Annotated in this window: 30 protein-coding genes, 2 tRNA genes, 5 pseudogenes and 1 riboswitch (1 of these 38 running past the window's edge); of the genes and pseudogenes, 17 read left to right on the top strand and 20 right to left on the bottom strand. The window is 37.7% G+C overall.

What is annotated here, in order from left to right; translation table 11 throughout:
* Positions 1-110: 110 nt before the first annotated feature.
* Positions 111-184: transfer RNA gene (locus ACFIK2_RS07100), tRNA-Gln, on the bottom strand.
* A 258-nt stretch (positions 185-442) separates the two neighbouring features.
* On the opposite strand from ACFIK2_RS07100, the gene ACFIK2_RS07105 reads away from it, so the two are divergent.
* The 3 genes and pseudogenes from ACFIK2_RS07105 to ACFIK2_RS07115 form a co-directional block, all read left to right on the top strand.
* A complete protein-coding gene (locus ACFIK2_RS07105; RefSeq protein ID WP_375634199.1) occupies positions 443-832 on the top strand; it encodes a VOC family protein in 390 nt (129 codons plus the stop codon).
* Positions 833-1,065: 233 nt separating this feature from the next.
* Positions 1,066-1,155, top strand: a pseudogene (locus ACFIK2_RS07110) (DNA adenine methylase); the annotation flags it as partial.
* 1,232 nt (positions 1,156-2,387) lie between these two features.
* Positions 2,388-2,593: pseudogene (locus ACFIK2_RS07115) on the top strand (DNA adenine methylase); the annotation flags it as partial.
* A 135-nt stretch (positions 2,594-2,728) separates the two neighbouring features.
* On the opposite strand, the gene ACFIK2_RS07120 reads toward ACFIK2_RS07115, so the two are convergent.
* From ACFIK2_RS07120 to ACFIK2_RS07140, 5 genes are all read right to left on the bottom strand, one after another.
* A tRNA-Gln gene (locus ACFIK2_RS07120) sits at positions 2,729-2,802 on the bottom strand.
* A gap of 64 nt (positions 2,803-2,866) precedes the next feature.
* Entirely contained in the window at positions 2,867-3,625 is a 759-nt protein-coding gene (locus tag ACFIK2_RS07125) for an ABC transporter ATP-binding protein (RefSeq protein ID WP_375634197.1), read from the bottom strand.
* Positions 3,622-4,572, bottom strand: coding sequence for an iron chelate uptake ABC transporter family permease subunit (locus ACFIK2_RS07130; protein WP_375677079.1), 951 nt, complete (start codon positions 4,570-4,572; stop codon positions 3,622-3,624). Before ACFIK2_RS07130 ends, ACFIK2_RS07125 begins: the two co-directional genes overlap by 4 nt.
* Positions 4,565-5,521: an ABC transporter permease gene (locus ACFIK2_RS07135; protein WP_375634191.1), complete on the bottom strand. Its 957-nt coding sequence runs from the start codon at positions 5,519-5,521 to the stop codon at positions 4,565-4,567. Before ACFIK2_RS07135 ends, ACFIK2_RS07130 begins: the two co-directional genes overlap by 8 nt.
* Before the next feature lie 107 nt (positions 5,522-5,628).
* Positions 5,629-6,579, bottom strand: coding sequence for a siderophore ABC transporter substrate-binding protein (locus tag ACFIK2_RS07140; RefSeq protein WP_375655342.1), 951 nt, complete (start codon positions 6,577-6,579; stop codon positions 5,629-5,631).
* A 198-nt stretch (positions 6,580-6,777) separates the two neighbouring features.
* On the opposite strand from ACFIK2_RS07140, the gene ACFIK2_RS07145 reads away from it, so the two are divergent.
* The 7 genes and pseudogenes from ACFIK2_RS07145 to ACFIK2_RS07175 all read left to right on the top strand — a co-directional run bounded on the left by ACFIK2_RS07145 (position 6,778) and on the right by ACFIK2_RS07175 (position 29,623).
* The gene (locus ACFIK2_RS07145; RefSeq protein ID WP_375677080.1) at positions 6,778-13,089 is read left to right on the top strand and encodes an autotransporter outer membrane beta-barrel domain-containing protein; all 6,312 of its coding nucleotides are present in this window, start codon (positions 6,778-6,780) and stop codon (positions 13,087-13,089) included.
* Between the two features lie 677 nt (positions 13,090-13,766).
* On the top strand, positions 13,767-16,898 hold the full coding sequence (locus ACFIK2_RS07150; RefSeq protein ID WP_375677081.1) for an autotransporter outer membrane beta-barrel domain-containing protein: 3,132 nt from the start codon (positions 13,767-13,769) through the stop codon (positions 16,896-16,898).
* Between the two features lie 1,165 nt (positions 16,899-18,063).
* Positions 18,064-20,889 (top strand): autotransporter outer membrane beta-barrel domain-containing protein, encoded by a 2,826-nt coding sequence (locus ACFIK2_RS07155; protein ID WP_375677082.1) that lies wholly within the window; start codon positions 18,064-18,066, stop codon positions 20,887-20,889.
* A 445-nt stretch (positions 20,890-21,334) separates the two neighbouring features.
* A complete protein-coding gene (locus ACFIK2_RS07160; RefSeq protein WP_375677083.1) occupies positions 21,335-24,685 on the top strand; it encodes an autotransporter outer membrane beta-barrel domain-containing protein in 3,351 nt (1,116 codons plus the stop codon).
* Between the two features lie 542 nt (positions 24,686-25,227).
* Complete coding sequence (locus ACFIK2_RS07165; protein ID WP_375634810.1) at positions 25,228-25,356, top strand: hypothetical protein; 129 nt, start codon at positions 25,228-25,230, stop codon at positions 25,354-25,356.
* A gap of 28 nt (positions 25,357-25,384) precedes the next feature.
* Positions 25,385-26,111: pseudogene (locus tag ACFIK2_RS07170) on the top strand (autotransporter outer membrane beta-barrel domain-containing protein); the annotation flags it as partial.
* 173 nt (positions 26,112-26,284) lie between these two features.
* A complete protein-coding gene (locus tag ACFIK2_RS07175; RefSeq protein ID WP_375677084.1) occupies positions 26,285-29,623 on the top strand; it encodes an autotransporter outer membrane beta-barrel domain-containing protein in 3,339 nt (1,112 codons plus the stop codon).
* Positions 29,624-30,434: 811 nt separating this feature from the next.
* Here ACFIK2_RS07175 and ACFIK2_RS07180 read toward each other — a convergent pair.
* The 4 genes and pseudogenes from ACFIK2_RS07180 to ACFIK2_RS07195 all read right to left on the bottom strand — a co-directional run.
* A pseudogene (locus ACFIK2_RS07180) lies at positions 30,435-31,229 on the bottom strand (autotransporter outer membrane beta-barrel domain-containing protein); the annotation flags it as partial.
* A 532-nt stretch (positions 31,230-31,761) separates the two neighbouring features.
* Complete coding sequence (locus ACFIK2_RS07185) at positions 31,762-32,733, bottom strand: WD40 repeat domain-containing protein (RefSeq protein ID WP_375633825.1); 972 nt, start codon at positions 32,731-32,733, stop codon at positions 31,762-31,764.
* Positions 32,734-32,743: 10 nt separating this feature from the next.
* Positions 32,744-33,772, bottom strand: a complete 1,029-nt coding sequence (locus tag ACFIK2_RS07190; protein ID WP_375633824.1) for a CobW family GTP-binding protein — start codon at positions 33,770-33,772, stop codon at positions 32,744-32,746.
* 21 nt (positions 33,773-33,793) lie between these two features.
* A complete protein-coding gene (locus ACFIK2_RS07195; RefSeq protein ID WP_375633823.1) occupies positions 33,794-34,537 on the bottom strand; it encodes a creatininase family protein in 744 nt (247 codons plus the stop codon).
* A gap of 1,469 nt (positions 34,538-36,006) precedes the next feature.
* Between ACFIK2_RS07195 and ACFIK2_RS07200 the strand changes: the two genes are divergently transcribed.
* Positions 36,007-36,363, top strand: a complete 357-nt coding sequence (locus tag ACFIK2_RS07200) for a hypothetical protein (RefSeq protein ID WP_375677085.1) — start codon at positions 36,007-36,009, stop codon at positions 36,361-36,363.
* Positions 36,364-37,174: 811 nt separating this feature from the next.
* On the opposite strand, the gene ACFIK2_RS07205 is transcribed toward ACFIK2_RS07200, so the two are convergent.
* Complete coding sequence (locus ACFIK2_RS07205; protein ID WP_375621599.1) at positions 37,175-38,509, bottom strand: NAD(P)H-dependent oxidoreductase; 1,335 nt, start codon at positions 38,507-38,509, stop codon at positions 37,175-37,177.
* 163 nt (positions 38,510-38,672) lie between these two features.
* Here ACFIK2_RS07205 and ACFIK2_RS07210 point away from each other — a divergent pair, with 163 nt between their 5' ends.
* A complete protein-coding gene (locus tag ACFIK2_RS07210; protein ID WP_375621600.1) occupies positions 38,673-39,152 on the top strand; it encodes a MaoC family dehydratase in 480 nt (159 codons plus the stop codon).
* Positions 39,153-39,323: 171 nt separating this feature from the next.
* Here the strand turns inward: ACFIK2_RS07210 and ACFIK2_RS07215 are convergent.
* The 4 genes and pseudogenes from ACFIK2_RS07215 to ACFIK2_RS07230 all read right to left on the bottom strand — a co-directional run.
* Positions 39,324-39,622 (bottom strand): annotated as a pseudogene (locus tag ACFIK2_RS07215) (integrase); the annotation flags it as partial.
* A gap of 441 nt (positions 39,623-40,063) precedes the next feature.
* Positions 40,064-40,723 (bottom strand): methionine ABC transporter permease, encoded by a 660-nt coding sequence (locus tag ACFIK2_RS07220; RefSeq protein ID WP_375643374.1) that lies wholly within the window; start codon positions 40,721-40,723, stop codon positions 40,064-40,066.
* Positions 40,716-41,750, bottom strand: coding sequence for a methionine ABC transporter ATP-binding protein (locus tag ACFIK2_RS07225; protein ID WP_375677086.1), 1,035 nt, complete (start codon positions 41,748-41,750; stop codon positions 40,716-40,718). Before ACFIK2_RS07225 ends, ACFIK2_RS07220 begins: the two co-directional genes overlap by 8 nt.
* A 27-nt stretch (positions 41,751-41,777) precedes the next feature.
* Positions 41,778-42,596, bottom strand: a complete 819-nt coding sequence (locus tag ACFIK2_RS07230; RefSeq protein ID WP_375618539.1) for a MetQ/NlpA family ABC transporter substrate-binding protein — start codon at positions 42,594-42,596, stop codon at positions 41,778-41,780.
* Between the two features lie 506 nt (positions 42,597-43,102).
* Between ACFIK2_RS07230 and ACFIK2_RS07235 the strand changes: the two genes are divergently transcribed.
* Positions 43,103-43,741: an SH3 domain-containing protein gene (locus tag ACFIK2_RS07235; protein ID WP_375633821.1), complete on the top strand. Its 639-nt coding sequence runs from the start codon at positions 43,103-43,105 to the stop codon at positions 43,739-43,741.
* Between the two features lie 284 nt (positions 43,742-44,025).
* On the opposite strand, the gene ACFIK2_RS07240 is transcribed toward ACFIK2_RS07235, so the two are convergent.
* From ACFIK2_RS07240 to ACFIK2_RS07255, 4 genes are all read right to left on the bottom strand, one after another.
* Positions 44,026-45,057 (bottom strand): aspartate-semialdehyde dehydrogenase, encoded by a 1,032-nt coding sequence (locus ACFIK2_RS07240; protein WP_375618537.1) that lies wholly within the window; start codon positions 45,055-45,057, stop codon positions 44,026-44,028.
* Between the two features lie 1,263 nt (positions 45,058-46,320).
* Positions 46,321-46,701 carry a helix-turn-helix domain-containing protein gene (locus ACFIK2_RS07245; protein ID WP_375633820.1) on the bottom strand — a complete coding sequence of 127 codons (381 nt, stop codon included), beginning with the start codon at positions 46,699-46,701 and terminating at the stop codon, positions 46,321-46,323.
* 1,197 nt (positions 46,702-47,898) lie between these two features.
* The gene (locus tag ACFIK2_RS07250) at positions 47,899-48,105 is read right to left on the bottom strand and encodes a Trm112 family protein (protein ID WP_273791466.1); all 207 of its coding nucleotides are present in this window, start codon (positions 48,103-48,105) and stop codon (positions 47,899-47,901) included.
* Positions 48,106-48,118: 13 nt separating this feature from the next.
* Complete coding sequence (locus tag ACFIK2_RS07255) at positions 48,119-48,781, bottom strand: LON peptidase substrate-binding domain-containing protein (protein WP_375677087.1); 663 nt, start codon at positions 48,779-48,781, stop codon at positions 48,119-48,121.
* A 446-nt stretch (positions 48,782-49,227) separates the two neighbouring features.
* A riboswitch (glycine riboswitch) is annotated at positions 49,228-49,325 on the top strand.
* 136 nt (positions 49,326-49,461) lie between these two features.
* Here ACFIK2_RS07255 and gcvT point away from each other — a divergent pair.
* From gcvT to gcvP, 3 genes are read left to right on the top strand one after another with little or no spacing between them, the layout of a single operon-like run.
* Positions 49,462-50,574, top strand: coding sequence for a glycine cleavage system aminomethyltransferase GcvT (gcvT, locus tag ACFIK2_RS07260; protein WP_375633819.1), 1,113 nt, complete (start codon positions 49,462-49,464; stop codon positions 50,572-50,574).
* Between the two features lie 6 nt (positions 50,575-50,580).
* Positions 50,581-50,949, top strand: a complete 369-nt coding sequence (gene gcvH / locus ACFIK2_RS07265) for a glycine cleavage system protein GcvH (RefSeq protein ID WP_375633818.1) — start codon at positions 50,581-50,583, stop codon at positions 50,947-50,949.
* A gap of 5 nt (positions 50,950-50,954) precedes the next feature.
* Positions 50,955-53,750 carry an aminomethyl-transferring glycine dehydrogenase gene (gene gcvP / locus ACFIK2_RS07270; protein ID WP_375633826.1) on the top strand — a complete coding sequence of 932 codons (2,796 nt, stop codon included), beginning with the start codon at positions 50,955-50,957 and terminating at the stop codon, positions 53,748-53,750.
* Between the two features lie 1,541 nt (positions 53,751-55,291).
* Here gcvP and alr read toward each other — a convergent pair.
* Positions 55,292-56,407: an alanine racemase gene (gene alr / locus ACFIK2_RS07275; RefSeq protein ID WP_375633817.1), complete on the bottom strand. Its 1,116-nt coding sequence runs from the start codon at positions 56,405-56,407 to the stop codon at positions 55,292-55,294.
* 805 nt (positions 56,408-57,212) lie between these two features.
* Here alr and ACFIK2_RS07280 point away from each other — a divergent pair.
* Positions 57,213-57,671: the 5' portion of a ferredoxin--NADP reductase gene (locus ACFIK2_RS07280; RefSeq protein WP_375633816.1), read on the top strand. Its footprint extends 369 nt past the window's final position; the window shows 459 of its 828 coding nt (coding positions 1-459); it begins with the start codon at positions 57,213-57,215; the stop codon falls past the right edge of the window.

The raw sequence follows: 57,671 nt of genomic DNA on the forward strand, positions 1-57,671 counted from the left end.
ACCCCTTAAAAACTCTTTGAAAAAAAATAAATTGGTACAAAACCTAGTGGCAAATTATACAAAACCCGCTGGCAAGCTACAGCTACACTACAGCTACATACAAATACAACTGGCTGGGGAACTTGGATTCGAACCAAGATTGACGGAGTCAGAGTCCGCTGTTCTACCATTAAACTATTCCCCAATAAGCCAATTTTACCATTTCTAGCAGATTCTATAGTGTAGGCAAGTGCAAAAAATCTTTAGATTATCGATAATAAAGAGCGATAGGGATATCATTATAATCCCAGTAGGGGCGTCCTCGATATTTTAGCATATAGCAATAAGCGAGTAAAAATAAAATAGAGCACACCGCGAACGGAGGTATCATAAACTCTTTTTGGAATATTCCCTAATATAGGTGTATCATGTCAGGCAGTTACTACTAAATCATGGAGAATTTATGAGTAATATCCCTACTTATCCTGTTACCCCAAACCTACAGTTGGTATACGTCTCAAACATAGAGTATTCTACGGCTTTTTACAAATTCATCTTCAAGAAAGAACCTGTGTTTACCTCGCCACGCTATGTTGCATTTGCTTCTTCGGGGGATGCTCTCTTTGCTCTCTGGTCTGGGGGCGATAAGCCTGAGGAAAATGTGCCTCGTTTTTCAGAAATCGGCATTATTTTGCCGACAGGAGAGGACGTAGATAAGCTCTATGTGGAATGGCAAGAGCAAACCACTGTTGAGATAAATGTTTTGAAGGAACCGTATACTGATGTATTTGGACGTACCTTCCTAATCAAAGATCCAGACGGAGATATTATTCGTGTTTGTCCACTGGATTAAAAAGCTTGAGATCTGATCTTTAATTGTCTGAATTATAATACCTGAATTATAATAATTGTCTGTTTCCAAAACCTATAAGCTATGCAAGCTAAGAGGCTTACTTACGACGCGTGGCTTATCCGTTCGGTGCTGTTCCATTATATTCAGCACCACAACCTGCCTGTTCCCACAGGCGGTCTAATTGGTTTGGGGCATCAGTCGGCGTTATTGCATGGCCAGTGATCAGTACTTGTAAAATCATAGAAGCTATCCCTCATCGCACTTATATTGAGCCTTTTACTGGAATGGGAGGAATATTCTTTACAAGGAAATTGATATCTTTATGAAGTTAAAAAGGCATTGTACATAAAAACTAATAAAGTCAATATATTAAGTGCAATTATTTTATATGAATCCACATAAGAATCCATACTTTTATGCATGTTTGAATTGATCATTTTTTATATAGGATTGCCATGAATGTATAGACCATAAAAAGCAAATCATAATGCAAATATTATAACGCATGGGTGCATTCAAATGAAATGAAAAGCGGTTATCATTCATAACAGGTCATAAATTTTATGATACGTTTTTATTATAGCACAAATCACATTGTTTTAAATTTCAGTCGTTTGGAATTATCGATAACATAAATTGCATACGTTTAAGAATGGATGTGTTTTGCTCTTTATTTGAGTGTAACCTTAAAAGGAATAATCGTTTGAAACTATCATAAGCTTATAGATTGAGTTCATAAAGATTGCATAAAAGGGTTTAAAGATAAGATCGTTTTTAAAAACGCTTACTAAAAAGTTAGTAAATGATAGGCAGGCATTATATAGATACTATCATCACAATATAGAATGAAAATCACAATGTTATGTCTTATGAAATTGAAAGCATTTCAATGATATAATGCAAGCAAGCGAGAAAAAAACGTTTTAAAAGTTACATTAAAAATACGAAACCAAATGAGCTCCCCCCAAATTTGGGGGGCACCTATTGAAAAAAAGATGAGGCAGCAAAATTCAAAACCATTGTAACATCTAAGGCATGGGATTTTACTCAATTTTGAGTCAAAAGCTATAATGTTTAAAGATGGCTATTCTAAAGATAACGCCTCCAAAATTGGATTGGTTAATTTTGCCAACTCAAATTTGAGCTGGTTAATTTGCAAAGAAGTTACATTTGAGTGCAAAATGAAAAGATACTTATGAAAGCCTTATTGAGAAAACATTCATTTAAGATGCATTTTCTTTTGATTGGATTGATAAAGTTACCAAGCGTTTATAGATTCTATAATGCTAATGAATGATATCAAAATCATAGCGATCATTTACGTTTCTTTTGATAAGTTTTCATATTTCTAAATAGAGCACTTGCAATATGATACGTTTTGTATATATGAATTTATTACTCCATTGTGGATGATTCATTTGAATCTTATAATCAATATCTGAAAGCCGCGTCATATCATTTGGCTCGGCTTTCTTTTTTGAATTCTCTCTTTAGATAGGTTTATAGCTATTAGATAAGGCTTTCCCATAAACAGAGCCAGATATACGTGTATTACTATGGAAAGGATTTATTTGCGAGAGGATTACCAGACAATGTTTGCTTTGCTTGCGCAAGAGAAAAATTCTTCTCTCTCAATGATGTGTCTCAGATCCGAAAAATCTTTAGCCAATTTAAGATAAAAGAGGTTGGCACATCTTATACATGTGGTTCAAAGAATCCGCACCGGCTCAAGAGCTTATCATCTCAAATTGCAATTTTTAGAGGAAGAGAAAATATGCATTAAAGGGATTTTAAATGACCCTTGAAAGTTTTGCAGATCCTTTGAAAAAATAAATTGATGCAAAACCTGCTTTCAAATTATACAAAACCCGATGACAAGCTACAATCATTAAATACTGGCTGGGGAACTTGGATTCGAACCAAGATTGACGAAGTCAAAGTCCGCTGTTCTACCATTAAACTATTCCCCAACAAGCTAATTTTACTATCCCTAGCAGATTCTATAGTGCATGCAAGCGCAAAAAATCTTTATGATTATCGATAATAAAGAGCGATAGGGATGTCATTAATTGTTTTGATTTGAATATCGACATCATAAATGTCTTTAAGAATTTTTGGTTGCATAATTTCTTTTGGAGTCCCACAATAGGCCGCTTTCCCATTTTTCAATGCAACAATCATATCTGAGTAAGATGAGGCAAAATTAATATCGTGCATAACAATAAGAATGGTTTTTTTCAGTTCATCAGCTGTGCGGCGTAATTGCTTCATCATAGAAACCGCATGTTTCATATCCAGATTGTTTAATGGTTCATCTAAGAGAAGATAATCAGTGTCTTGGCAGATAACCATTGCTATAAAAGCGCGTTGACGCTGACCGCCAGAAAGCTCATCTAAAAAACGGTCTTTTAAATCTTGTAAGCCGAGATAGCGTAGTGCACTGTCGATAAATTGTTTATCTTCATGTGTATACCAGCCTTTTGAATAAGGATAGCGTCCGAAACTCACTAAATCGTACACGGTTAAGCGAAAAGACAAAGGATTTTCTTGACGCAGAATTGAGAGTTTTTGAGCCAAAATATCGAGGGGCATTTTATCAATATCAAAGCCGTCGATATGAATTGTCCCATTATGGTGTGGCAAAAGACGTCTTATCAGCATTAAAAGAGTGGACTTTCCGGAACCATTGGGCCCAATGAGAGAAATAATCCCCCCTTTTGGAAGATGAAGGCATAAATTATCGATAATCAATCGTGCTCCGTAAGCTTTGGAAAGATGATTGATCTCAATCATTTTAGTTTTCCCTTCATCAGTAACATTAAGAAAACAATTCCCCCACAAAACTCAATGATAAAACTTAAACGCCCTGCCATATGAAAAATTTGTTCTAAAATAAATTGTCCCCCCACCAGACAAATAATAGCCAATAATATTGCAATTGGAACAACAATACTGTGTTTTGCTTGAGGAGAAAGTTCATAGGAAAGGTTGGCAACTAACAGTCCAAAAAAGGTGACGGGGCCTACCAATGCGGTGGAAATGGATACGAGAATGGAAACAAAAATAAGGACAGCTGTCGCACTTTTGTGGTAATTAACGCCAAGATTGAGGGCATTTTCACGTCCTAAAGCCAAGATATCAAGAAGATGACGGGAATGCCATCCAATCAGACTCACAATGAGGACAATGATTGTGGCAAAGCTTATTAACGGTGTATTAAATTTATTAAAATTTGCAAACATAATATCGGTTAAATTCATCATTTGGTCTGGATTTAGTTGCAATTGCATAAACATCCGTAAACTGAAAAAAAATCCGCCTAAAACAACACCGATTAAAAGCGTCAAATGAAGCCCTTTTAGGCTTCCTGAAAAGAGCCAGCGAAAAAGGCTTATTGAAAAAAGGATAAGAATGAGGGCTTCAAGAACAAGCTGTCCTTCTTCATTCAAAAAGGGCAAAGAAAGAGAGCCTACAAAATACATTAGGGCAGTCTTTATTAAAATATAAAGCTGATCAAATCCCATAATTGAAGGGGTAAGAAGACGGTTATTAACGATTGTTTGAAATAAAACCGTGGAAACGCTTATTGCATAGGCAATAAGAAGCAGAGAGGAAAGTTTTGTAAGACGAAATTTCCATGTATAAACATTGATATTCCACGTCATGTAAAGACTAATGACAGTGCATGCTATGATGATAAGTGTTGTTAGTACACATATTGTTTTTCTTCTTCTATCCAAGACGCTTTCTCCAGCGTAAAAGCAGTATCATAAAAATAAAACTACCGATTACACCCATTATGGTGCTGATGGGAATTTCAAGAGAAGGATGAATGATTCGTCCTAAAAGATCACAAATCAAGACCAATCCTGCACCGCTGATGGCCACCCAAGGAGCGGTATAGCGCATATTATCTCCCATGAAACTTGAAACAATATTTGGAATAATCAACCCAACAAAAGGAATACGGCCAATGGTACAGACAACAACAGCAGTGATTGAGGCGACAATAAAAAGACCAAAAAACATGACAACACGATAATTCAATCCAAGGTTATTGGTTAAATCTTCTCCCAAACTTGCAACCGTAAAGCGATCAGCAGTACAATAGGCCAGAATACAAAGGGGAAGAGATAGCCATAAGAGTTCATATTTTCCTTCAAGAACCATCGAAAAACTGCCAAATAAGTAAGCTTGAAGAGAAGGAAGTAACATTTCATAATCTGCAATGGCATTGGTTAAAGAGCCAATAATATAGCTTAGCATAATCCCTGTAAGAGGTACAATGAGAGCAGATTTTAGAGGAATGCGTTGCAATAAAAACATAAAAAGTAAAGTGCCTACCATGGCAAAAATTGTCGCAACGACCATTTTTCCTAAAACAGGAATATTGGGCCAAAAAATCATAATAAAAAGAATGCCAAGGGAAGCAGATTCAATGGTTCCAGTGGTTGATGGTTCGACAAAGCGATTGCGTGTTAATAGTTGCATAATCATGCCTGAAAGTGCAAGTGCTGCGCCTACTAAAAGGATTGCAATGGTACGAGGAAGACGTGTTTGCCAAAAAATAAGCCACGCATGGGGATCGGCTGCGAAAAGGTTAGAAGGTGTGACATCAGAATAACCAACAAAAATGCTGAGGATAGACAGGAAAATTAAAAGTGTTATGGTTATCCAGTAATTCTTCACGTTAAATCATTTTCTCTTAAAACTTAATAAAAAAAAACAAAGGTTGTTTCATAAACAACCCCTGCTTTTAAATTTTATTTATATAGCAATCAAGCTCTTTCGTGCGCTTATTTGCTCTTTGTAAAGGCTTCATTGATCTGCTGTGCGGTTTCAAGGAGTGCTGTTAAACCACCATTTGCACGATACCAACTCCAAGAGTCCAAATAAATAATTTGGTTTTGTTTGCTTGCTGTTGTGCGGTGAACAAGCTCATTGTTGAGCAATTGTGCTGCGGATTGTCCTTCCCGTCCAATGGCTGCATCGCGATCAATCACTAACAACCAATCAGGATTGGTTTCAAGAATGAATTCAGGAGAAATGAGTTGTCCATGTTTTTGCACGGTAAGTTTATCGGTTGCAGGGGCAATTCCAAAAGCGGAGTGAAAAATATCGAAACGTGATTTTGGTCCGAAAGCACTGATTTTTCCACCAGAGGTCATGAGTATGAGCCCGGTGCCTTTTCCTTGGGTATTTTTACGGACTTCAGCAAAAGCTTCATTAATTTTTGCAATTTCCTTTTCTGCTTCTTGTGTTTTACCAAAAATTTTTCCAAGGATAGACACATTTCGTTTTATATCTTCAAGAGAATTTTCGTTTTCTACGGTTAGATCAATTGTTGGGGCTATTTTGGATAAGTCTTTATATTTTGCTTGAGTTCTGGAGGAAATAATAATCAAATCGGGTTGAAGAGTGGCAATTTTTTCATAATCTGGCTCAAAAACGGTTCCAATTCTTTCATATTTTGCATCGTCAAATTGTTGCAGATAGGAAGGTTTTTTTCCTTCAGGAAGGCCGATAACTGCTTGGATACCAAGGCGATTCATATTATCTAGCGAGGCAAGATCAAACACAACAACCTTTTGCGGAGAAGTGGGAACAGAAGTCGTGCCTGAAACATGATCAATTGTTATATTTGTCTGGGTACTCGTATTTGCAATACTCGTATGCGTCCACAAAATCGTTGCAAAACTAATTGCAACCAGTAAAACAGAAGTCATCCATTTCATATATTTTATCATCGTGATTTTATCCTTTTATCTAATATTACAAAGGTTTGCGCACTTAAAAACTTAACTTTGGTATTTTTATGCACAAAATGAAGCGTAAATAAATAACACTATGTTGTAAAGTTGACTGACATATGTTACAAACCGTTCACTTACCTCATTTTCACTTAATTCTAGTGTTTTTGCAACATTATTTAGAAAGTTTGACATATGATCAATGTATTTAAAAAGCGTACACGTTTGTACGCACTGACAACAAGTGCTTTCTTCTTTTTACAAGGTGTAGATGTTTCTATGGGGAATAGTTGGTTTTCACTGCCTTCAATTTCATTGCCAAATCTAAGTGGATTATCATCTCTGGTGCCATCTTTTAGAAGTTCATCAAAATCTTCTGCACCTAAAGTAGTTGAATTACCTGCATCTTCTTCGCCACAAGTCGCTGGCCAAGGGGATGGCGCTGCTGTCCCTGGTGCTGTCCCTGGTGCTGTCCCTGGTGCTGTCCCTGGTGCTGTCCCTGGTGCTGTCCCTGGTGCTGTCCCTGGTGGTGTTGGCGTTGGCGGTGTCCCTGGTGGTGTCCCTGGTGGTGTCCCTGGTGGTGTTGGCGTTGGCGGTGTTCCTGGTGGCGTTGGTGTTGGCGGTGTCCCTGGTGGTGTTGGCGTTGGCGGTGTTCCTGGTGGCGTTGGTGTTGGCGGTGTCCCTGGTGGTGTTGGTGGTGTCTCCGGTGCTAATACTCCTGCTCCTGGTGCAAATTCATGTTCTGATGGGAGTTTTAAGACCCTTAACTCTGTGATCTGTTCTGATGGGGGGGCTCATACACTAAAGAGAAGTACTATTGGTGTGTTGAAATTTGGCGATAATGCTATGCATGCAACAGGACAGGTTACTCAGAAAGACGTGTATACCGCAGGTAATAAAGAAGTCTTGTATTTAGTTCGAGGGACAACTGTTGAGTTAGAGAAAGTGTCTATTAGGGGGAAGGCTTTTCCAGAAGGTAATGTTATTTTGAGTTCTAATGAAAATGATGATCCTAAAAATTTCAATGATTATCTTAATGCAAAAATGGGGGCGGGGGTATTAGCAACGCTTAATTCAAAAGTTAAGCTAGAAAATTCAAGTATTAAGGAATTTATAGTCGGGGTTGATGCACAAAACGAAGGAAGGATTCATATGAAAGGTGGGGGGATCTATTATAGTCAGATAGGAGCTTCTACTGATTTTGCGTCATTTGTTTTTCTAGATGGAGTGAATTTTTATGCAGTTGGGGTTGGGTTGAACAGTTCTGGTAGATCTGGAATTATGATGCAATCTGGGTCGATTAATCTTGATAAAGGGGCGGTGGGAGTCGTAGCAGGGTATAAAGGGGTTGTAAAATTAGATGAGGTTAAGATTAATATTAAAAAGGGGATAAGCGGGCGAAATAGTGTTGCTTCTGTTGATTCTACAGAATCTCCAAATCTTATTTTCTTGTCAGATGGGGGTTCTATTTCTTTTAATAAAGGAAAAGTTGAGAGTTCTGATGCAGTTGTTTTATGGGTTACTCGTGGTATTGACGAGTTTTTAGTCGGTCCAATGAATGATCGTGCTTTCGGAGCTGGTGTTTTGGCGAGTCGTTTTGTTATTGATGCTAATGATAATGATGATTCTATTTATACAAAAGATGATATGCTTGAAATGAATGCACTCTATGATGTTTATCACGTTATGGATGATGCTTCTGAAGATGTTCTCTCTACTCTAAGATGGACTGTAGGTAATAGCAATGCTTTGCAATATATGCAAAGTATTACGGGTGATAGGGAGAATAAAAATTATTTTAAGATTAAAGCTGATATTAAAGAATCAACTATTCAAATAACCGGGAAAGATTCTTATGGCATATATTTTAATACGGTATCTTCAGAAGATGAAAAAGAATCAGGTGAAGAAGTAACCGTAAGAAGTTACGACGATAATGAGAGCATGCCGATGGTTCTTTTAAAAAAAGCTACTCTTAGAATTCCAGACGGTGTAGCTATTTATGGTGGTGATTTAAATGGTGCTGTTATTTTAGGAGAGGGTAGTGTTCTTTCGGGTGATCTATTTTTAAAAGCTGAAGCTCATTCTAATCTGTTAGTGCATGCTCATAAATCTTCAATTATAGGTGAAGCTCGTGTTGATGAGAATGCAAATGCTGCACTTTATTTGTCTCATTCAGGATTGTATTTAACAAAAAGTATTCATCATAAACAATCGGAGAGCAATACAAATCATATAGATTCAAAGCTTTCGTTTGTAGATCTTTCAGATAGTAGTATTGTATTTTTGCCTCCAAGAAGTGAAGATGAAGGTTATCAAACACTGCAAATTGGAAATAGACGAGATGAAAACACTCTAGGTAACGGTTTCAGTGCTCAGGGAGATGCCAGGCTTTATGTTAATGTGAATTTTGTTTCTAATAATTCAGATAATGTTAAGCTTGTGTCTGATAAGCTTTTGATTCATGGTGATGTTTCTGGAACAACGAAGGTGTATGTAAATGATACTTCTGTCATCACCACTTTAAATGACAAATTAGAAAATGGAGCGAAAGTTCAGCGTCAAGGTGTACAAAATCAAGATCAACGGGAGAAAAATAGAAAAAAACCTGCCTCTCTTCAAATTATTCAAGTTTATGGAGAAGCAGAAGAAGATTCTTTTAAACTTGCTAATGAATATGTTACATTGCAGGGGTCACCTTATCAATATGTTCTTAGGGCTTCTGGTCCAATGCAATATAGTGCTACTGGTCCAATAAGATATTCCAGTAGACCAAGAAAACCTGAAAATAGACCTGAGGTAGTGTGGACTTTCAGCTTAGAAAGTAAATTAGAAAATGGTGAGAGGCGGCAAAGTATAGCTCATGGACCTCGTAATCGTATTAGTCCTAAGACACCTTTTGCGCGACCTGTTGTTTTTGATGTTTCGTCATCTGAAGATGCAGGCACTGTGTCTGGGGTAAATAGTTCTTCAGGATTAGATTCTTCATTAGTACCTGATCAAGTTACTGCTTCTGTTTTGCCAGGGAATCCTGAAACACTTGGGAGATCTGATGTAGAAGAGGCTGATGTATCTGTTGGAAATCCTGTTACAACTTTTGAATCAGAAGGACATACTCCATCTGCTTCACTAAGAGTTTTGACAACTGAGGAGACTGTTGATGGAAGTGAAGATACTTCTCTTATTGCTTCTCCTAATGGAACAGATAGTCAGAATGAAGTAGAAAATGCTACAGTGACCCACAGTGATACTGATACAGTTGATGTGAATAGTGATATTACAGAGGTTGGATTAATTCCGTCTCAGGTTGTTATATCTTCTGCTCCTCAATCTTTTACGCCGGAGAGTTCTGGACTTGGAAGGTCTGACACAGGCGATTCTGATGTGGAGTTAGGTCTTTTGGCTGGAATTTCGTCAGTCGCTGGAACTGAAGAAGGTACTTCATCTTCTACGTTAGATGTTCTTCCTGCTGAGCCTTCTGCTCCTCAGTCTTCTTTGTTAGGAAGTTCAGAGACTATAGAACCTACTACTTCTGGAAAAACTGGAAAGCCTAAGGCTTCTTCTTCCTTAGTTAATTCTACTGCGTCTAAGCAAGAGAAGCCTGCATCTAAGGAGATGGGAGATAAACCTGTAGGGCGTGTTCTACTTTCTACTGGCGGAGCCAATACACTTAGATCTGAATCGCAAAACCCTGGGGTTGCATATACTGTTACATCAACCAATGGTATAAAGCAGGAAGGTGGTTCTTCTCAATGTAGTGGAGATATGGGGAAAAATGGTGCGGAGAGATTGCAAGTTGCTTATTCTTGTGCCGATGGAAAATTACACACGATAACAGGACAAACACTGAAGGCGCGTGGGGATACTCAGCATTCTATGCATGCAAAGAGTAATACAGTTGTTAAGTTAGAAACTGCCACCATTGTTGGAGCAGAATCTGATAAAGGAAGTAATTTTGGTGTTACTCCATCAAAGTTTGTGAGTGCTGTGCTTGCAGAAGAAAAAGCAGAGATTGTTTTGGATAAAAACTCAACAATTCAATCTTCTGTAATTGGGCTTGAAGCTAAAAGTGGCGGAAAAGTTAAGATGATTGGTGGAACAGTAGATGCGCTTTATGTGGGTGCTTTGGCAGGTTCTGGATCGTCTGTTAACTTAACGGATACAAAAATTAACGTGACGGGGAATTTTGCTGCAGCTGGTCTGGTGAGTCAGGCTGGTGAGGTAACCATGGACACTGGAAAGATTGCTATTGAAAGAGGAGTGGCAGTAAGGTCGGAATCTGGAGGCAGCGTTAAGTTAGACAAAGTTAGCATTACTGCGAAAAAAGCGCAGAATAAGTTAGATTCAGCAGAGAATTTAGAGCGTGCAGCTTTTCTGGTGAGTGATAATGCTTCTGTTGATTTTAAGAACGGAAATGTTGTTACTGATGCCCATGCTGTGTGGGTTATGAAGAGTGGGGATGCTGTTGAGACGGGTTCTTCTAGGAGAAGGAGATCTTCTGACGTTCGTCCTACTATGAATCACGTAAATATCGAGTTTTCTACTGTTAAAGTGGAAGGTGACGGAGTCTACGGCATATATTTTGATGGGGGAAAACAGAAGGAAGCGAGTCAACAAAATCGAAGTCAGAATCTAGAAACTGCGCAAACAGGCGTTGTTAAGCGGAGCGCTGTATCCAAACAGGAGAATGCAACTATAGGCGTAACGGGGACAGTTTCGTTGAAAAAAACTGATTTTCAAGTTGCAAATGGTATAGCTATCTATGGTAATAATTCTGATGGTCGTGTTTCATTAGAAAATAAAACAACCCTTGCTGGTGACTTGTTATTAAAAGCCGAGAATAATTCGAACATATCGGTTTCAGTTGACAGTTCTATTGTTACAGGCGGTGTTCGCGTTGATAAAAATTCTTATGCAAAATTAGACTTGGCTAATAGTTCACAGTGGATTCTAAAAAGAAGTGCACAGAGGAATTTGGGAACTCTAGATTCAGGATGTGTGGATTCATGCATTTCTTTTGTAAGTCTTGTAAATAGTGCTATTGATTTTGCACCTTCGGAATCTGAAGGCAAATATCAGACTCTCCATATTGGAAATGGGAAAGGAACTGTTTATGCGGCGCAGGGTAATGCGGTAATTCATCTCAATGCACGTTTAAATCCTCGTGATCCGAGTGATCAGCAAGTCACTGATCGGCTTGTCATTCATGGTGATGTTTCTGGAAAAACAAAAATACATGTACGAGGTGATGCGGGCAATGTAGGAGATGGTAAAGCGAATGCCAAGATTGCTCATACTGTTTCAATTATTCAGGTCTATGGTCAAGCGAAGAAAGACTCTTTCCAACTCGATGGCAATTATGTTGCACTGAGAAACTCACCTTACAAATACACCCTTCGTGCTTATGCTCCAGAAGCGACTTCGAAACAGGAGCATGTTCAGCAGAAATTTGTTAAGGATGGTGGAGAATTTTGGAATTTCCGTTTAGAAAATCAGTATGTTAAGTCTGTTGGATCTGCTGCCCTTCCTGAACAATTTGTAAGGTCTGTTGTTCCACAGGTTCCAACTTATCTCAGCTTGCCTAATAGTGTATTCCACGCTGGTTTGATGGATATTAGCAATCAAAATAAGCAATTGGAGACGTTACGGATGACTTCTACAGGAATGGTAGAGGTTCGTGAAAATCCTGCTTTATACTTGCGAGGCTATGGTGGAAGTTACCGTTATGCTTCAGATCTTTCCGCACTTGAATATGGTTACGGAGGTGATCTTAGTTATAATGGTGTAGAGGCAGGTGTTCTGCTGCAAACTATTGAAAATGCTGACAGTGCTATATCCTTTGGCGTTATGGGAACTTATGGAAAACTTTCTCTGCAGCCTGTGAATGTTGAGCACAGTCAGAAGAGTGCATTTGATAAATGGACTGCTACGGTATATGGTAGCATGCAGCATAATGTTGGCTTCTATGTTGACGGTCTTTTATCCTATGGTCTGTTCAAAGGTGATGTTCTCACCCTTGCACGGGGTAAAACAGCAACATTAAAAGGTAATCCTTTGAGTGTTTCTTTAGCTGGTGGTCAGACAATTGCGACAGGATATAAGGGTTTTGTCTTTGATCCGCAGGTTCAGGTTGTGTATCAACATCTCCAGTTTAATAAAGCTCGTGATATTGACAATTTTGATATTGAAATGGGTAACCTTAATCAGTGGGTAGCACGTGTTGGTGGACGCTTAACCAAGATTCCTACAGGTTCTGAAGGCGTGAATGCTATTGCTTTCTATGGTAAGCTTTATCTTGCTCATGGTTTTGAAGGAAAACAGTCTGTGCATTTCAATGATGCTTTCAAGTTAGGAGCTTTTGGTTCTTCTCTAGAGGCTGGATTAGGTTTTAATGCCAAATTGTTGCCACAGTTCTCTCTGCATGCTGATATTCTCTATCAACATAAGCTTAATAAGGCTGGTTTTTCGGGAACAAGTTTTTCCGGAGGAGTACGTTATCAGTTTTAATATAAGGTACAATATGTACCTTTTTAGAAAAGGCAGCACATTGTGCTGCCTTTTTTCTTTATAACAACTTGTGTTATTCTTAAAAAATCTCGTCTTCTTTATTAAGCAAAAAAGACATAGTTTGTTTTATGCATGAGAGCACTTTTCTCCACTAAAGCGAATTTTCTTAAAATTTATGCTGCTACTGATGCGATAGAATGCCTCGCTTTTATCGGCTTTTTAAGCGTTCAGCAGACCGGTATGCGTTACGTTATCCTTTTTGGTACTGTATTGATATTATCTAATATAATATTTGATGTTTTCTAAAGCTCGTTTTTGAGAGTTTGTTTTCTACTGATTTAAGTCATTGTTTCATTCATCTCCTTGTGGATTAATTTTTAAAGATCACAAGGTTTGATTGTGTTTTTAATTAATTGCACGCACTGGTTTTATTTTTTCTTTACACGAAATACAGAATGCATTATACACTCATAAAGTGTGTTTTTGTAATTGTTCTCTTATAGGTGGTTTTGGCGTAGAGCTTCTGCCAAATGTATTGGGATAATTCATTGCACAGTTCAGATGAGCATGAGGCATGTTCTTTTTGTTACACTTTTCGTATTTTTGAGGTGTGCAATGGGGTGTTTTGTAAGTGCTTTTGTTTTTAATGAGAGGGGAAGGAAAGTTTCGAGGGAACTATGATTAAAGTTTTTAGAAATCATGTATGTTTATGTGCTTGTACAACAGCTATCCTCTCTTTGCTTCAAAATGGAAGAGAAGTGTATGCGGCTGCAGAGGGGAAGGATAGTAAACCTTATGTTATAAAGGTTATCCCAGTTGTCTCTGCTAATTCTTCTCCTCGTCTTAGCGGGAGTAATAAGCATAAGCTTCCTCTTAGTGGAGAGAGTGGGCAGAATTATTATCCTTCTAATATGATTAATGTTGGCAATAACGATGAGGGTATTCGTGGGGGGAGCGATTATCGTCAGCTTAGTGGAGTGGAGGGATGGAATGGACATAAGGATAGTGTAGATAACTCTGTTAAAGATGCAGACTCTGATGGAAGAGGAGTGAATCCTGGGTTTTATTACCATAGTGGGTTGTATTATGTATGTGATAATTGCGGGACAGATCCTAAAATTGATAATAAATCTTATAAAATTACGAAAGAGAACGTTTCCAACTATCCTGTTGATCCTACTGCTATAACGGTGAAACGGATAGGGACCAGAGTTTATGGAGAGAATGTAACTGTTAGCAGTGAAGTTTCTGATAAATCTTTTTTGCGTGGTGTGGCTGTATCAGATGACGGAAAGATTGTTTTGAAAAAACCGACGCTTCAAAATACAAAGTTAGCTCTTTTCGCTCATAATGGGATAATTGAGATACAGCAGGGGATTATAGAGGACAGTGATAGGGCTGTTGAAGCCGTGGGGAATTCATTGGTTATTTTAAAGGATACAAAAGTTAATACGCGTGATGGGAAGGTAAGTCTTTCCAGTTATAGCGGTGCAGATATCTGGGTGGAAGGTGGGGAGGTTAACTTTACCAACAGTCATGGGATTTCTGCGATGTTGGGAGGGACGGTGATTCTCGATGGTGTCACTCTTACTGGAAAGGGACACAAAGACAAAAATGATGCAGCTTTTTTAATGGATGAAGGGGGACGTGTTGAGTTTACAGGGGGGACTATTCAGGTTGAGGGTGCACATGGTATATTATTAGAAAATCCCGTTAAGCCTTTTAGTGTTGTACCAGAACGTTCTGACTCAAAAGATGAAACTGAAGATTTATCGAATAACTTTTATGTGACCGAGGCTAATTTTAAGTCTTCTTCTGTTACAGTAAAGGGTGAGGGATCTTATGGTATCTATTTTCAGGGAGAGAAGCCATGGAGCGAAGATGTGGATAAAAAAGAGGAGATTTCATTAGAGGAAGAAAAAGCTCCACCACGATTGGAAGTTGTTAATTTGGATACAACAGAGTTTTCTGTTTTAGACGATACGGCTCTTTATGGTAAAAACGTTATTTCTGGTGCGGTGAGTTTGATGAAAAGTACTCTTCGTTCAGGGGATTTTTTATTAAGAGCTGAGAAAGGGGCTTCTATAACGGTTTTGGCTGATGGTTCTACCCTTGAAGGTCGTACTCACGTTGATAAAAATTCTAATGCTGAGCTTTATTTAGGAGGTCATTCTACATGGATTTTACCACAACAGGTGCAAAAAGATCAACATGAGCCTGCAAATATCTCTTCTATTTCACTCGTTAGTCTTATGGGTGATAGCTCTATTAATTTTAAAAGACATGAATCTTCTTCTGCTGATGATTATCAAACTCTTCGTATTGGAAAGGGAAAGGGTGAGGTTTATAGAGCACGGGAAGGTGCCTCTATTTCCCTTAATACATACCTGAATAGTGGTGGTGCTCTTAATCATCAAAAGACTGATCGTGTTTTAATTCATGGTGATGTTTCGGGAAAAACAAAGCTCCAAGTGCATGGAGTTGCAGGAAGTCCAGGAGGATACACGGGAAGGGGAGGAAATGATGAAGGTATTTCAATCATTCAGGTTTCTGGACAAGCAGAGCAAGATTCTTTTCAGTTGGAAGGTGGTTATATAGCACTAGATAAATTACCTTATCAGTATAAGCTTTATAGTTATGGTCCAGGATCTGAGTTTGGAAAAGCAAGCATGGATCAGAGATTAGTTGAAGGGAGCGGAGATTTTTGGGATTTCCGCCTTGAAAGTAGGTCTATAGATTCTGATGTTCAACCTAAACCAGATCCTGCTCCTAAGCCAATTCCGGGACCAGAACCTTCTCCAGAACCAGCTCCGGAGCCCCATCCTCGTCCTAAGCCGGGCGTTAAGGCTGTTGTTCCGCAGGTTCCGACTTATCTCCTTTTGCCTAATGCTTTACGTCATATTGGTTTGATGAATGTTAACAATCAAAATAAGCGGTTAGAAGCTTTGCGAATTACTTCTGGGGGCTTATTAGAAAGTCGTGAAAACCCTCTCTTTTTTGTGAGCGGTTATGGCGGCAATCATCGTTATACTTCAAATCTTTCCGCGCTTGAATATGGTTATGGCGGCGAGTTTAATTATAATGCCATAGAGGCAGGCGTTTTGCTGAAAGCAATCGAAAATATGTATGGTTCCACTTCTTTTGGAATTATCGGGGCTTACGAGAGATTTTCTTTGCAACCTTTGAATGTTGAGCAGAGTCAAAAAAGTACATTTGATAAATGGTCAGTTACGGCATATGGTGGTATGCAGCATGATGCAGGTTTTTACGTTGATGGTCTTGTGTCTTACGGCTTGTTTAAAGGTGATGTTCTAACAACTGCACGGGGCAAGACGGCAACATTAAAGGGTTTCCCTTTAAGTGCTTCATTAACTGCTGGTAAAACGTTTATGGTGGGGGAGGACGGTTTTGTTTTTGATCCGCAAGTTCAGGTTGTTTATCAATATCTTCAATTTAATAAGGTGCGTGATGTGGACGGCTTTGATATTGATTTAGGAAAACTTCATCAGTGGGTAGGGCGTGTTGGAGGACGTTTAACAAAGAGGCTGGTTGCTACTGATGAGGCTCAGGTTGTTTCTTTCTATGGCAAGCTTCATCTTGCTCATGGTTTTGAAGGAAAACAATTTGTGCATTTTAAAGATGCTTTTCAGCTAGGTGCTTTTGGTTCTTCATTAGAAACTGGATTAGGTTTTAATGCCCAATTATCTCAAAATTTTGCGCTTTACGGCGATTTGGTTTATCAGCACAAACTAACGAAAGCTGGTTTTTCTGGAACGAGTTTTTCAGGTGGATTGCGTTATCATTTCTAGTATTATTTCTGTTTTTGATTAATCTTTCAAAAAGCTACAAGTTATACTTGTGGCTTTTTCTCATTATCTATTCATTTTGTGTTATAGCATTTTTACGAGAGTATGACTTTGCATATCTTTAATATGCTTTTAGGTTGGACTTATTTCGTTTTTTTGAAAAGTCTGAAGGCTTGTACGTTATCGTTTCAAAACGCGTATTTCAGAGTGATTATTATAATATTTTGATTTATAAAGATATTTTTAATTTAGGGTGCTGAAATATTTTCAATGCTCTTATGATGAATCCATAAAAAGCACTCCTGTTCATATTATATGTAAAATTAGCAAGTGGATAATCGTTTAAGAAAGGAGTCAATATAATTTTGGGAATTATATTAAGAGGAGAGGATTTACAATATTAGAAATTGGCAAAGACAAAGATGCTACTCAGGCACAATGAGGGCTGTATCCGATAAACTTGATATTATATCTGCTGTCGTTATGAAATGGGGATGGAAATATGAGATATATCTGAGAAAATTGGTGAATGAGAAACATAATGACGTATTGTTTTTTGAAAGTGTGTTTTCTTTAAATGCATAAATAAAAAGATGAAGTCATGTGTCATCTTCACTTTTTAAAATATGGCTCTGAATGTTTTTGAATATTGTAAAGTTGAATTAAAAGGAAAAGGTAAAATCGGAACTGATTTTTACACGTTCCTACTTTTTATTAGACTGTCTTACCATGAAGATTGCCTAAAAGGCATATGTGAACTCTTGTTTCTCAATTTTGGCATATGTTTTGTCTGCTTACAGAGTGTACACTGTTTCAATATAATATTATCGTAAGGATGTTGATTATATCCGTTCTGGCGGTGATTAGACGGCAGTTAAAGTAGGTGTTCTTAATGCATGTCAACTGACTAAGGGTGTTTTTGACTAACAACGTTAAAGGTGATTTTTCTGTCGTTCTTCAGTTATATTTTTGCAAATTCTTTGTAAAAGCGACAGATTTAGATTGTATTTTCGAGTAATTTTTTTATTCCATATTTACATAAAACACAAAAAATATTAATAAACTCACGATATTAAAACCTAAACGTATTAAATATTTTTCTTTTGGTTAAGTTTTTTGATACGTTATGTATAGATCTTAGTAAGAAGAGGGGGGTTATGGTGGAATTATGGTCAATCTATTTAAAAATCGCTTCTCCTTATGTACTTTTACAACGGCACTTCTTTTTTTGACACACAATGTTGGTGTTTTTGCACGCAATGCTGAATCTCAGGTTATCTCTGGAAGAAAGCAGTCTTCATGTGATCAGAATGCAGCATTTTATCAGTGTTCTGATGGTGGAGCGCACGAAATTAATAATAAAGTTTATTCGTTAATGGATAAAAATGTTAATGGTGTTCATGGAGCCATGGAGGCGTCTAAGGAAGGTACAATTATTCGTGGCAAGAATATAACTGTTAAGGGTATTTTGGATGAAAAGAATAACTCGGAAAACAATTTTTGGAAATATGGAGTAAAGGTATCAGAAAAGGCGACCGTCGTTCTGAGCGATTCCACGTTGAGTGGGGTTTTAGTGGGGGTGGAAGCTCAAGGTGGATTCATCGTAATGTCTGGTGGATCAATTGATGCAATCAAAGTGGGGGCTTTTGCTGGAGGAAAATCTCAAAGTGGTGTTGATTTAACGAATACGCAAATTAGCCTAGGGAGAGTTGGGGTTAAAGCAGAAGAAAAAGGATATCTTATTTTAGAGGGTGTCTCTATTACCGGCAAGGGGAGTACCGGCAAGGATGATCAAGGGCTGGATGCAGGTCGTCAGGCAGCTTTTCATATATCTGAAGATGGTTATGTTCAGTTTATGAAAGGTTCTGTTGATGTTACTGATGCTCATGGGCTTTTATTGCAGGGAGATAAAGCTCCTCAGATTAATATTGGAGATTCCAATATTACAGTGAAAGGTAATGCATTTTATGGTATACACTTTGAAGGTGTGGCAGCATCAGAAGGTTCGTCAGAGGGAAAATCATTGCGCGTTGATTTGAAAAAGACGCGTTTTGTCGTTCCAGATAGTATAGCTGTTTATAGCAGTAAATCTGGAAAATCTAAAATATTTTTAAAGGAAACAAAGCTTTTTGGGGATTTGTTGCTGAAGGCTGATCGTAACTCTTCTATAGAGGTTGTTGCTGATGCTTCTGCACTTGTCGGTCAAACTCAGGTTGATAACAGTTCTAAAGTCGACCTTATCTTGGGAAATAATTCACAGTGGGCTTTATTGCAACCAAGACAGAAAAAATTACAAGATCCTAATTATAGAGGTGTTTCGTTTATTTCATCGGTACACCTTTCTAATAGTTCCATTACTTTTGAAAAACCAAAGTCCAGTACTAATCATGCATATCAAACGCTTTATATTGGAAAAGGAACAGGTATTGTTTATCAGGCTTTTGGTGATGCTTGGATTCATTTGAATGCACGTTTAGATCCTAGTGATACAAGTGATCATCAAGTAACGGATCGGCTTCTCATTCATGGTGACGTTAAGGGAAGAACTATAGTCCATATACAAGGGGTTGCGGGAGGTTTAGAAGAAAAAAATAAAAAAGCGCATAGTGTTTCAATTATTCAAGTTTATGGAGATGCATCGTATGACTCTTTTCAACTGAATGGGCAGTATGTTGCATTAAATGGCGCGCCTTATAAATATGTTCTTCGTTCTTATGGACCCAAAGCTACTGGAGGGGAGGAGCATGTTAAACAGAGATTTGCTTTGAATGGAGGAGCATTTTGGAATTTTCGTTTAGAAAATGAATATGTTCAGACACCTGCTGTTTCTAAAAGCACTCCTATGGTTTCTAAACGTACACCTCCTGCACGTGCTTCTTTTGAGGATATTGTTCCAGCATCTTCTGAGGAGGTTGTTCCAGCATCTTCTGAGGAGGTTGTTCCAGCGCCTTCTGAGGAGGTTGTTCCAGTGTCTTTTGCAGATAGTCTTTCTAAAATTGAAAATGTTTCTCCGTCTCGACGAGGTGTAAGATCTGTTGTTCCTCAGGTACCAACTTATCTGCTTTTGCCGAATAGTTTGTTCCACGCTGGTTTGATAGATATTAGCAATCAAAACAAGCAGCTGGAGACAGTACGGACTAATCCTAGTGGAATGTTGGAAATTCGTGAAAATCCTGCTTCATTTTTGCGTGGCTATGGTGGAAGTTATCGTTATGTTTCAGATTTATCTGCGCTTGAATATGGTTATGGGGGGGATCTAGGGTACTATGCGCTAGAGACAGGTGTTTTGCTACAAAAAATTGAAAATGTTGACAGTGCTATATCCTTTGGGGTTATGGGGGCTTATGGAAAGCTTTCTCTACAACCTCGAGATGTTGCACAAAGCCAAAAAAGTACATTTGATAAATGGACTGCTACAGTTTATGGCAGTATGCAGCATGATGTAGGATTCTATGTTGATGGTTTGTTATCTTATGGTCTGTTTAAGGGAGATGTTCTGACAACTGCGCGGGGTAAAACGGCAACATTGAAGGGTAACCATTTAAGTGTTTCCTTGATGAGTGGTCAGAAAATTGCCACAGGATATGAAGGTGTTGTTTTGGATCCACAGGTTCAGGTTGTTTATCAGCATCTTCAATTTAATGCGGCTCGTGATATTGATAATTTTAATATTGAGATGGATAAATTTGATCAATTGATGGTGCGTATGGGTGGTCGCTTGATAAAGACTCTTACTGCGTCTGAAAAAGATCGTGATGTTTCTTTTTATGGAAAGATTCATTTTGCCCATGATTTTGGAAAAGAAAGGTCTGTGCGCTTTAAAGATTCTTTCCAGTTAGGGGCTTTTGGTTCTTCTCTAGAGGCTGGATTAGGTCTTAATGCTCGCTTGTCTCAAAAATTTGCGCTTCATGGTGATTTGGTTTATCAGCATAAGTTGAGTAAAGGTGGTTTTTCTGGAATCAGTTTTTCTGGTGGATTGCGCTATCGTTTTTAGGATGATCATCTTGAGGTAAGTTGTTTAAAAAACCACAAGCCATGCTTGTGGTTTTTTATTATTTGTTTGCAACTTTTTAAATAAGTTTTTTAAAAAAATGTTTTTTTTGCATGAGCAAGTTTTTTTCTTTTTAGAAACGAGATAAGGCTTTCTGGTTTGCAGTTTTTGCTTCTTATGCTGTTTTTCTTCTTTGAGTTTATTTTTATTAAATTCTCTTGAAATCACTGCTTTGGGGTGGAATTTTTATTTCTATCTATATTTTTACGCGTTTTTATAAATAATACAATTTTAAATTGTGATATTTTGGGATTCTTGCTTTACATAAAATATAGGGTGGATATATAAAATACAAAACGTATTTTAAATTATCACGCGTAACCAAAGTTATTAAACAGAACGCGTGTTTTTTGTTTTTAGAGAAGGGGAAGAAAGTTTGTAGAAAATTATGTTTAAAAATCATCTCTCTTTATGTCATTTTACAACGGTTATTTTTTTCTTTGTATACAATACTGATGCAGGTGAGATTTCTTCTGAGAAGAAGCAATATTCATGTAACGAAAGCGCCTCATTTTATCGCTGTAATGATGGTAAAACGCATGAAATTGCCAAGAAAACTTATCAACTTACGGGTGAAAGTTCTGATGCTGCCATAGAGGCATCAGGGAAAAATACAGTCATTGAGGGAGAGGCTATAATCATTAACGGTGTTTCGAATGCAAATGGCCATTCAGAAACAAACGCTTGGACAACAGCTGTAAAGTCCTCAAATGGGGGAGGCGTTGCTCTATTTGATTCCATGTTAAATGATGTGTCGATAGGGGCCGATATTAATGATGAGGGAGCTTTTGAGATGCAGAATGGGGTGATTAAAGCAACCAGAATGGGGATCAGTGTTGGGGGTAAAGGGTCGTTTGTTTCTTTGACCAAGACAGAGATTAAGACATCTTCTGATGCGATAGGTCTTTTGAGTCATAATGGTGCAAAAATTTATATGAAAGGAGGAAAAATTGATTTTGCTGATGGTATTGGTGTTCAAACAGGAGGAGATGGAGAAATTAATTTAGAGGGTGTTTCTATTACTGGGAGGGGGAAACAGGGAACAAATATAGATAATCATCGTGAAGGCTCTGCTTTTAGTATGCTTCAGGGGAAAAGCTCTCTTAATTTCCAGAAGGGAAACGTTAATGTCGACAATGCTCATGGCATTGTAGTGCAGGGGAATAACCATAATGCTGCTCATATAAAATATTCCAATGTTTTTGTGAGAGGGAATGGATTTAATGGCATGCACTTTTTTTGGGAAGCTGTCTTAAATGATAAAAAAACAATTATACCTGGAAAAGGGACTGTCCATTTGACAAAGACAACTTTTATGGCTCCAGAAAGTACGGCTATTTATAGCCGCGAATTCGAAAGTTCTGTTAAACTCTTACAAAATTCAAAAATTTCTGGAGATTCACTCCTGAAAGCTGTTGAGCGTTCTAATGTAAAGATTGAGGCTGATGCTTCTACCCTTGTAGGAGGCGCACATGTTGATGAAAGTTCTACAGCTAAGATAGATTTAAAAAATGGTTCAAAGTGGATTTTATCGCGACCAAAATATGACAAATTGCAAAATTCTGATGCTTCTGGTTCTAATTTAGGGGACTATTCCTTCATTTCATCGGTCAATCTTACGGATAGTTCTCTTGTTTTTGAAGAATTAAAATCTAAAACAACAGATGGTTATCAGACACTTCTCATCGGAAAAGGATCTGGGACTGTCTATAAAGCGCATGGTGATGTGAATCTTTATCTTAATGCATATTTGGATCAAGGGGGAGAGCTTGAAAAGCAAAAAACTGACCGGCTTTTAATCAATGGTGATCTTGAAGGAAAAACGACAGTCCATGTGTATAGTGTTCCTGGAAGCTCAGGGGCATTGACGGGAGAGGGCGGTAATAATCAGGGGATTTCCATTATTCAGGTTTATGGAAAAGCCATGGAAGATTCTTTTCAGTTAAATGGGGGGTATGTCACACTTGAAGCCTCTCCCTATCAGTATCATCTTAAGAGTTATGGTCCAAGCTCTTCTTTAGGGGCGGCAGATTCCAATCAAAGAGTGCTTAAAAATTCTGGAACATTTTGGGATTTCCGCCTTGAAAGTAAATTTGTTGATTCCACTAAAGTTTTTCCTGTTCTTGATTTGGTTGTCCCCCCTTCTTCTGATGATATTCCTTCTTTTCCTAAAATTCATCCTAATATTACTGGAGGTGAGGATGGTTCTATTGATTCTAACTCTCAGCAAAAATCTCAGGAGCCAAGTCTTTCTTCTCCTGTAGATTCTCCTGATAGGAATTCCCATCTTACGACTACACCTAATGTATCTGATGTTTTTGTGCTTGAGATCCCCAATCTTCTTTCCTCTCTTGCGCCTGTTGTTCCCGCTATTGCTGAATCTAATCCAGTTGCTCCACCTGAATCTGGTTCACTTGTTCCGCCATCTGTTTCACCCACTCCTTCTGTTGTTTCCCCAGTTGCATCTGGTTCACCTGTTCCGCCGCATGTTTCACCCACTCCTTCTGTTGTTTCCTCAGTTGCATCTGGTTCACCTGTTCTGTCATCTGTTTCACCCACTCCTTCTGTTGTTTCCTCAGTTGCATCTATTTCACCTGTTCCGTCATCTGTTTCACCCACTCCTTTTGTTGTTTCCCCAGTTGCATCTGGTTCACCTGTTCTGTCATCTGTTTCACCCACTCCTTTTGTTGTTACTCCACCTGCGTCTGGTTCTTCTGTTTCGGCATCTGTTTTTGAGCTTTCTTCTCATTTTGAGCCAAATGTGAGAGTCGTTGTTCCACAGGTTTTGACTTATATTCTTGTGCCAAATACTTTATTTTATGCTGGATTGATGGATATCAGTAATCAAAGCAAGCAGTTGCAAGCGCTGCGAACTGTTTCTGGTCGGTTGTTGAAAAATGATGAAAATCCCGCTTTGTTTTTGCGCGGTTACGGTGGACATCATCATTATACTTCAAATTTGTCTGCATTTAAATATGGTGATTATGGCGGTGAGCTTGATTATAATGCACTAGAGGCAGGTATTTTACTCAAGAAAATCGAAAGTGCATACAGTACGACATCTTTTGGGATTATGGGAAATTATGGCAAACTTTCGTTGCAGCCTCGAAAGGTTAAACAAAGTCAAGAAAGTATATTTGATAAATGGACAATCACAGCATATGGAAGCATGCAGCATGATACGGGTCTCTATATGGATGGTCTCTTCTCTTATGGTTTGTTTAATGGAAATGTTCTCACACTTGAGCGAGGTAAAACGGCTGCATTGAGAGGGAAGCCCCTAAGTGTTTCTTTAACTGCTGGTAAAACGTTTATGATAGGCAGCCGATATTTTATTTTTGAACCACAGGTTCAGTTTGTTTATCAAAATCTCCAGTTTCAGAAGACTCGTGATATTAATAATTTTAATATTGATATGCGAAGCCCAGATCATTGGGGGATGCGTATTGGTGGGTATTTAACGAAGACACTTACATTTACTAAAGATAAAGATGCACATGTTCTTTCATTCTATGGTAAGCTTCATTTCATTCGTAGTTTTGATGATAAACAATTTGTATATTTTAAAGATGCCTTCCAGCTTGATTCCTTTGGGACTTCTTTAGAAGCTGGATTTGGTGTTTTTTCGCAATTATCTCCCAAAATTATTTTTCATAGCGATCTGATTTATCAGCATAAATTTACGAGTGACGGCTTTTCCGGAACGCATTTTTCTGGTGGATTAAGGTATCATTTTTAATTGTATTTTTCTTTAATACATCCTTTGTGAAAGACATAAGCACAAAACATGGTTTTGTTGTGTCGTTTTTCTGATTTTTGACTTTACATATAATACAAAACAAATTATATGTAACGGCACATAATAAGAATAATACGTAGATGAACCAGGTGTGTCTTTTCAGTTTTTTATGAAGATAAAATAAAGGAAGTTTAGACTAAATTATGATTAAAGTACTAAAACGCTATGTGTGTGTGTTCTCTTACGACCTCTATTTCTTTCTTCGTGCACAATATAGATGTGAGTGTAGAAGATTATAACCCCTCGTGTAATTCTCTTTTTAAGTCGTATGCGTGTGATACAGTTGATGCTTCTCGTACTTTTGGAAGTCGTAATAAGTTATATATGAGTGGATTGGATAGGAGGGCTACAGGTGTTATTTTTACAATACGAACTCATAACATAGTTATTAAGCCGCAAAAAAGTAAAGGGGAAAAAGGCTTTCAGGAACTGATGGAATTTTAGAATTAAAGAGATCTGAGAAGATTACATCAGCAGTGGTTGTGTCAAAAGATAATAAAGCTTCTTTTAAAAAGAGTTCTATTACAGGAAATGGCGAAAAGAAAAGTGGTAGAAATGCTACGTTATCTCAATCTGTGTTTGGTGTGAAGCAGGGTGGTTCTTTCCTTTGATGAAGGTAAGATTCAGGTTTCTAATGTTCATGGTATAGAGGCAAGTGTCTTGCTCAATGCGATTGAGGATACACATCACACTTTGAGCTTTGGAATAAGGGAGAATATGGAAAAAAATTCTCTACAACCTCAAGATGTTAAAGAAAGCAAAAAAGTACATTTGATAAATAGTCTATTACAGTATATGGCAGCATGCAGCATGATACAGGCTTTTATATAGATGTCCTTTTTTCCTATGGTTTATTTAAAGGGGATGTTCTGACGCAAGCGAGAGGCAAGACAGCAACATTGAAGGAAACGCCTTTGAGTGCTTCATTGATTGCGGGCAAGTCATTTATGACAAGGGCATAAAGGGGTTATTTTTGATCCGCAGGTTTAGGTTATTTATCAAAATGTGCGGTTTGATAAGGCGTCTGATATTGATGGTTTTGATATTGAGATGGGAAAACTTGATTTGTGGGTGATGCGTGTTGGTGGTCTTTAAGAAAGATGCTTGCTGCTTTTGAAGAGGCTCTTGTTGTTTCTTTCAATTGCGAGCTTTAGCTTGCCATTAGTTTTAGAGGAAAACAACGTGTGCGGTTTGGAGATGAATTCCAATAAGGGCTTTTGGCTCTTCTCTAGAAACTGGAATGAGATTGAAGGCTCAGTTGTCTTCAAACTTTGCTTTGCATGGAGATGTAACTTATCAGCATTGCCTTAGAAAAGGTGGTTTTTCAGGGATTATTTTTTCAGGCGGTTTATACTATCGTTTTTAGGTGCCTATGAAATATAGAGTAATTTTTACATAAGTTATAGAGTGTTTTATGAAGTATAAAGTGATTATTTAAGTTTTATAATTGCTATTGTTAGTGTGTTTAACTTAATGTTATGGGGAATATTTTTTTATTTTTAACTAACAGGGGGAGAAGGAAAAATTGGGAATAGAATTATGGTTAATGTATTAAGGGGTTATAGATTTTTATTTATTACAACGGCTATTGTTTCTTTTTTGCCAATCGTGAGTGTGAATGCAGATTTTAATAATTTTGAAACTCTCTGTGATCCAAACGCTCAGTTTTATAAATGCAATGATGGTAAAAAACATACAATTGAAAATAAAACTTATCATTTAAAAAATTTTTCGAGAGTTCCTTCTGATTCTGCTCCTATTGCTGCTTTATATATAGAAGAACAAGGTACAGTTGTTGATGCATCTCAGATAACTGTTACGGGCGATAATTCGCGTCAAGGAACTGTATATGGTGCATATCTAAAACGTAATGCGCGTCTTAATTTAAAAAATGCAAATTTTAAGGATGTACTTGCGCTTCATGCGCAAAATTCAGTTATTAGCATGACAGATGGGGCGATTACAGGGACTTCTCGCGTTATGTATGCATTTGGAATAGGAACGGATATTGCTTTAGTGCGTGTAAATATTGAGCTTAAACCAAATGAATTCAATAGTACACAAGAATTAAATAGTACCCAAGAAATGGGGCTGGTTAGTAGTTTTAGTTCAAAGATTAGGATGTCAGGCAGTACCGTAACTTTTAATGAGATTGGTGGGTTTTCAGCACAGTTTGGGGGACAATATACTTTTGATAATACTGTCATTAAGGGAAGAGGGAAACAAGAGACTGTTATAGTAGATGAGAAAAATGTTGATAAATTACTGGGAGCTTTTGAGGTATCTCAAGGTAGTGATGTTCAATTGAGTGGTGGTTCTGTAGAACTTACAGGCATGCATGGCTTTTTGATTAAAAATCTTACAGGTTATACAGATGATAATGGTAAATTAATTAATAAATTTAATCATTTGTATGAGTTTCAAAAGACAAATATTAAGGTTAAAAAGACAAAAATTTCTGTTCAGGGGAAAGGAGCATATGGTCTGTATTTTTATGGGTTAAGTCCAGATGTATGGGTTGATTTGGTAAGGTATAATATGTCGTCTTCAGCGCTTTCGAGCGCGCGAGGAATTACTATAGGAACAGCATCTGTTCATTTGTCAGAGACAAATTTTGCGGTTCCGGATGGTATTGCCATTTATAGTGCCGGATATAGTGCTGGAGATCGTGTTTATGGAGCTCGAGCTAAGGTTAGGTTAGAAAAGACAAAAATCTCCAGCGATTTGTTTTTAAAAGCTGAAAATAATTCTTATCTTCTCGTTGAAGCAAATTCCTCTACACTTACAGGAGGTTCTCGTACCAAGGATGCCTCTGATATTTATTTACATTTAAAGAATGGTTCTCAATGGTATCTTACCAAAAGCAAATATCAAAATCCGCAGGAACCAGATGCTACGGTTTCATCGCTTTCAGGTGTGGATCTTGAGGATAGTACAATTGTTTTTGATCACTATCAATCTACTGGTTATCAAACGCTGTACATTGGAAAAAAAAGTGGTGTAAACAAGTTAGATGAGGAGGAGTACATATATGGTGCAGATGGTAATGTTCAGATTAAGATGAGCACGTTTCTCAATAATGATGGTTCATTTGATTCTGAACAAACGGATCGTATTTTGATCTATGGGAATGTCTTGGGAACCACGCTTATTGGGATAGAAGAACTTTTAAAAACTTCAGATAAAGAAGCAGGCAATAAAAGGAGTCAAAGTATTTCACTTATTCAAGTTGCTGGGACGGCAGAGGAAAGTTCTTTTAAGTTAAACAATAGTTATACTACGGTTAATGGATTTCCTTATCAGTATAAACTTCGTGGCTATGGTCCAAGCTCTTCTTCTGGAAATGCAGACCCAAAGAATAGATTGGTTGCTGGAGAAGGGGATTTTTGGGATTTTCGTCTCGAAAGTGTTTACATTGGTCCTGAATTAGATTCTTCTGAAACTGCTTCTAAGCCAACGTCTACAGTTTTACCTCCTCAATCTGAAGAAGAGACGGTTCCTTCTAAACGACCAACAGAGACTATTTCACCTGAACAACCCCCTTCTGTTGAGCCTCCACTTATACCATCTACACCTTCTTTGCCTGAAGGTTCTAAACCGTCTGAAACATTAATCCCTACGGATTCGACGCTTACTCCTTCTGCATCAGCTCCGCCTGAGCTTCCTTCTGTACCAACAGTTCCAGAGGCTCCTTCTGCTGTGCAACCTATGCCTGTACCGTTTGTTCCAGTTGAAGATTCTACTAATGATGTTCTGCCATCTGAGCCCTCTGCTCCGGAGGACACTTCATCTCTGGATACTGTTTCTCCTCCTTCTGTCCCTGTCGAACCAAAGCCTTCTGAGTCCTCTGATCCTTTAGATCCTTCATCTAATCTCTCTATACCGCTTGATGTTCAGTCTAATCTCCAAATTAGAGCGGTTGTTCCACAGGTTCCAACTTATCTTCTTTTGCCAAATGCCTTATTTCATGCTGGTTTAGTGGATATGACCACGCAAAATAAGTCGTTAGAGACAATGCGGAATGCTTTTCATTTCTTTGGGAAAGATGATAAAAAGACAGCCTTTTTTCTGCGTGCTTATGGGGGGAGCCATCATTATGCTTCCAATTTATCTGCTTTTGAATATGGCTATGGTGCTGAGCTCGATTATAATGCATTTCAAGCAGGTGTTTTGTTAAACGAGATTGAGAGTTTATATGGTCGTACATTCTTTGGAGTTTTGGGAAACTATGGAAACCTTTCTCTACACCCTCAGGATGTTGAACAAAGCAAAAAAAGCGCATTTAATAAATGGTCTGTTGGGGCTTATGGAAATTTGCAGCATGATACCGGTTTTTATATAGATGGGGTGGTATCGTATGGTCTTTTTAAGGGTGATGTTTTGACCCTTGCACGGGGTAAGGTTGTGGCGTTAAAGGGTAAACAGTTTAGCGGTTCTTTAACGAGTGGTAGAACGTTTGCAACAGGGTATAAAGGTGTTGTTTTTGATCCGCAGATTCAGGTTGTTTATCAGCATCTTCAGTTTAATCAGGCGCGTGATATTGATAACCTTGAGGTGGATTTAGGAAAATTTCATCAATGGGTGGGGCGTGTTGGTGGGCGTTTAAGCAAGACGCTTAATGCTTCTGAAGAGGGACGTGAAGTTTCTTTTTATAGTAAGCTTTCTTATTTGCATAGTTTTGAAGATAAGCAATTCGTTTCTTTTAAAAACGATTTTCAGTTAGGTTCCTTTGGTTCTTCTTTGGAAGCAGGGGTTGGGTTTAATGCCCGTCTCTCATCAAAACTTTCTCTTCGTGGAGATGTCACTTATCAGCATAGATTTAAGAAAATTGGTTTTTCTGGAACGAGTTTCTCTGCTGGATTGCGCCACCTTTTTTGAAGAGGTGCAATATGTATTTTTAGTTAAAAGGCAGAAGATTTTCTGCCTTTTAATGTATTGAAATTTATTTTGCCTCATCAATATGGTTATTTTTTTGATATAAAAGATTACAATAGATGCTTTCTTTTATGCGATGAGAAATTTTTCTAAAATTTTTGATGTCAAGATATGAGGACAGATTTCATTGTGAATATGAGAAGTTTAAACGCTGAATGCTTGTGGCATAATCTTTCAAAAAATGCGATATTGATGATTGTTTTTGTCCGTTTCTGTATTAATTTTTATAGATCATAAGTTTAGTCTTTATGAGTTTTATGCATTGTTTTGAATTTTGTTTTAGAACTTTATTCACGTTTATATCATTTAATACGCATATTATTTGTTTCCTTTTTTAGGATTTTTACTTAAGAATTTTGGATAAATATTTATTTTTAGAACAAACAGAGGGAGTTTGAGGTCAAATTATAATAAAAGTAAAGTATGCTTTATCGTGTTGTTACGGTTGTTGTTTTGTAAATGATAGGTGGCAGAGAAATTTCGATAAGATACAGGATATTATTTTTATTGCGGTCATGCGCGGATATCATCATTCTTTTTTCAGCATTCAATATTTGCGCAGATTTTAGCACTCGAGAATGTTCATAAGAAGCAATTCACCTTTTTTCAAAAGTCCTTCTTTGCATGCCAGCTTCGTTTGTGATGGACAAGGGGTTAATTGATTAAATATAAACAGGTTTGAAATGAAAGAAATTTATAATATTCAGTTTTTATTCAATATGTAAAATGATGAGTGAGCATTCTGAATTATTGCATGAAATTTTCCTAAATCAATATTACGCGCCTGATTAAACTGAAGATGCTGATAAACAACCTGAATCTGCGGATCAAAAACAACACCTTTATACCCTGTTGCAAACGTTCTACCACTCGTTAAAGAATCGCTAAACTGTTTACCCTTTAACGCCACAACCTTACCCCGTGCAAGGGTCAAAACATCACCCTTAAAAAGACCATACGATACCACCCCATCCATATAAAAACCCCTATCATGCTGCAAATTTCCATAAGCCCCAACAGACCATTTATTAAATGCGCTTTTTTTGCTTTGTTCAACATCCTGAGGGTGTAGAGAAAGATTTCCATAGTTCCCCAAAACTTCAAAGAATGTACGACCATATAAACTCTCAATCTCGTTTAACAAAACACCTGCTTGAAATGCATTATAATCGAGCTCAGCACCATAGCCATATTCAAAAGCAGATAAATTGGAAGCATAATGATGGCTCCCCCCATAAGCACGCAGAAAAAAGGCTGTCTTTTTATCATCTTTCCCAAAGAAATGAAAAGCATTCCGCATTGTCTCTAACGTCTTATTTTGCGTGGTCATATCCACTAAACCAGCATGAAATAAGGCATTTGGCAAAAGAAGATAAGTTGGAACCTGTGGAACAACCGCTCTAATTTGGAGATTAGACTGAACATCAAGCGGTATAGAGAGATTAGACGAAGGATTAACAGGGGCAAAAGACCCAGAAGGCTTTGGTTTAACAAGGGCAGAAGGAGAAGGAACAGAATCCGGAGATGAAGGAGATACCGTAACAGAGGGCGGTAATAGAAGCTCCATGAAATGATTATTAGATGGAATTTTCTAGGCAAGAAACTGAAGTGTAGAAGGCTGCTCGTAGGAAACTTTGCCCTTTAGAAGGGGAAATCAAAAAATTTTTTATTTAGGAAAATAGTGTTGCATTCCCTTCTTCTGATCGTAGGAATAAATCGTTGTTTTAATGATGATATCAGCTATTTTTTGCCAAATTTTTAAGAAAAATGCTTTTGTGGAAGTATGTAGCCTATATAGATGTTTATAGGGAGATGGGGGGCGGTCTTGAGGGTGATGTTTTTATTCTTGTATGGGGGTAGCAATGTTAAAAGGTCAAAAAACATGTTTAAGGTATTTTCTTGTCTAAAGGGGGGGAGGAAAGGAAGAGGGAAGATTTAATGATTACGAAGATTTTAGGAGATTTTGGGAGGGAGATTAGGGAGATAGGATTTCTGAGAGCTCTGGAGATGCACGGGGATAAGATTTCTGGAGGATTGTGTGGGCATTTTTTATAGGCGATAATTGCGCTTGTCGGTGTAATTTAATCAGCGATATTGATTATACCACATTCACCATTTTCGCTACCGAAGGAGAGGTTTTGCCCTGCTTGATCCCAGTTAAGTGCTGAGATAGCGCTTTTCCCACAACCTTTTAGAAGGACTTCTTTTCCATCATGAAAATGTGCCGCTAAAATCATTCCATCATTGAAGCCTATTGCTACAATTTCTTTGTTTGGGTGGCATGAAACGGTGCTAACAAGTGCATTTGCTCGTGTGCCTAGTTCTAGTGGTGTTTTTCCTATGGGGCCATCTTTTGTATGAAAGGGCCAAACAATTGCGGCAGAGGCACCTGATGTTGCTAGCCATTTTCCTTTTGCGCTCCAAGACCAGCTTTTGACTTTGCTTGGATAGCCACTCATGCGGAGGTGCTGATTATCAGTGAGACGCCAGCCATGCAAGGCGTTTTCTTGCATGGTGGAAATGACATAGCGGTTGTCTGGTGAAAAGGTGACACTACAATGAGCTCCTTTCCATACCAATGTGGTGGGAGATATTTGCGTTGATAACCAATGAAGAGTCACTCCATTGTAATGGGCAACGGCAAGTCGCAAACCTTTTGGGGCAAAAGCAAGGCCTTCTACACTGCGTTCATGTGTGAGCTCTTGTCGTTCTTTTCCAATATGCGCAAATGCGAGGCGTGAAGAGGAAAAAGCAAAAGCTTTTTGTGGACCAAAAGCAACGTTGTTTATCCATTTGCGTTCTTTTTGGCTTAACAATTCCGTGTGATCTGCTGCGGTTGTTTGACAGACTTTTCCATCTTCTCCACCGGTGATGATCGCGGTATTGTCATGGGAAAAATGGCTTGAAATTATTCCTTGGTGAACTTCAACGATTTGTGGGGTTGGATTAAAAAAAACAATGAAACCTTCTACGGAAACAAAGGCTGGTTTATTGCCTATAAAACCGCAGGAAAGGCAGTAACTTTTGAGATCATAATGGGTAATGTTTGGCATTATCACTCACTTATGCGCAATTTTCAAAACCAGTTTTTAATTTTTCAGCATCAAGAGAGCGTCCTATAAAGACAAGGCGGCTTTCTCGTTTTTCATCTTCACGCCATGGGCGTTGATGTTGTCCTTCAAGAAGCATATGTATCCCTTGAATGACGTAACGATCATCGTCTCCTTGAAAGGCGATAATGCCTTTAAGACGCAAGATATCAGGCCCTTGTTGCTGTGTAACCTGCTGGATCCAAGGGAAAAACTTTTCTGGTTGCAGAGCATCTGTTTTTAAACTTACAGAAGTGATGGTAATATCATGAATGGTGGATGCGTGATGATGGTCATGATGACAATCGGGACCGCACACATGGTTGGCATGTTGGTGTGCATGTTCGTGATCGAGAAAATGAGGTTCATGATCGAGAGTCCGTTGGAGATCAAAAAAACCACGATTAAGGAGTGTCTCAAGAGGGATATTGGTGCGCTGTGTTGTATAGAGTATAGCGCGAGGATTAATGGCCAGAATAAGGGATTCAGCATGGCTGCGTTCTTGTGGGGTGACAAGATCAATCTTATTTAAAAGAATAATATCCGCGAAAGCAATTTGGTCTTCAGCTTCACGACTTGTTTTTAATTGAGAGGGAAAATGCTTTGCATCAACGACTGCTATGACACTGTCGAGAGCTGTTTTTTCATGGATAGTATCATCCATGAAAAAGGTCTGTGCTACGGGAACGGGATCAGCAAGCCCTGTCGTTTCTATAATGATCGCATCAAATCGATGAGAACGTTGCATCAGACTTTCCAGAATGCGAATGAGATCACCACGCACGGTGCAGCAAACACAGCCATTATTCATTTCATAAATTTCTTCGTCTGATTCAATGATCAGGTCATTATCAATACCAATTTCACCAAATTCATTGACAATGACGGCATAACGTTTGCCATGATTTTCATTGAGAATGCGGTTGAGAAGGGTGGTTTTCCCAGCACCAAGATAGCCTGTGAGAACCGTAACGGGAAGTTTTTTGGGGTGTATCGTTTCCATGGAGAGACCTTTTATTGTTCTTTATTGCCATGTGTTTATGTTAAATCGATTGATATCATCAAGTAAATCACGAAGCTGAGACAGAACATGAGAAAAGATTGCTTCACCGGCTTGTGGTGTTGCTTTGCTTGCATTTCCTGCCGCACCTTGCGTGTTCAGATCTCGCATTGTCCAACCAAAGGCATGAGGACCATAAGCACGTAAATACCGATAATTGGCAATCATATCCGCTTGTTTATTATGAAAATTTTCTGCCTTTTCCATATGGACTTTTTCTGGTGCTAAATAGAGCATGAGAGAGGTTTCGATAAAGCCTCCATGGATATCAAGATGTTGTTGAGATGGCTCCATGAGACCTTGTGGTAAACCAAAACGGCTCCAGCTTGTTGCTACAGCGAGCATGGAAAGGCGCCTTCGTAATTCGGTGATAACAATGCTCATTAAAGGTGAATTTCCTCCGTGAGCATTGAGAAGAAGAAGACGGTTGATCCCTTTGTGATAACAGTTTTCACCAATCTTTATCCATCGCTTAATCGCATCAGAAAAGGTAAGGGTTTGTGTACCTGTAACATCCATATGTTCTATAGAATAGCCAATCTTTTCAACCGGTAAAAGTGCGATATGAAACTGCTCTTTTGTTTGTAAAGTGAGAGCTTTTGCAAAAGCTTCAGCTATAATCCAGTCGGTTTCGAAAGGAAGGTGCTCTCCGTGATATTCGTGTGCGCCCAAAGGTAAAAGAGCGAGAAAAGGCCTGTTAGATACCATAAATTATTGCCTAAAAGAGAAGTTAACATAGACAAAGTGATCGAAGGTGCTGTCACTATTTAATCTATCTATAAGAGAAACGCAAATAGGCGTCTTTTTACATCACATATGGATGCATAAAAATGAGAGCTTTGTTAAAAATAGAGAAGCTTTTATTGAGCAAAGCCAACGCAATTTTTCTGTAATATGAGGCAATATTTCTCAAGATAGTTATCTTTTGTAATTATTTCTGATGTATATTCTAATTTTTAATAAGTAAATATTCATACATATTAAATTCTTATACATCAAATAATGAAAAATATTTTCATTATTTATTGAAATATGTAATTTTTTAGTAAGTTTATCTATTCCTTTTATTTAAAGCATTTAATCAATTCTTTATTATTATTTATTTTGCACAAATTGCAGACAGTTATGTGAATATTGCCAAAAATTTCTTTCAAAGAGAATTATTTTTTACTAATACAGAGTAAATATAATTACTCAAAATATAAATAAGGCTGCGCTCTACAATATTGACGAAAAATATGGAATAACTTTTATGAAAATTAAGAAAGAAAGTTTTTTCAGTATTTTGGGGGATCATCTCATTTTTCATGACTCTCTTTTTATGTAATTTTAGGTAGTTTTTTGGTGCTCTAGTGTTGCTTATAATATTTTTGTAAATCTGATAGATTTATTTATTTTATGCGTTTGTTTTGTTAGGTTTGAAAGTCAATATTTTGAGTTTTTTATGCTGTATGAGATAAAGGAGCTAAATTACCTTTTTGAAGATGCTATGCACTATTTTCTTTATATATCAGTAAAAGTTGAGAATCATTTTATTAATGTCTTTTCTATTTGAAAATAGAGATCTTAATTTCTTTTTACATTTTATAACTGTTTTATAGAAAAATAGTACACTATTTAAAGTTGTTTTATTAGGATAGATTTGTTTTAGATCAAGTTTTTATTCGATACTAATTTTATTTTTCAATATTAATAATGAGTGATATAATAAAAATCCATTAAGTACTATTTCATTTTTATATTTATTGAAATAATAGACAATCATATATCATTATATTGGCAGTTTTAAATTTTATAGTTCTTTAAAATTAATTACATTTTAAATTATTTATAAAAGCTCTATTATATAATTTTTTAAATTAATTTGTTTCTTAATATTTCTTATAATAAGAAATTTAACAAATTCTTATTATTTTTAATTATAGCAATAAAAATGACAAAATAATATTACTGTTAGTATCTTGATTTATTATGGTGTAAAAGGAATAAATTATTTTTATCATTTATTGTTTTTTATCTTTACATATAATACATAATGTGTTATGTTATAATAACAAAATTACATATAATATTTTATTATGTGCAATTATATAAATGATTAAATATAAGTTTTGGTTTTTATATATGTGAATATTCTTTCATTTTTTCAGTGAAGAAAAAGAGGAGCAAAGAAAGCTATGTTTAAAATATTTAAAAATCGTGTATGTTCATTTACTTTTACACTATTTATTCTTTTTTTTGTACAAACTATAGAGGGAAATGCAAGTTTTGTAAAAAATAAAGTTAAAGATAGAATAGCAATTACTATTCCTACACTAGAAAAAAATATAGCTATTAAAGCTGTGGATAGAGTTTTTATTCAAGGCGTTGAGGAACAAGATGTTATTGCTTTAGGGAAAGCTGAAAAAGCTGCTGCCTTTTCAGGTTCAGCCTTTTGGGGGGGGATAGGTATTTTATCACTTCTTGCTTCTTTATGTATTGGGGATGTATTAGGTGCTGTTGTATCTCTTTTTGGAATATTCAGTACACTTTAGTAGAAAACTCATCGACAGAGTCGAGGATTTTTTTGTTCACTTCATTATTTAAAAAAATAAATATTTTAAATTATTTATACTGCAATAGATAATAAAATCACTACTCTTAATATTAAATGTAGCTTTTATTAACATTATTAAAGTTCAAGATCCTACATTTATGTTTTTTTTTACAAATTAGTGTAACCTGATTTTTTTACAGTTTATGGTTATTTTCTAGTAATAAGGATAGTATACTTACTATCTTTATCAGTCTTTTAATATTGTCTACCTTTTCTCATATGAAGATTATTCATCAAAGGTATATTTTATCCTTTTTAAATTTTTTTATCTTTCATAAGGGGATAAAATAAAGAATATCCCTATATCCATGGCTCTCATGCAATAAGAAAAATGAGAAATTATTATTTATCATTTTAAATTTGTTTATGTTAAATCCATCAGAAGTATTTTTTACGTATAACAAGTTGCGTTCGTGTATGGATAAAATTATTAAAAAAAAAAGAGTAAAAATTCTTCTCATGAATCATCTCTAAGGTTCAAGGACTGTTGTAGTATTGGAAAATAAATGATGGTGCTGGTTTGTATCTTCATAGAGTAAAGATAGTGATACACAATGAATCTTATGCCATCTCATAGGGTGGTTTATACTGTCGCATTTACGGGACATATTGTGAGAGGGAAGTGGTGATGTGCATCGTTGGAAAATGCTTTTATTAAAACATAAACCTGTATTTGCGATAGAAGTGTATTCTGGGTTATTCTGTTGCCTAAGGGAAGGATACTGTTAAGTAAGGTAATTCAGGAGTATTTATAGCTTAGCGGAAGAAGGGCAATGAAGTAAAAGGTCTTGTTTAGCACGAAGACGTGCAATCCATTGATCTTCACGAATAGCAGTATTATGTACTGTAATGAGTTCGTTTTTTTTAATTGCAGCTGTTACTGTTGCTTTTTCTAAAAGGCCACAAGGAATGGCGTGGTGAGCGCGTGCTTCTGCGATGTTCATTATCCAAGCACGATAAGTATAAAGACCGATAAAGTCTAGCTGATCACCTGGATGTAAATCTTTTTTAGCAACAGCACAGACTTCTACTACGGGATGGCTAAGAGGGACCATATCTTTTTTGCCATAAAGCATAATACGTGCGCAGGTGAGGGGAACTTCCATTGCTGTTAAATGATAGGGGCGATGAAAGGTGAAGTAAGGTCCCTGGCCAATTTTTAAATCTTCCATACGTTCGCGTAAACGTGGGTGTGCTATTTCGGCAATGACAAAGACACCAGGTGAAACACCTTGACCTATTGAATAATCTACAACACCATATTGCTGTAAAATGCCCCCATCTTGCTTTGGAATAAGCACTTTGTTTAAATCTTGTAGCGCTGCTCGTGGTCCATGCATTCCTGGGCAATCGGGGAGAAGTCCGGTGGCATTGGCAATGGCTGCCATTTCAACCATCGTTTTGGAACCATCAATAAATTCAACCAACATGCGCACATTCATATTACGCCGGAATGCTTCTTCTTCGTAAGCGTCAGGTGTAGCATCAAAGCGCAGAGGATTATTTTTTCCTTTACCCGCTACAACAATCTTATGTCCAAGGGCTGAAACAAATTCTATGAGTTCCATACAAGAAGTAGGTTCATCGCCGGCACCAAGTGTATAAATGAGCCCTCGTTTTTCTGCTTCATGTTTGAGATAAGCGCCAATTGTAACATCTGCTTCAACATTCATCATGACAAGATGTTTGTTATTCTCAAGCGCTTTGATACCAATCTCTGCTCCTGCTTCGGGATAGCCTGTTGCATCAACGATAATATCAATTTGTTCATGGCGCAAAACAAGGTTAATATCATCTGTTGCTGCAATCAAACCCTTTTCAATGCTTTGGGTGAGAGCATAAGTATTTTCAACTTCACAGACATGTCCATCTTCGCCATAGGCTAGTGTAGCGGCATCAAAAATACGTGACGGTGTCCTCGTGGCTACAGCAGCGACTGTTATACCATCCATATGCGCAATACTTGATAATAAATCTGTGCCCATTTCACCACAACCAATCAGTCCAATACGGATGGGGGGATGGTTTTCTGCACGTTGTTTCAAATCATGTGCTAAACCTGTTAGGTTCACATTGCTTGCCATTCTTTTTTCCTATTTGAAAACTATTCTGCTAAAGAACTTTTCTCATTCATAAGGTGCATTTGTTTTTAAGACAATTAATCTTTTATTCTTGATGCTCTAATCAATGGATTTTATAAAAGCAAGAGGGGTGGTTTCTTTTATCAAATAAAATAGGAATAGCGTTATGCAGCAAAAAATAACAGTACAAGATGTCACCAGTTTTATTGGGAAAGAAGTGGGATTATCGGAGTGGCGTCTTGTTACACAGGATATGATTAATCAGTTTGCATGTGCTACAGATGATCATCAATGGATACACGTTGATGAGGAAAAGGCTAAAAAGACACCTTTTGGCGGCACGATTGCTCATGGTTTTTTAACATTATCGCTTTTGTCTAGGCTCGCTTATGAAGCTCTTCCAGAGTTAGAAGGGAGCACAATGGGGATTAATTATGGTTTCGATAAAGTACGCTTCATGAGTCCTGTGAAAACAGGGGTACGGATACGTGCGCGTTTTGTGTTAGACGACGCAGAAATTCGTCCTTCTGGTCGAGTGGTTTTCCATTATGGGGTTACGGTGGAAATTGAAAAGTTAAAAAAACCAGCTCTTACAGCTCAATGGCTTATTGTTGCTGTTGTGGAAGAAAAACCTTCCAATATCTAGATTATTTGAGTGCTTTATTTTATAAAATTTTTATACAATTCTATTAGAAGTTTCTTCAATGATGATATTGAGAATAATCTATAGGATGATAGATATGGTGGAGCTATCATAGCGTTGATAGCCATAGCGGGTTGCTATCTTTCCTAGATCGTTTTGAAGAGGAGTTTCCTAATGAAGATAGTGCATTGCTTCACGCTTTTGTTTATAGCGTTCTTTAATGGGATCATACCCATCACGTAAAACAGAACGCTTCAAATGGAATATACTTGCGTTGCCAATTCACGGGTTTATTTTAAAGCAACATCTCTCAACGCTCGTCACACCCATTTCGCAATGGCGCCTGTGAATAGTATAACGATAAAGCCATTGAGCACCCCTATCTTTATGCTTGTGAAGAAGAAAATCGGCACCATCATATTATATGCTAGCCGCCAATGTTAAGACAGGTCTTGGCGCTTGAGATAATTCATAAGAGGCATGCCTTTCTTTCTTGTATAGTTTTACTCACACGGCTCTTTCCGCTTTTAACGTGCAAGCAAGAGGTTTTGGTTGATTCTATATGGAACAAATTGGGAATGAGAGGATCTTACGGTATTCAGAGTTCTCATTCAATATGAATAACGCCATATTATCATTATAAATTCAATGTGTTATCTAAGGTTGGGAAAGGTCGTGACCAATGTCTTAATTTAAAGAGAGTTTCACATACTGTGAGATCTCTTATTTTATCCCCTTTTATATTAAAGCCATTAAAACTATTTTCTTTCATGTTACAAACGGATGGGGAGAGATAAAAACTGTTTAAGAAAAAAGTTTCTAATCTCTTATAAGTGTTTTCGATAGGCAAGGGTTGGTGCACTTGGAAAGTGGCAAAGAGGATGATGGTATTGGCATGTGAAATTCTAAGTCTTTTAATGTTTTGTTTTATCAAGTTTTTGTACGATTTTATCAGAAGTCCATTGGGTTGTAATATTGAGCACGATCAAAAGGATGATGACGATGGTCATGATGAAGGTATTGTAGCGTTGGTAGCCATAGCGGATTGCCATATCCCCTAAACCGCCTCCACCAAGATATCCAGCAAGTGAGGTGGCTCCTATAAGAGAAATGACCATGACTGTAAAACCTGTAATCAGGCTAGGGAGAGCTTCAGGAATAAGAACATGTCTGATAATTTGAAGACGACTTGCACCCATAGAGCGGATCGCTTCAATGAGACCGTTTTCAACGGTTTTAAAAGAGAGTTCCGCCATGCGAGCATAAAAAGGGATAGCTGAAATGGTCAGTATAAAAATTACAGCAGGCATTCCTATCCCTCTTCCTACAACGATACGCGTAACGGGAAGAAGATAAAATGCAAGAATAATAAAGGGAATGGCACGAATACTGTCAATGATTATGCTTAAAGGGCGATTGATGAGAGATGAGGAAAAAATCCCTCCGCGTGCTGTTGTGTGAAGAAGAAGACCAAGGGGAAGCCCTATAATAAATGCCATAACAGAAGCACTAAGTGTCATCAATATTGTATCAATAACAGCTTGGGGAAGTTCATGAGACAGAACATTAAACATAGCCTAAGACCTCACAATATCGTCCTTTTTTCGTTAACCATTGAACAGCTTTTTCTAAAGCTTCTTTATCTTCTCCAGGAAGAGCCAAGAAGAGTCGCCCGATGGTTTCATCTTGAACTGTATCAATGCCACCATGCAAAATACGTGCTTTTAAACCACTCTCATTTTCTAGAAGATGAAGAAAAGGCTGCTGGGCAATTTCACCGGCAATATTAATTTCAATGACAGCTTCTCGTCCGATTGGTTTGAGATTTTTCGCAAATTTTTCAGGAAGTTGCGGGGTTACAAGCTTGAGCATGGCTATGGTTGTATCGTCTTGCGGTGATGTAAAGATGTCTTTCACACGTCCTTCCTCTACAATGTTTCCCTGATTAAGAACAACAACGCGATGCGCTATGGTGCGCACAACTTCCATTTCATGGGTGATGAGCACAATCGTGAGATTGAGGTGTTTATTAATATCAGCAAGGAGCTCTAGAATAGATTGTGTTGTTTCAGGGTCAAGAGCAGAGGTGGCTTCATCTGATAACAATATTTTAGGATTAGCAGCAAGAGCGCGTGCAATGCCAACGCGTTGTTTTTGCCCTCCTGACAATTGTGCCGGATAGCAATATTCTTTCCCAGATAACCCAACCAATTCAATCAGTTCAAGGGCACGTTTGTTGCGTTGTTTTTTACTTACACCACTTAATTTAAGCGGCAATGCAATGTTATCAAGAATATTCTGCGATGAGAGAAGATTGAAATGTTGAAAAATCATCCCAATTCGTTGACGGTAAGGCGCCCATTCTATCTCTGATAGATTGGAAATATCAACACCTTCAAAAAAAATGGACCCTGCATCAATCTTCTCTAACCCATTTAAACAGCGAATAAGTGTTGATTTTCCTGCTCCACTGCGCCCAATAATGCCAAGGATTTCACCAGCATGGATATTTAAAGAGAGATTATTAATTACCGGAACACCAGCCGTTTTGTTAAAACAACGGCTGATGTTTTTTAAGGAGATAAGAGTAGGTTTTTCCATTCACAATTACTCGGATATTTGGCACAATTACCAAGATGTTTGGGCGGTATTGCCAAAAATCTCTTTGATTTTTGCACGGATAAGATCGTTGTTGTAAGCGGCAACTAATTTTTTAACCCATGGCTCATCTTTTTCGCTCGTGCGTACAACGATGATATTATCATAAGGATTATTTTTTGCGCTCTCCCATGCGACTACATCTTTTTCGAAGTTTAATCCGGAAACAATAGCCCAGTTTGTGTTTATAATTGCAAGGTCAAAATCGTCAATAGCTCGTCCTAACATACCAGCATCGAGCTCACGAATTTGCAGGTTTTTAGGATTTTCGATAATATCAAGTGGAGATGCAAGAATATTATGAGGATCTTTTAACTTAATGAGACCTAAAGAATTGAGAAGAAGTAAGGCTCTTCCACCATTAGATGGGTCGTTCGGAATACCAACATGTGCACCATCACGAAGATCTTTTAAGTCTTTTATTTTGTGTGAATAAACACCGATTGGAGCAATAAATGTATAGCCGACAATTGAAAGTTTATAGCCACGTTGTTTCATTTGTTCATTAAGATAAGGGGCGTGCTGAAAAGCATTCGCATCGATCTCTCCTGCGTTAACAGCATCATTAGGCAAAGCGTAATCAGAAAAATAAACGAGTTCAATATCTAAACCGGCTTGTTTAGCCTGTTCAGCAGCAGTTTTCCAAATAATCGCATCCCGCCCTTCCATAATACCAAGTTTGATTTTTGTTTTGTCTGCGGCCATGGAAAAAGCAGTAGACAAAAAAAGTGCAAAGAGAGAGAGGAATAATCCTATAATCCGACTACGAGAAAAATTTTTTAATGTCATATGCTTTTAACTTTCTTTTTCGAGAAATTTTTTGAGGGAAGTTTCAATATACTCTGTATCTTTTTAGGCAGATTTAAAGTTATACAAGCTTTAGAGAATATTCAATCACTTTTATTTTTTTAAGAGTATTATTTTTCCTTCTATTTTAGTTGTTTTGGGGGCTGATCATCATTTGTTCATAGAAATTCTCTGAAATTCAAATAATTAATTCTTTTATTGCAATCATTTGTTGAGGGAACCAATGCCCCTTTAAAAACTTTTGTAAGGGACAATTGGTTGAAGAACCAGACAATCAGATGATGCTTTAGCCGTAAATTCATGAAGAACATACTGCGCAATCAAGATCAAAAGGCCGTGTTCGTGTAGGCGATAAAGAGAGATTTTGTTGCAATGTTGTGGGGTTTTTTGGGGGGAATAAAGGTTGCTGATCATTGGATTTAAACGCGGCAAATTTTTGCAAAGGCGAATTTTTGCCCTTCATACGTTTTAAGAGAGGAAGAAAAATAATGTTAAGAAAGAAATTTTTATCAACAATGATGACTTTATGGGCTTTAGGAGCGTCAGGGGTGGCTGTGACTGCTTTTCACGCGGAAGCTGGAACCATTACAGGAACAGTTGCTCGTGTTGCATCAGGTCAGGTATCTTTACGCACAGGCCCTGCGACAGCTTATAAAGTTATCACAATGGTTCCAATGGGAGCAAAAGTGCAAATTTATGGCTGCCTATCCAATAAAACTTGGTGTTCTCTTGGTTATCATGGAAAAGTTGGTTGGGCATCTGCACGTTACGTCAATGTTAACGATGTTCCTACCATTGCTTTTAAAAAGATGCCAGCAAAATCAAAATCCATGGTAAAATCGCCAAAAGAAAAAGTAAAACAGGCTGTTTCCGACTTTAAAGCTCTTCCGGCGATTCAAAAAACACGGAAAAATATGCAAAAACTATACAGAACAGATATGATTATCGATTCTACAGGTGTTAAAAAAAGGGATGAACGAACAATTTTAAATCCGTCGCAAAAAGCACAAGGCGTTTCTGTAAAGCACGTGAGTGCTTATAATCCCTCCTTTCCTGATAATGTCAATTACAAAAATTTTGAACGTAATGAAACGCGTTACCGTGTCGTGACCTATCCTGCTCGATAAGGGTAAAGTTAATTTCATAACCGGAATGACAAAAAGGATCAGCAGCATGAAGCAAACAATGCTTATGCTGCTGATCCTATTGTACCGTAAAATGTCATTAAGGCGGCAATGCTTAACTTAAGGTGGCGAGGCATTCAAGGATATTCAGAGTCAAATTTGACAATACCTTGGATTACAGTTCTTTAGGATGGTGATATGAACCTTCAGCTGGGGAAGGTTATACTGAAGAGAAGCCGGACTTTTGACAGGACCGGCTAGGGGCTCTTTGTCCTTCGAACAGGGCGTTAATTTGCGGACTTAGGCTTTATCAAATTACGAGAAATGAGCAATTCAGCAATTTGAACGGCATTCAATGCTGCTCCTTTTCTTAAATTATCGGCGACAACCCAGAAAGCTAAACCATTTTCAACGGTGATATCTTCACGAACACGGCTAATAAAGGTATCATCTTCTCCGGTACCTTCATAAGGTGTGGTATAACCACCATCTTCGTGTTTATCGATAAGCTGACAACCTGGTGCATCGCGGAAGAGCGCTTGTGCTTCAGATGCGCTTAGTGGTTTTTCAAATTCAACATGGACGGCTTCGGCATGACCGATAAAGACAGGGACCCGAACAGCAGTGGCTGTTAATTTAATTTTCGGATCGAGAATTTTCTTCGTCTCAACCGTCATTTTCCATTCTTCTTTTGTATAACCATCTTCCATGAAAACATCAATATGAGGAATGACATTAAAGGCAATGCGTTTAGTGAATTTTTTTGATGTAATTGGGTCTGCAACAAAAACTGCGCGTGATTGTTCGAAAAGTTCGTCCATTCCTTCTTTACCAGCTCCAGAAACAGACTGATATGTAGAGACAACAACACGTTTAATGATTGCAGCATCATGGAGAGGTTTTAAAGCTAAGACCAGTTGAATTGTTGAACAATTAGGATTTGCTATAATATTACGCTTAGAAAAGGCATTTATAGCTTCGCCATTGACTTCAGGGACTATCAACGGAACATTGGCATCATAGCGCCACGTGGAGGAATTATCGATGACGACACAGCCGGCAGCAGCAATTTTAGGGGCGTATTCTTTGGAAATGCTCCCTCCCGCAGACATAAGACAAAAATCTGTGTCAGAAAAATCGTAAGTATCCAGTGCTTTTACTTTTAAAGTTTTATCTCCATAAGAAACTTCTTGTCCTAATGAGCGTCGTGATGCTAGAGGGACAATTTCATGTGCAGGAAAACCACGTTCTTCTAAAATTGTAAGCATTTCACGACCAACATTTCCGGTTGCGCCGACAATTGCAACTTTATAACTCATTTTCTATATACTCCTCATGTCTCTCCACGTTTATTCCCCGTGCTATACTCAGGAGAGAGTGAGTTGGTCAAGGAACATCATTAAATTATATTTTTGATTTTCAACAACTCAATTTTGTGCACACCAATCATCATCATTAGCACAATAAATTGTTTTATTTCAAATAATACGTCTCTTTTAATCTTTCAGAATTGAAAAAATTGAATATTTTACGCTAAGCTATTATCTCTTTAGAAAACACTTTAATTAAGTGAATTTCTTATCTTCTGTCAATTGTTTACCTTCTCACTTTTGAATTTTTTAAGGATGGTATTACGTATCGCGTTGGTGGAATCTTTTTATACTTTATCTGTTAATTGTTGAATTATTTAATTTTCTCCCTATACCTTTAAAAGCGAAGCTTCCTATTACAGTCTGTAAACAGCTAGATTCTAGCGGCTTCCCATTTTTCACTTAAACTAAAGGCTCAACAAGCAGGCCTAAAAATATTTAAAAAGATATTGGGCATCTAAAAAACATTTGAATGTTTCAAGGAGGTATGCGTGCTTCATATCCTCATATCTTAAATGATAGAATTTATGGCACAACAGGATAAACTTAAGTATCCATATATAGATAAATTCCTATGAAAGTTATATATATTTTTTTTCGTGTCTATTTTTTACTTTATATTTCTTATTTTTACTTTAATCCTGTTATGCTATAAAATATCATTATTTGGAGTATGGTAGTATAAGATCTTTGATTTTTCTCGATATATTTAAGTGTTTTTTTAGTGCGTTGGAATATTCTTAGGCTTGTTTGGAGAGCCTTTTGTTTAAGTGACTCATATGAGTGGAAAGTCGTTGAACACTCACATATTTATGTTTAATAAAAGAGCAAGTTAGCACCTCATACATTTTTTAGCACCCAATGTCGTTACAGCTCTTGGTTTGTGAGACGATTCAATAAGAGGTATGCCTTTTTGTACATTTTTACTCACACGCCAACTTTGCTTGTAATGTGCAAACAAGAGATTTTGATTGATTCAATATAGAACAAATTTGAAATGAAAGAATTTTACGATATTCGAAACACTTATTCAATATCAATAACGTTAGATTATCATTATAAATCAATGCACTATTTCTAAGTTAAACTCGTTAGAATTCGGATTATTTACAAATCAGATTAGATTAAGCATTTTCATTCTCATGAAGTGTGGGGAGACAGTCACAATTCTTGTCAAGATTATTAAGGACTTTGATTATCTTTGCAATGAACTTATGAAAATAAGGGGTTATTTTTTTCATCAGAAATCAACTGCAAAATTGCTCTTTGTTTTTTGCGGGTCAGTATTCTGAAATTTTTTAAAAGTAAATATTCTGCTTTGCTTGCTATTCTGTCATCACAATGATAGAGGTTCTCTTCTTTTTTTGCGCCATCAACATAAAAGAAGGAAACGGGAACATCTAATATATGAGCAATTTCCTGTAAACGTCTTGCACTTACGCGATTTAAGCCTTTTTCATACTTTTGGATTTGTTGGAATGTTACGCCTAAATGACTTCCTAATTGTTTTTGAGAAAACCCCATGACGTTTCTTCTGAAGCGAATTTTTTTGCCTAAAGAAATATCGTAAAAATGTAGATTTTTAGTTTGCACTTTGTTTCCCCTCCGGTTGCGAGCGCCCTCGCATTAGTATCCGGGGTCTGGAAGTGCTGACTCAAAACAGCCTCTTGCTTTTAGTGCTGAGAGCACTTGGACATAACAAGAGCCCCCGGAAAATCCGGGATATCCGCAAAAAGCGGTTTTATTTCTAGTTTGAGTTTTTCGGGCTTCCAGACCCTATTGATCGTCGCGTATACGACCAAAAACGCAAGTTTCATTCATAAGGGAATTATTTTCAATCGTCAATCGAAATTCAATTTGCTTATTGCAAGCAAATAAAGTGCATTTTTTAGTCTATAGAGTTTATAGAAATATCTTTAAAGTGTGGATATCCAGTCTGTACTTACTACTCCCACCGCTACTCCCACCGGTCGCAAGCGCCCTCGCATTGGCATTCCGGGGGCTGGAAGTGCTGAAACCGAGTCAGCCTCTTGCTTTTAGTGCTTAAAGTACTTGGACATAACAAGAATCTCCGGAACTCAGAGATGTCTGCAAAGCGGGTTCATTTTTCGTGTTTGAGTTTTTCGGGCATCTAGGACCTATTGATCGTTGCGTATATAACCAAAACACAAGTTTCATTCATAAGGAAATTATTTTCAATCGTCAATTGAAATTCAAATTGCTTATTCCAAGCAAATAAAGCGTATTTTTTAGCCTATAAAGCTTATAGGAATGTCATAAAAACATAAATGTCCAGTTGTACTTATGTTCCCCTCCTGATTTAGTGTAAGTGCTTTTATATTGTACTTTCGCGATAGATCAACAAATTGATTTGTTATGATAAATCATTCTTTTTAACTAAAAATACAAAGCGGAATATCTTAAAACCTCTCATCACAAATCTTTTCATGTTGGATTAATTAAAATCGCTTGCTTGTACATCATAAGCGGGTGGGCCGTGTGGGTAAAAACAAGGGCTGTTTGAATCCTTTTTTCAGTTATTTTTATTCAGATATTTGTGTTGTGCAAGCGAATGTTTTTTATTGCTTCAGAATGAATAGACTGAAACGAGAAAAGCTGTGCTATTTGGGGCTTTGATTGCAAGGGGTAAAGCGATATAAATATCTTTTAAATCAGTGTATTTCTCTATTGTAAAATGCCTTTTCTCAGAATACGTGAATATTGAGAGACCATATGGATATAGAGGTTTGATAACAGTGGGCTTGTAGAAGGAAATTGCATGAGGATTTTTTATTTTTTATGCGTTATTTCTTCATTGTTTTGCAAAGGGCGCGCTTCTGAGGCAAGCATAATGGGAACGCCATCACGAATAGGATAGGCAAGTTTGGCTTTGAGAGAAATGAGCTCTTGTGTTTTTCGGTTGAAAGAGAGCGTGCCTTTCGTCATTGGGCAGACGAGCAATTCGAGCATTTTGGGATCTGTGGTCATTTTTTTCATGTTTGGACATTCATTAGTTTAAGCGGTAATCTGTTCCTGTTTGTTTCATGAGCGAGCGTTCTGTTAATGCAAGAAGAGTTTGGGCACGGCTTTCGATATCTGGAGCTTCAAGGAGAGCTTGTTTTTCTGCTGGTGTAAAGGGGATAAGAGCTGAAAAAGCATTAACCAATATAGGTGTAGGGGCTTCTATGATGCTGCTCCAATTATATTCCATTTCATGTATGGTTAGATATTTTTCTACAACGTCGAGTAAGTTCTCTCGGTTAATGCTTTCTTCAATATCAAATTCTTGCAAGTCTTTTATGTTTGATTGGATGAGAGCTGTTCGATAGGATTTTGTGTTTTTCAATTCTTGTTCTAAAGTGAAGCGGCAAACACCTTGTAAGATAATGAACAGTTGTCCATTTCCTGTTTCACTGTAGTTTGTAATGCGCCCTATACAGCCTGTTTTATAAAGTTGTGTAGAGAAGCGATCTGTATCCGATGAAAGTGGTTGAATAATGCCCAATAGGCGATCAGTTACCATAACATTTTCAATCATTTCAAGTGATTCTTGTTCAAAAATATTGAGTGATAAAAAACCACCGGGTAGTAAGAGTGCACCTTCTAAAGGAAAAAGAGCAATTTGTTTTGGAAGATCATTTTCGCAATTGTAAGAGATATTACCAGCTTTCATGAGTATTTTGTCACCTTTGTTCGGTAGTTTTAGTCTGTAAATAGTCGCTATTTATGACACTATTGAGAAAGCAGAAAACCTACTTCTTGTGCATTAAAATCATACTTATAAAATATTTGAAGTCCTTATTCTCAAAAAGAATATGAAACCCTATTTTTAAGGTTGAACTGCGCGCGAAAGAATATTGCTTTGCGATCTTTTTAGTGTGTGACGTTTTGTATGATTTTCAAGAGGTATTTTTGTTTATAGCTTTTGATTTTTGTCTTAAATTTCCTAAAATGTGTTCCTTGCAATTTTTGTAAGGTTCAAAAGGATAATATTATAAATCTTTTGAAGCAGCTTATGCAAGTTTTAAAATGAGAACATTTTCATCACTTTACTAATGACAGTATGATAAAGATAGGCTATAGGTTTAAATATGCTGGAAAGAGCGTTATCGTTTCTTTCATTCTTTTGCGGGAGAGTGCAGATTGCAAATTTTCGCATTGCCGCCGAAGGGGAAATAGCCCATAATCTCTCAGGCTTTAAGGACCGTAAAAGGAAGAAGGCAGATCTGGAAAGTCGGGAAAACCCGCGCCGAAGGTGTAAGCGAAAGATCTTTTCGCGAGTCTCTCAGGTTGATGACAGAGGGGGCAGAGACGACCATATTCTATGGGCGTTAGCGCAGCTTTGGAGTTATTATGGGCACAGCACAAGAAACATCTTTTTTAAAAACACTTCCTTTATATGATTTGCATGAAAAAGCAGGAGCAAAATTTGGTTCTTTTGCGGGTTGGAACATGCCTTTAACTTATCCTCTTGGCGTTTTAAAAGAGCATCTTCATACGCGTGCACATGCAGGACTTTTTGATATTTCTCATATGAAATTGATTGCGGTTGAAGGGGCACAAGCTGTGGAATTTTTGTCCTATGCTTTTCCCATTGATGCAGCAGCTTTAAAGATTGGGCATTCACGGTATAATTATTTGCTTAATGAGCAGGCTGGTATTCTTGATGATCTTATTATTACCCGTTTGGAAGAGGGTCGTTTTATGTTGGTCGCCAATGCTGGGAATGCACAGGCTGATTTTTTAGAATTGGAAAAGCGTGCGGTTGATTTTGAATGTCAAGTGATTGCCCTTGAAAGGGTATTGCTTGCGCTTCAAGGTCCTGAAGCGGCAGCCGTTCTTGCTGATGCCGATTTACCAGGGAATGAATTGTTCTTTATGCAAGGATTCGAACCACAACAGGATTGGTTTATAACGCGTTCTGGTTATACGGGAGAGGATGGTTTTGAAATTGCTTTGCCTATAGGGCATGCGCATATGTTGGCTGAAAAATTGCTGAGTGATTCTCGTGTTGAGTGGATTGGACTTGCAGCACGCGATAGCTTGCGGTTGGAAGCGGGGCTGTGTTTGCATGGAAATGATATTACCCCTGATACGACACCTATTGATGCGGCTCTAACATGGGCTGTTCCTAAAAATGTTCGAGAAAAAGCACAATTTTATGGTGCAAAGGCTTTTCTTGAAGCACTGCAAAAAGGACCGGCTCGTTGTCGTGTTGGATTAAAACCGCAAACGCGCCAACCTATTCGTGCCGGTGCGCTGCTTCTTGATGATCAAGGTAATGAGATTGGCATTGTAACATCAGGTGGTTTTGGTCCTTCTTTTGATGGTCCTGTCGCGATGGGTTACGTTCCTGTTGATTTTAAAGTTGAAGGGACACAAGTCTTTACAGAACTGCGAGGCAAAAAGATTGTATTATCAGTTCATTCTCTTCCCTTTGTTGAACAACGTTATTTTAAAGGATGATTTTTTATGTCTAAAACTTATTTTACACATGACCATGAATGGCTTAGCGTTGAAGGGCAAGTGGTGATTGTTGGGGTTACGCATTATGCGCAAGAGCAATTAGGGGATTTGGTTTTTGTTGATTTACCACAAAGTGGAACAAAACTTTCCAAAGGAGAGGCGGCGGCTGTTGTAGAATCAGTGAAGGCGGCTTCAGATGTTTATGCTCCTCTTGATGGTGAAGTGGTCGAAATAAATGAAGCCTTGGCTGATAATCCTGAATTGGTAAATCAGAAAGCCGAAACAGAAGGCTGGTTATGGAAAATGACATTGCAGGATGAGACACAACTGGAGGGGTTGTTAGATAAAGATGCTTATAAGGCTTTGATTGGATGAGTACTATGATCGAGCGTTCTTTTTCTTCTCGACATATTGGGCTGCGTCCTGATGAAACACAAAAAATGCTTGATGTTTTAGAGCTTGATTGTGTTGATACACTCATTTCTCAAGCTGTTCCACACTCTATCCATTTGGGACGTTCATTGAATCTTCCAGAGGCTGCTAGTGAAGGACAAGCCTTGGAAGAACTCTCCAAGATGATGGAGCGTAACCATGTGCACAAAAGTTTTATTGGGCAAGGATATCATGGAACTTATGTGCCTCCGGTTATTTTACGAAATCTGTTTGAAAATCCTGCTTGGTATACTGCTTATACGCCTTATCAAGCAGAAATTAGCCAGGGTCGTTTAGAGCTTTTATTTTATTTTCAGACATTGGTTAGTGAACTAACAGGTTTGCCTGTTTCTGCTGCTTCCCTTCTTGATGAAGCAACTGCTTTAGCTGAAGCCAATGCCCTTGCTTTTCGCTTTTTCCGTGAGAAAAAAACAAAAATTTCTCTTCAGAGTCTTTTACACCCTCAGACTTTGAGTGTTGCGCAAACGCGTGCTGAAACACAAGGGATTCAGATTAGCCAAAATGGCGAAATTGATTCTGATACAGCGGCAATTGTTTTATCTTGGCCAGATACAAAAGGTTCTTTTCATGATTACAGTGAGATCATAAAAGAGGCAAAGGAAAAGGGAGCTTTAGTTATCGTTGTAGCTGATCCTTTAGCGCTTACCCTTCAGGAGCCACCTTCTCAATGGGGGGCAGATATCGTTGTTGGCTCTATGCAGCGTTATGGCGTTCCGATGGGATTTGGTGGTCCACATGCTGGTTACCTTGCCGTGAGTGATGCGTTAACGCGTCTTATTCCAGGGCGTATTGTTGGTCAATCCGTGGATACCAAAGGACGCGTTGGTTTTCGTTTAGCTTTGCAAACACGTGAACAACATATTCGGCGCGATAAAGCGACGTCAAATATTTGTACAGCGCAGGCTTTGTTGGCTAATATGGCAACCGCTTATGCTGTTTGGCATGGGCCAAAAGGCTTACAAGAAATTGCGCAGCGAATTCATCATTTAACATGTCGTTTTGTTGCTGGTTTAGAAGCAGCAGGAGTTCATGTTGAAGGGAAAAGCTTTTTTGATTGTGTGAGTATTTCTGTTAAGGGAAAAGCGCGAGAAATTGCGCATCAAGCCAAAATAGGTGGGCGCCTTATTCGTGTTCTCGATGATGACACTATTGCAATCAATTTTGATGAATTATCGACAGAAGAAGATGCTGGTGCTTTAGCGCAGCTTTTTGGGGCAAAATTAGGCGATCAGGTTTCTCCACGACTCTTTGGAAAAAAACGGGATGCTGCTTTTCTTTCTCAGCCTTTTTTTCATGCGGTTCATTCAGAGACAGATATGATGCGCTTTTTGCGTCGTTTGGCGGATAAGGATTTGGCGCTGGATCGCGCTATGATCCCTCTTGGTTCTTGTACAATGAAGCTTAATGCCGCGGCTGAATTAATGCCTGTAAGTTGGGCTAGCATGGCCAATATACACCCCTTTGTTTCACAAGAGGATGCAGCGGGTTATTTGGAGATGATAAACCAGTTAAATGCGTGGTTGTGCGAAATTACAGGATTTGCGCAAGTTTCTTTTCAGCCAAATTCTGGTGCTCAAAGTGAATATGCTGGGCTTTTGGCTATCCGACGATATTACCAATCACGGAGAGAACATCAACGTACAGTTTGTCTTATTCCTGCATCTGCGCATGGTACCAATCCAGCCTCGGCCCATATGGCAGGGATGGAAGTCGTTGTGGTAAAATGTTTAAGCGATGGTGATGTTGATGTAGACGATCTCAAGATGAAAGCGCAATTGCATAAAGATAAATTGGCCGCTCTCATGATTACTTATCCTTCAACCCATGGTGTTTATGAAGAAAGTATTAAGGAAATTTGTTCTATTATTCATGAAAATGGCGGACAAGTTTATTTTGATGGTGCTAATCTCAATGCCCTTGTTGGTCTTGCTCGTCCTGCGGATATTGGCGCTGATGTTTGTCATATGAATCTTCATAAAACATTTGCTATTCCTCATGGTGGTGGTGGTCCTGGTATGGGACCAATTGGAGTTGCAGCGCATCTCAAACCATTCTTACCAGGTCATGAACAAGATGGGACAACACATGCGGTTTCGGCTGCTCCTTATGGAAGTGCGTCTATTCTTGCGATTACATGGATGTATATTCGAATGATGGGGGCTGATGGCTTAAAATATGCAACACAAATAGCCATTTTAAATGCCAATTATATTGCTGCACGTCTTTCAGCTGCTTATTCCATTCTTTATCGGGGCAAGCATGGACGTGTTGCGCACGAATGTATTGTGGATACACGCGTGTTGAAAGAGCAGTATGGGGTGAGTGTTGATGATATTGCAAAACGTCTCATTGATTATGGATTCCATGCGCCCACGATGTCGTTTCCTGTTCCGGGAACTTTGATGATTGAGCCAACGGAATCGGAACCAAAAGCAGAGATTGATCGTTTTTGTGATGCTTTACTCTCTATTGCTGAAGAAGCTAAGAAAGTTGGTAGCGGGGTTTGGCCAAAAGACAATAATCCATTGGTGAATGCCCCTCATACAGTGGCAGATACTTTAGATGATGCTTGGGCACGACCCTATTCGCGACAAGAAGCTGCTTTTCCCAACAGTTTTCTTGATCCAGCCAATAAATATTGGCCTCCTGTATCGCGTATTGATAATGTTGCGGGAGACAGAATGCTCATTTGTTCGTGCCCGCCATTGGGAAATACCTATTAAATAACAAATATGTATTTAATTTGTTTATTTGCATAAACAAAAAAGCCCACACATTTTGTGTGGGTTTTATGCTTGTTGATCATGTTACTATGGAATTATTTGTCTATTTTCTAGAATTTTGCATTGTTTTTTTATAACATGAGCAAAATCAAAAAAGTCGACAAAAAGCTGTGTTTTGTCGGCAATAGGCATGCTCTCCTTTGCCTTCTACCGTATGGCATGGTTTTAGTGACTAGGCGGCATCGGTCTCGCCAGCTAGTTCACGTAAACGAGAGCGAAACCTACGGGGGATAGGGTCACGTCTGTTGCATGTGTTGTGATATACTCCTTCTCACTAGGGTGACGACGACCGGTTGTAGAAAGAATAAAATCAATTTTAGTGTTTTTGATGATAAAGACACGCGAAACTCTGTTGTTGCATCTTTTCGAGTCAAGAATTGTCTAAATATTTCTCTTTAATCTGCTTTTTGTAAATATGACGCAAAAATATGTAAAAACACCTGTTAGAATGAGCAAACGCAAAGCCAAATGTATTATGGGTGTTTTTTACAAGGTGTCTTATAAAAAGCCGGCACATCTTTCCACTTCATTGCAAGTCAGTTTGTAACTTTACAGCGCTGTTTTTCTAAGAGCTCGTGTGCTTTAGCTGTTGCCTGTAAATCAACATCCAAACTTAACGCAGCCACATGTTTTGAGTCAGAGATTGAGAAAAAAAGAGCTTTATGAGTAGTTCCAGCTTTTGTCTGTCAGATGAGGGCGAGGGGATTGCGTATTTCTGTTGACGTAACCTTTGAAACTGGAAGACAATCTCATTTTGGGAAAATGTAAAGCCGTAAAGGTAAAACTCAATCCTCAGTTTGTCATCTCCTTTTAATTCAGCTTTGCGGCTTTCAAAAGCATTTAAAGCAATGTTTTTTTAATAATGGGGATTGCACATTGCTCCACACTTTTATTTATTGTGTTTTTTAATGGGGGCACGACCCTCATGTAAAACAGAACGCTCCAAAAAGAATATACTTGGGTTGTTAATTCACATGTTTGTTTTAAAGAGATATTTCGCTCCTAATCCCATTTCGCGACGGCGCTTGTGAATGGTGTAAGGGTAAATCTATTGATCCCCCAATCTTTACGCTTCATAACGGAGTAAGCCGGCACTATCCATACACTTTGCCAGCGCCTAATGTTATAGCTCTTGGCACTATGGTTCATAAGAGGCATTATTCTTTTCTTAAATCATTTTTATCTACACATAGTCCAGCTTGTGGTATGCAAGCGAATGATTTTAATTGGGAAATTAATTTTAAAAACTTTGTAGTAGATTCTTTTTTGTCAATTTATGGGGAAAGGCTAAGTTTTTGTATTTTAGATGAAAGCTACTTCCATAAAACAGTCCATTAACTTGTCTGTTTTGAGATTTCTGTGAATGTACGGTATCTATGACCATTCTATGTGGTTGATTGTTGTAAAATCTTTTGTAAAAGCCCCTCAATTTTCTAAAATGATGATTTTTATCAATTTATTTCTTTATGGCTAAAGAGTTTTTATGTGTAAATGTATTTATAGCGGGAGCCAAGAGATGTTAGAATTTCATTGGGGAGGGTATCGGCATCTATAGATACTTTTTCAAGTGTTTGATGGCGACCAATGAGCTCTACCCAGTCACCAGTTTGAGGTTTTTGTTCAAGATCGGTCGTATCTACAATAATGGAATCCATAGAAACCCGCCCAACCATGGGAAGTTTGTGCCCGTTGAAATAAACAGTTCCTTTATTCGAAAGAGCACGGAGCCAGCCGTCTGCGTAGCCTATAGAAATGGTTGCAAGAGTGCTTGGTCTGTTGGTTATAAAGCTTTCTGCATAACCAACAGGTGCTCCTATATCAACAACGCGGCTTTGAATGACTTGGGCTTCAAGTTTTAAAACAGGTTTCAGAGGTGATGGGTGTTTTCCCCGCGGATCAACTCCGTAAAGTGCAATGCCTGGACGAACAAGATCAAAATAAAAATCTGATCCTAGAAAGATACCTCCAGAATTGGCAAAGGAAACTTTGCAAGCAGGCAATTGCGCAAGGATAGTTTTGAAAGAAGTCAATTGGGCATAATTTGATGGGTGGGTATCATCTTCTCCGTTAGAAAGATGACTAAGAATATATTTTATTTCTGCTTTTTCGAAAATTGTAGGGTGTTTGATGAGTTTTTGTAACTCTTTTTGATCCAGTCCTAATCGGTTCATATGGGTATCGATTTGAACAATTGCTGGAAATTTTTTATCTTTTTTTTGACAAATTTTTTGCCAATTTTCAATGGCATTCCAAGAGTTTAGAACAGGAACAATACCAGATTGTGCGACAAACTCTTCTGCTAAGTGTGGAAGTCCATTCAGAAGGGCAATCGTGACATTTGATGGTAAAATGCTTTTTAATTGGAGTGCTTCTCTGATTTGTGCGACAAAAAAAGTGCGACAACCAGCTTGATAAAGGGCAGGAGCAATTTTGTGAGCTCCTAATCCATAGGCATTTGCTTTTACAACTGCTGAACATTGTGTTGGAGCTACACGTTTGGCTAAAGTGATATAATTGGCAACAATGGCACTGACATCGATGGTTGCTACAGCTGTATAGAGTGATGTATTTATTTCATCATTAACGGATTTGTTCATTTTAAAAGCTTATCTGTGTTCGTGAAATACGGAGTTTTTTTGGTTGTTTCATTGAGGTTCTTTACGATATAGGGGAAAGACACTATTTGCTATGGTCAAAATCATAAGAAGCCTATGCTGCCATTAAAGTCATTTTTTATGTAAAATGGTACTCTGGATATAAGAGATAGTTTAGTTTTATTTGTGTTGTTATCAACATGGTATCTTCTAATGATTTGTAAAACATAGACTTTTTTACTTATTTGCCCTCGTTTAGGCATATAAAAAAATAAACATAATTTATTGTATTGTATCATTTTGAAGAGTGCAATGTTAGACTATTATTGCTGGTGTGATTGTTTTGATTAAATATTGCATTGGCTTCTTATTTAGAGAAGGTAAAATGATTAAATTAACCACGTTAAATCAATGCATTACAAGTTTTCTACCATGAGAGGGAAGATCACTCATCTGTGCAATTTTGGATGTTGTCTCATGCACTTAAAATTATTTTTATTGAATAGAAAACAGTGTAAACACTTTTTGATACATTAAAACTGTTGATTTAGAAAACTCGTTGATTTGGATATTATTTGTTTTCAAGATGGATTGGGTATCCAGTATTTACTTTCTAGTCTTTGATTGGTTTTAAGTGAAATCAATTTTATCGCTTATAGAGTGCACTAGACTCATTTATTTAATTTTGACATAAAAGTGTTAACCTTGAGGTTTTTGTGTTGAGAAAATTGTTGGCAGATGGTTGTGCAAGTACTATATCACGTCAAAGATTCGAAATTTAACGTTCAATAAAGATATGGGGAAGAGTATGAATACGTCTGCTACCAATGTTCCGTCAAGCATCAGCAGCGTTGCAAATTTTCCGATTCCTGAGAATGTGTTCGCCCTTACTGTCCAAGAGGTTTGTCATTATACAGATCGGTTATTTAAATTCCGTCTGAATCGTCCGGAAAGTTTTCGTTTTCGTTCGGGTGAGTTTGTTATGATCGGTTTGCCAAATGCAGAAAAGCCGATTTATCGTGCTTATTCGATTGCAAGTCCCTTTTGGGATGAACAGCTTGAGTTTTTTTCGATAAAAGTTCCAGGGGGACCTTTAACCGAGCATCTCCAAAAAATTAAAATTGGTGATACAGTTCTCATGCGTAAAAAATCTACAGGAACGCTGGTGCTTGATGCTCTTATTCCTGGAAAACGTCTTTATCTTCTTTCAACTGGGACGGGGATTGCTCCTTTTGCAAGCCTTATTCGTGATCCTGAAGCTTATGAA

The organism is Bartonella sp. AP88XZML (genome assembly GCF_042195565.1).
Classification (GTDB): domain Bacteria; phylum Pseudomonadota; class Alphaproteobacteria; order Rhizobiales; family Rhizobiaceae; genus Bartonella.

Bases quoted from the DNA above. Each gene is read 5' to 3' on its own strand.
- ACFIK2_RS07125 (WP_375634197.1), bottom strand. From the start codon at position 3,625: ATGATTGAGATCAATCATCTTTCCAAAGCTTACGGAGCACGATTGATT.
- ACFIK2_RS07250 (WP_273791466.1), bottom strand. From the start codon at position 48,105: ATGAAAAAAATGACCACAGATCCCAAAATGCTCGAATTGCTCGTCTGC.
- ACFIK2_RS07155 (WP_375677082.1), top strand. From the start codon at position 18,064: ATGGTCAATCTATTTAAAAATCGCTTCTCCTTATGTACTTTTACAACG.
- ACFIK2_RS07220 (WP_375643374.1), bottom strand. From the start codon at position 40,723: ATGTTTAATGTTCTGTCTCATGAACTTCCCCAAGCTGTTATTGATACA.
- ACFIK2_RS07205 (WP_375621599.1), bottom strand. From the start codon at position 38,509: ATGGCAAGCAATGTGAACCTAACAGGTTTAGCACATGATTTGAAACAA.
- ACFIK2_RS07255 (WP_375677087.1), bottom strand. From the start codon at position 48,781: ATGAAAGCTGGTAATATCTCTTACAATTGCGAAAATGATCTTCCAAAA.
- ACFIK2_RS07230 (WP_375618539.1), bottom strand. From the start codon at position 42,596: ATGACATTAAAAAATTTTTCTCGTAGTCGGATTATAGGATTATTCCTC.
- ACFIK2_RS07195 (WP_375633823.1), bottom strand. From the start codon at position 34,537: ATGGTATCTAACAGGCCTTTTCTCGCTCTTTTACCTTTGGGCGCACAC.
- ACFIK2_RS07210 (WP_375621600.1), top strand. From the start codon at position 38,673: ATGCAGCAAAAAATAACAGTACAAGATGTCACCAGTTTTATTGGGAAA.
- ACFIK2_RS07140 (WP_375655342.1), bottom strand. From the start codon at position 6,579: ATGATAAAATATATGAAATGGATGACTTCTGTTTTACTGGTTGCAATT.
- alr (WP_375633817.1), bottom strand. From the start codon at position 56,407: ATGAACAAATCCGTTAATGATGAAATAAATACATCACTCTATACAGCT.
- ACFIK2_RS07150 (WP_375677081.1), top strand. From the start codon at position 13,767: ATGATTAAAGTTTTTAGAAATCATGTATGTTTATGTGCTTGTACAACA.
- ACFIK2_RS07185 (WP_375633825.1), bottom strand. From the start codon at position 32,733: ATGCCAAACATTACCCATTATGATCTCAAAAGTTACTGCCTTTCCTGC.
- ACFIK2_RS07145 (WP_375677080.1), top strand. From the start codon at position 6,778: ATGATCAATGTATTTAAAAAGCGTACACGTTTGTACGCACTGACAACA.
- ACFIK2_RS07225 (WP_375677086.1), bottom strand. From the start codon at position 41,750: ATGGAAAAACCTACTCTTATCTCCTTAAAAAACATCAGCCGTTGTTTT.
- gcvH (WP_375633818.1), top strand. From the start codon at position 50,581: ATGTCTAAAACTTATTTTACACATGACCATGAATGGCTTAGCGTTGAA.
- ACFIK2_RS07175 (WP_375677084.1), top strand. From the start codon at position 26,285: ATGGTTAATGTATTAAGGGGTTATAGATTTTTATTTATTACAACGGCT.
- ACFIK2_RS07190 (WP_375633824.1), bottom strand. From the start codon at position 33,772: ATGGAAACGATACACCCCAAAAAACTTCCCGTTACGGTTCTCACAGGC.
- ACFIK2_RS07240 (WP_375618537.1), bottom strand. From the start codon at position 45,057: ATGAGTTATAAAGTTGCAATTGTCGGCGCAACCGGAAATGTTGGTCGT.
- ACFIK2_RS07160 (WP_375677083.1), top strand. From the start codon at position 21,335: ATGTTTAAAAATCATCTCTCTTTATGTCATTTTACAACGGTTATTTTT.
- ACFIK2_RS07200 (WP_375677085.1), top strand. From the start codon at position 36,007: ATGTTTAAAATATTTAAAAATCGTGTATGTTCATTTACTTTTACACTA.
- gcvP (WP_375633826.1), top strand. From the start codon at position 50,955: ATGATCGAGCGTTCTTTTTCTTCTCGACATATTGGGCTGCGTCCTGAT.
- ACFIK2_RS07235 (WP_375633821.1), top strand. From the start codon at position 43,103: ATGTTAAGAAAGAAATTTTTATCAACAATGATGACTTTATGGGCTTTA.
- ACFIK2_RS07105 (WP_375634199.1), top strand. From the start codon at position 443: ATGAGTAATATCCCTACTTATCCTGTTACCCCAAACCTACAGTTGGTA.
- gcvT (WP_375633819.1), top strand. From the start codon at position 49,462: ATGGGCACAGCACAAGAAACATCTTTTTTAAAAACACTTCCTTTATAT.